Raw genomic sequence first — 57,186 nt, forward strand, 5'->3', positions numbered from 1 at the left:
AAGCCGAGGCGCAGCAGGAAGCCGGCGGTGGGGCGCGGCAGGGCGCCGACATCGAGGCCGGCGGCGAGGCTCACCGCCATGCGCAGCGACGCAGGCGGCGGGACGCGGGGCGCGGGCGAGCGAGGTGGTGAGCGCGGCGGTGGGCCGTCGCGGGCCTCGCGGAGCACGGGCACGGCGAGCGGGATGTCGCCGGGGTCGCGCGAGGTGGGCTCGGCGGCGAGGACCGGCCCGGCGAGGAGGTCGGGGTCGATGGCGACGGCGATCATCAGCGCGGCGGCGTCGACCAGCAGCTCACACGAATCGGCGACGACGCTGCGTGTGACGGCGGGGGCGTCCTGCGGCTCGATCGTCAGCGCGAGCTCCCACCGGCGATCGCGGCGGCGTCGCGCGGTGGCGCGGGCGGTCACGGCCTCGGCGTCGGCGGGGGTGAGCGAGCGGCCGAGATCGGCGGCGACGGCCCCGGCGAGCGCGTCGCGCGAGGGGCACGCGGCCGGTGCGTCCCACCGCAGCAGGCCGTCGGTCGCCGCGGGTGGCGCGAGCGAGAGCGTCAGGGCGGCGAGGATCTCCGGCAGATCCACGCCGCGAGTCTATCGCAGTTCTATTAAAAGGGCGGCGACGGCGAATCATATGTACTTCAGGACATGACCGCCGGGCCAGTGTCGATCCGAGCCGGGCGATGTACCTTCGACGAGGCGCAGGGCGAAGGTGTCGCGCGCGTTCGCTCGTCGCGCGGGAGTGGTGGCGCGAATTCGCGTGTAAGGAGCGTCTGGACGGCCGATCGCGGGCTTGCGAGGATCGTCGCCCGCATGCAGCCCGGCCGCGTTCGCCTGCTCGTCTCCTGCGTCGTCGTGTCGTTCGCCGCTGCGTCGAGCGGCTGCATCCCCGGGACGGGTGAGCAAGCGATCGAGGCCGCGCCGCCGAGCACGGTGCGGCCTCGGGACGAACCGCGGAGTGAGCCGGCGAGCGCTCCCGCCACGGGCTCACGGCTCGCGGCGCCGCTGCTGGCGACCCTCGCGGTGCGGCCGCGCGACGCCCGGAAGGGCTACGCGCGCGAGCAGTTCGGGCACGCGTGGGCCGACGTCGACAAGAACGGCTGCGACACGCGCGACGACATCCTGCGCCGCGACCTGCGCGACGTGCGGCTCGAGCCGGGCAAGCGCCCGTGCGTGGTCACGGCCGGGCGCCTCGCCGATCCGTACACCGACAAGGACATCGAGTTCGAGCGCGGCGGCGGGGCCCAGGTCGACATCGATCATGTGGTCTCGCTTGGCGACGCCTGGGCCACCGGCGCGGCGGCGTGGCAGCCGTCGCGTCGGATCGCGCTGGCCAACGATCCGCTCAATCTGCTCGCGGTCGCGGCCTCGGCCAATCGCGCCAAGGGCGGCAGCAACGCGGCGCTGTGGTTGCCGCCCAATCCGGCCTACCGCTGCGCGTACGTGGCCCGGCAGATCGCGGTGAAGGCGAAGTACGGGCTGTGGATCACCGAGGACGAGCACGCGACGATGACGGAGGTGCTGCGAGATTGCCCGGACGAGGTGGCGCCCGAGGGCACGGCGCCGATCGACGCGCCGATCGAGGCCACGACCCGCGCGAAGCCCCACGCCCGGGCGGAGCCGGCCGACGCGCCGCCGGAGCCGGCCGCCGAGCGGCCGCGCGGCGCCGATCCGGACTACGGCACTTGCAAGCAGGCCAAGGCCCACGGGGCCGGGCCGTACCGCCGGGGTGTCGATCCCGAGTACGCGTACTACCGCGACGCCGACGGGGACGGGGTCGTCTGCGAGTGAGCGCGGGCTGTCCTGTCGGGCAGGTCCATGAGGACATGCTCGATGAAGCAGCTCGTGATCAATACCAGTCGCGGCGTCGGACCTCGACGCCGCTGCCGGCCAGGGCGCCGTCGAGCTCGTCGAGGTTCGAATCGCGGTAGTGATAGGGGTAGAGGACCTTCGGCTTGAACGCGGCCACGCACTCGGCGGCCTCGGCCGGGGTCATCGTATACGGCAGGTTCATGCACACGAACGCGACGTCGATGTCGCGCAGGGCCTTCATCTCCGGCGTGCACTCGGTGTCGCCGGAGAGGTAGATCCGGCGGTCGCCGATCGTGAGCACGTAGCCGTTGCCGCGGCCCTTGTCGTGGAACAGCTTGCCCTCCTCGGGGCCGCGCTTCAGGTTGTACATCGGGATCGCCTCGACGCGGACGAACCCGAGGTCGCGCGATTCGCCGTTGGCGAGGGCGACGGCGCCGGCGACCTTCTCGGCGACGACCGGCGGGGCGACCACGAGCGCGTCGTCCTTGCGCACCGCGGCCAGGCCGGCCTCGTCGTAATGATCGGGGTGAATGTCCGTGATCAGCACGAGGTCGGCCTTGGGCCCCGAGAGGTCGGCCTTCGACCACGGGTCGACCCACACGACCTTGTCGCCGACGGTGAAGCGGACCGTGCCGTGCTGCACCGGATGGATCTCCACGCGGCCGGCGCTGGTCTCGAGCGCGTCGGCGCCGGCGGCCGGCGGGGCCGCGGGGGGCGTCGGTTGCCGGGTCGCGCCGCCCGGCGCGGGTGAGGGGCCGCAGGCGGCGAGCGTGAGGACGAGGACGTGGGCACGCATGGCCGCGAGGGTACGAGGGGGGCGCGCGCATTCGCAACCGGTGCCCCGGGGACATCGCTCGCGGCGGCGGCGGGGAGCGACACGCTCGAGCGGTCGCGGCGGGGTCGTCGACCGCGTGCGGTCGCGTGAGACCGGTGCCGATAAATTTCAGGGCATGTCGTCGCGCCGTGAGTGAACGCTCTGTCGAGGGCGTCGCCCCAGGCGACGCGGACGCGATCGTCTCGGGGTCGGCGACCGCCGCGATCTCGGAGGTACCACGACGATGTTGCGCCGCGCGCTCGAGCTCTGCGACCGCCACGCCGGCCTGCGCACGATCCTCGCGGCGCCGGTCATCTCCGCCACCGGGGCGCTGGTGCTGCTGGTATGTACATTGATGCGGCGGCGCGCGGCGTCGTAGGTCACATGTCTCGGAGGACAGGAGCGTCTCGGGGGGATCGCTCGCGCGCCGGGAGTGCGCGGGCAATCGGTGGCTGCGCGACGGCTCGCTTCGGGCGCACGCTGGTGGTCGTGGGGCCTCATCGCGGGGCGCGCGAGCCTCGAGGCGGCGACAATGACGTGAGCTCGCCCGGGTGTCGGTCCCGAATCGCCGCGATTCGTGGCATCTGTCGGCGGGCCGACGATGAATCCGCGATCGTCGACGGTGGCGGAGGCGCGATGCCCGGGGCACCATCGCCGTCATGTCGACGCCGCACGCAATTGCCCTCCGCCTCGTCTCTTGCTCTCAGGGCGAATTCACCGAGGTGAGCGAGATCGCGAGCGAGCCGGCGCGGGACAGCTGCGGACGACCTGCCCGGTCGTTCACGGTCGGCGCCAATTTGCTGTCCTGCGATACGGCGCCGATCCGCATCGAGGCGGTGCTGCGCCGCAGCGGCGCCGAGTCGGCCGGCTTCAGCCGCGAGTGCGAATCGGTGGGCGGCCACAAGTCGACCGGCGAGTGGCACGATCTCCGAGGGCGACGGGTGGGCGGTCGCCGCCCAAGAGATCGACGACCCACAATTCGTCGGCAGGTGGGGCTACAATTTCGTGTTCGACTCCGACTCGACGCAGCCCAGCCGGTGCAGCATCCGCTCGGTGACCGTCACGAAGATCTGAGCGGCAAAGGCGCGAGCTGACGCGGCGTGAACCTGGATGAACTCCGGCTGTCCGTCGGAGATGGTGTCTGCGCAGTACGGGCACGCCGGGGTGTGCGGGCGCGAGCCATGACCTCAGGGCGCACGTGAGGGCGCGATGAAGGCCGCGGGGGTACAATGTGGACAGTCGCTGAAATCGACGTTTCTCGCTGCTCCCGGCTTGACCGGAGCGGTGGCTTGTGCACAATGGAGAGCCAGCTCGCTCGGGTGGCCGTGGCATTCGTGCGGCGGTTGTTGGCACGCGCAGGAGGTCGGCGACTGTCGCGGTACCGAGAAGGCTGGAGTGAAGCGAATCCGTGGTGCATGGCGATACGCGAGCGTTCACTCACGGACGGGTGGGATCTCGCCGGACAAACGAACCTCGACGTATGGTCTTTACAGACAACCTGACCGGCGTCGATTTCCTGCCTGGGAGGATCAGATGAAGCATCGAGTCATGTCGGTTCTGGGAGTGTCGATGGTCATTGCGACGGCGTGCGACGCCGACGCGGTGAAGGAGGCGCCGAGCGTGCGATCCGGCGAAGTGGACGTGGATCCCGAGACGCTGGACAGTGCGCTCACCGGCTCGTCGCGGGGGCAGCTGATCCAGCAGGTCCGCGCGCTGATCGCGGAGAACGGCATCGAGCCGCTCGAGCTGCCGCCCCCGGTGTCGGACGAGCTGTTCGAGCTCGGCGAGGCGCTGTTCTACGACAAGATCCTGAGCGGCAACATGGACGTCTCGTGCTCGACGTGCCACCATCCGCGACTCGCCACGACCGACCACCTGACGATGAATCGTGGCATCCGCGGGGTCGGGATCGGGCCCTCCCGCGTCGGCGCGGTGGTCGGCGGGCGCACGACGCAGCCGCTGTGGAACCTGCACAAGCTGCAGACCGGCCTGACGGTCGACCACAAGGTGCCGCTGAACCCCGACGGCTACGTGATCCCCCTCGGCGGGCCGTTCATCCCGTTCGACTGGCAGGACGACGCGTTCGACCCCGACATGCTGGTGGCGGCCGGGCAGGCGATGATGCCCGAGGTGACCGACCAGGAGATGCTCGGCTTCCCCAACGAGAACGACTTCACGACCGCGTGCGCGCTCGACAACCCGCCGTTCAACTTCGTCGTCTGCGCGTGGGGCATGATGATGGATCGGCTCGGTGCGATCCCCGAGTACGTCGACATGTTCGAGGCGGCCTATCCGGGCGTCGATTTCGCGGACATGCACTTCGGCTACGCCGGTAACGCGATCGCGGCCTACGAGTTCCGCGCGTTCTTCTCCAACGACACGCCGTGGGACCGCTTCGTCGGTCGCTACGACCCCGACACGGGCTGCCTGATCCCGCCCGACAACAACGCGCTCACCAACTCGCAGCTGACCGGCGCGCGCCACTTCCTCGACGAGGACCGCGGCAACTGCACGGCCTGCCACGCCGGGAACGCGTTCACGGACGAGGACTTCCACAAGACGCTGGCGCCGCAGTTCGGCCCCGGCGGCACGGTCCCCGGCGGCGACGGCCCGGGCGGGCTCGACGACTTCGGCCGCATGCGGATCTCCGGCGACCCCGACGACAAGTACGCCTGGCGCACCCCGCCGCTGCGCAACGTGATGTACACCGGGCCCTGGGGCCGGCAGAGCCACTACAACGACATCAAGGACTTCATCCGCCACTACTCCGATCCGGAGGACGCGCTGCTCGACTACGACATCACCGACAGCGTCGACGAGGTGGCGATGCACTCGCAATTCCTCGAGAACCGCGCGGCGATCATCGCCGAGGGCGTCGACCCGATCCTGGCCGACGTCGACGTGAGCGGCTGGTGGACGGTCGACTACCTGGTGGCGTTCCTCGGATCGCTCAGCGACGACGCAGGGCCGGACTTCTCGCACCTGATCCCGCTCACGGTGCCGAGCGGGTTGCCGGTCGACCCGTGAGCGCGGCGGCGTGAGGCCGGGCCCCACGGGCCCGGCTATCCGGCGGAGTGATGTGAGTCGACGTGCAGGCGGACGAGCACGAGCGCCGCCTCGCCGGAGAGGGCGATTGGTGGTATGTCCTCGGAGACAGGTTCGAGGACGGCGCATTCGCCGGCCTCGGCGCGGACCTCGGCGAGGGTGACGGCGCCACGCTCGACGTACACGACCCAGCCGAGGCCGGGAGCGCGCTCGAGGGTCGTCGGCGCCTGGGCAATGAACAGCGAGTGGCGCACGCGGCCGCGCCGGGTCATGACGTTGAAGTCGCGGGTGGGGCCGCCGACGAGCGTGCAACTCGTGGTGCGGTCGCCCGAGAAGGCGTGCGCGGGGCCGCCGAGGCGCAGCGGCGCGGGCGGCTCGCCGTCGACGTGCAGGTCGAAGCCGGGGCCGGAGAGCACGAGGACGCTGCGGTCGATGCCGGGGAAGTTCGAGAAGGTGCAATCGGCGTCGACCTCGGCGATGCTGACCCGCCAGTCGAACTCGCTCGCGCCGTCGGGGCGCACGGCCAGCTCGGTGGTCCAGCCGAGGTCGTTCTTCCAGCGCACACGGCGTTGCGCGGCGCGAGGGACGAGGACGACGGCGGGCTGCGGGTCCGGCGAGTTCACGCGGGCGAGGGTATCACGCGTGCGCGCGTGGACGCGGAGCATCGGCGTCGTGGGCCGCGGGGATGAACGCTCCGGGAATTGACCGAGCTCTTACAATCGCGGCTCCGGCGCCTTCTATGCTGAAGCGCATGACTCGCCTGCTCTCGCTCGCCCTCGTCGTCCTCGCCGCTTGCCACGCCGAACCATGCCCTCGCGAATTGCCCGTGCCGGTCGCCTGCACGCCCGCCGGGCCGGCCCAGGCGCCGCTGCCGGGGCGCACGATCACGGTGTCGGGGGCGGCGGAGATCCTCACGGCGCCCGACACCTTCGAGCTGACGATCGGCTTCGACGTCCAGGCGCCCGACCTCGAGCACGCGCGCGACGACAGCCGCAAGCGCGCGGCGGCGCTGCTCGCCGTGGTGGCGCGCCACCAGATCCCCGACAGCGACGTGCAGACGCAGGAGCTGTCGCTGCAGCCGCGCTACGACAACTACGAGCACCGCAAGATCGTCGGCTACCAGGCGACGCGGGCGCTGACGCTGACCGTCCGCGACGTCGACGCGGTCGAGGCTGTCCTTTACGACATGCTGGCCGCGGGCGCCAACCGCGTCGACCGGGTGCAGTTCCACAGCAGCGCGGCGCGGGAGAAGCGAGCCGAGGCGCGCGTGCTGGCGATCGAGGCGGCGCGCGACAAGGCGAAGGCGATGGCGGCGGCGCTCGGCCTGACGCTCGGGACGCCGCTCCGCGTGGAGGAGGTGGCGAGCGATCCGTGGCGGCCGCCGACGATGAACAACTTCTCGCTCACCAACGACTCGACGCCGCAGGTCAGCGAGACGGTGGCGAGCGGGCGGATCAAGATCGCGGCGAACGTGGCGGTGACGTTTCAGCTGGCGGAGGGGTGAACGTCGTCCGACGCGGCGGGGCAGGGAGCCGGAGTGACGCCGGCGGAGGGGGCGCGGGCCCGGTCGACGCGGCGGGGGCTTTTCAGTAGGCTGCCTGCGAGCCGCCATGCCCCAGCCTCTGCACGCCAGTTGTTTCCGCCCCGATGTCCTCGCCGGAAGGGTCGCCCTCGTCACCGGCGGCGGCTCGGGGATCGGGGCCGCGATCGCGGCCCGCCTGGCCGAACACGGGGCTCGTGTGGCCATCTGCGGGCGCACGCAGGCGAAGCTCGACGCGATGGTCGGCGAGATCGAGGCGGCCGGCGGAGAGGCGCTGGGCCACGTGGCCGACGTGCGCCGGTTCGAGCAGGTCGAGCAGGTGATGCAGGCGCTCGAGGCCCGCTGGGGCCGCCTCGACATCCTGGTGAACAACGCGGCCGGCAACTTCCTGTGCCCGGCGGTGGGCCTGAGCCCGAACGGCTTCGGGACGGTGATCGACATCGACCTCAAGGGGACGTTCAACGCGTCGAAGGCGGCGTTCCCCCTGCTGTCGCGCGCGGGCGGGGTGATCATCAACATCTCGGCGACGCTGCACTACGCGGGCACGCCGTTGCAGACGCACGCGGCCAGCGCGAAGGCGGGGATCGACGCGCTGACGCGGTCGCTGGCGATGGAATGGGGGCCGGCCGGGATTCGCATCAATGGCATCGCGCCGGGGCCGATCGACGGGACGGAGGGGATCACGCGCCTGCTGGCGCCGGAGCTGCGCGAGCGCGCGGAGCGGCTCATCCCGCTGCGACGATTCGGCAGCACGGCCGAGGTGGCCGACGCGGCGCTGTTCCTGGCGTCGCCGGCGAGCGCGTACGTGACGGGGGCGGTGCTGGTGGTCGACGGGGGGCAGTGGCTCGCAGGGTCGATGGCGCTGGCGCAGTGACGACATTGGCGGCAGGGGCGGTGTTCGCTCGCGGCCAGGGGCTGTCTCGACGGGGACTGCGGTATAGTCGGCCGCGGAGAGAGGGACCGGCATGCGTTTCACGTGGGCACAGAGGTTGACGATCGCCGCCGCCATCGCAGTGGCGCCGATGAGCGCGGCGCACGCCTGGAACGAGAGCGGGCACCGGATCGTGGCGCGGATCGCCTGGGACGAGCTCACGCGCCCGCAGCAGGTGTTCGCCTCGGAGCTGCTGGTCCGCCACCCGCGCTTCGCCGAGGACTTCGCCGCCCGCATGCCGCCCGACATCGCGGCGCGCGCGGCCGACGATCCCGAGCGCCAGCGGTGGGTGTTCATGCACGCGGCGATCTGGCCCGATCTGCTCAAGGCCGAGGGCAAGCGGCTGAGCGAGCGGATCGCGGCGCTGCCGGCCGGGGCGGAGAAGACCGAGCTCGAGCGCCGGCTCGCCGACGTCAAGCGCTACGACAACGCGACCTGGCACTACGACAACAAGCCGATCCTCATCGACCCGTACGCGTTGCCGCCGGCGGCGCCGCCCGGCGCGAAGCCGATCGGGGTCCAGCAGGCCCTGCCGAACGCCCTGCGCGAGCTCGACGACCGCAACCTGCCGGCGGAGCGACGCGCCGTCGCGCTGGCGTGGGTGCTCCACCTGCTCGGCGATTCGCACCAGCCGCTGCACGCGGTGTCGCTGTTCTCGGCCAGGCATCTGCCGCAGGGCGACCTCGGCGGCAACGTCTTCTTCGTCGTCAAGCCCAGGCCGGCCGATCCCACGCCGGTCCGCCTGCACGCGGTGTGGGACGACATGCTCGGCACCGATCCGAAGCTCGAGGCGGCGACCAAGCGGCAGATCGTCGCCGCTTTCCCGCGCAGCCGACTGAAGCAGGAGCTGGCCGAGCCGGCCGACCCGCCGGCGGTCGAGGCGATGGTCAACCTCTGGCTCGACGAGAGCTACCGCGCCGCCGACACGAGCGTGTACGACGCCAACCTGCGCGCCGCGCTGCTCGCCCCGTTGCCGGCCGGCGCGACCTCGGCGCTGCCGGTCGCGCTCGATCGCCGCTATCTCCCGGCCGCGTTGCCCGTGGCCCGGCGACGCGCCGCGCTCGCCGGCTACCGCCTCGCCGACTGCATCCGCCGGGCCGAGAGCCGCAGCCGGCCGTGAGGGGCGCGCGAGGGCGGGGCGTCAATTGTCCTTCGGGACATGTTCGAAGGTGCAGCGGCGTGAGATGCCGTCCGCGGCGTCAGGCCTGCGGCTCGACCGTCAGCTCGGTCTGCAAGTCGATGTCGGCGAAGCTGCGGACGGTGATCACGCGGCAGGCGCGGACGATGCCGCGCACGCTCTTGACCCGCTCGGCGAGCCCGGAGACGGCGTCGCTGAGGGCGACGGGCGTGTCCGGCGACTTGCTGCCGTGCGTGTCGAGCACGCGATCGGACAGGTAGACGATGCCGGTGTCGAGGTCGGTGATGACGGGCTCGTGCGGCCGGGGCTTGCGATTGGCGCCGCCGAAGAACCCGGCGTCGACGATGTCGTACCAGGTGAGCTCGACGCGGTGACCGACGGGGACCGGCGCCTGGAAGATGACGACGAACTTCTGCATGCCGGGCATGCTAACCCGGCGCGGCTGCCCCCGCTGCAGGCCGCGGGCGGGCCCGAGCGGGACCTTGGATCGGCGCGACCTCCTTCGCGCTCGGATCCGTCCGACGCGCTACAGGCCGAACGTGCACTGCAGCCCGGTGCCGATGGCACAGACCGCGAAGTCCCCGCAGGTGTCGGCCCCGCACGCGTGGAGGTCGTTGACGGTGTCGGCCTGCTCGTCCGCGCGGCAGCGGTTGATCCGGTTCTGGCACCGCTGCTCGCACGACTCGGGGCGGATCGCCTTGTTGCACTCGCTCGCCTTGGCACAGTAGGACTTGCAGCCGGCGTTGATCTCCGTGACCGTCGCGCCGGGCTTGTATTCGTCCTTGTCGCTGCACGCGCCGGCGAGGAACACGCCGAGCACCACGAATCGCAAGTAGTCGCGCATCATCGCTCTCACTCCTGCGCTCTACGTGGCCGACATCGGCCGCGGCGCAAGCGAGCGGGCCGGCCGCCCGGCGTGCGTGCTCATGCATGGCATGCAGGAGCACGCTGGTAGCCGGACGCCGGCATGATCCGCCGCGCGGCGACTACTCACATTCGCACGTGCCGATGTCGATGTGCAGCCCGTCCGGTTCGCAGGACCAGCCGGCGGCGACGCAGGCGTAATAGCCGGTGCAGTCGACGCAGAGATCGGCGAGGAAGGTCGGGCATTGGGCCGCGAGCGGGTCAGGCAGGAGCCCGCAGGCTTCGCGCACCGCGTTGATCTGCTCCGCCGCCGCCGAGCAGGCCGTCATGTTGTCGGGCGGGCTGTCGCACGCGTCGCCGAAGCCGGCGTGGATGTCCAGCGCCGAGGTGCCGCGCGCCAGGTAGGTGCTGCCGTTGTCGGTCTGCTCCTCGTCGAGGTGGCGCCGGACGTAGATCGACGCGAACCCGTCGACGGGCACCTTGGCCAGCACCGCCGCCGGGATCGTGAACGACCCGTCGTCGGTCATGCGGCAGCGGATCTCGGTCCACTGCCGCGACCCCTGGGGACTGACGCTGATCACCAGCTTGAGATCGAGCGGCACGTCCCCGGTCCCGGTCCATTGCAGGGGGAGGTCGCTGCGGCCGATCGGCGCGCCGAAGTCCGGGGCGGTGAAGCTCAGCTCCGGCGGCACCACGGGGCCCGGGAGGTCGGCGTCGCCGACCAGGCCGCCGCGGACCTCGAAGGCGAAGCGCGTGCCGGGCGCGGGGTCGTCCTGCGGATCGAACCCGAGCCAGTGGTAGAACGGATCGCTGCCGTGCTCCATCGTGAGCATGGCGCCGGCGACCTCGACGCGGACCTCGTCGGCGCCGAGGAACGTGACGTCGTCGCTGGTGCCCACCCCGTCGGTGTCGAACACGAATACGCCGCAGTCCTCGACCCCTTCGAATGGGTCGAGCACGTCTCCGGTCATGAAGCCTTGCGCTCCCGCCGCGTGGAAGAACTGGGCCAAAGCGCCCGCGCCCGCGTCGATCATCGTGCTGCCGGCGAAGCTGCGCAGCTCCTCGACGATCAGGAAGCCGTCGATGCCCGGCTGATAGGGCCCCGGGTCGGTCGGAATCTCCCCTTCCGTGGTCCCGGGCGCGGGTTCTTCACTCGTGGTCGACCCGGCCGAGGTGTCCTGCCCGTGGCTCGTGGAACTGGTCTGACCGGGCTCGGTCGGGCCCTCCGTCGGTACCGTCGCACCACTGCCGGTGCTCCCCGATTCGCTGCTGCTGCCAGGGTCCTCGCCGCCCGTCGTGTCCTCGCCACCCGGCGTCTTGGGACCGCAACCGAGCGCGGTCCCGACGATCCACGCGCTGCACACTCGCATCCAATTCGAATTCAAGCTCATGGCGAGCAGTCTACTCCACCTCGCGGTGTCAGCCAACCGCGGCCGCGCGCCCGGGGCAAGCAGGCACCGCACGGAGCCCGCGGTGCGCGTGCCTCGGCGAATCTCGCGGCCCGCGGGCGCCCGCTCCGGCTACTGCGCCTGCACGTAGAGCGAGAACGGGAAGTTGCCCTGCGCGTCGACGAAGGTCGCGTCGGGGACGTCGATCACGAATTCGTGCATCCCGCCGCTCTGGGCGCCCCAGGGGATGATCCGGGTGTCGATCACGTCGCCGGGGCACCAGTTGCTGAACGACTGCCACTCCGCGTCCGACCGCGGGTACGGGCCGTAGATGCCGTTGGCCTGGGTGTTGAAGTCGCGGAACGGCTCGCACGAGGTGCGCCCGGGCTTGTACTGCAGGACCATCTCGCCGTCGACGTACACGTAGTGCTCGCGGCGGACGTACTCCTCGCCGCCCGCGTTGGCGCCGTGATTGGAGGTGATGAGCACGAGCTGGGCGTTCGTGGTGTCGGCCGGCAGCTCGAATTGGACGGTCTTGCGGGTGGTGCCGAGCTCGTCGCTGGCGCCCTCGGCGTAATTGTTGAAGTCCTCGCTGATCGCCAGCGGCACCAAAACGCCGAACTCCGGGGCGGGCTTCTTGCTGTCGGTTTGGATCAGCAGCGTGCCGAGCTGGGTGTCGTTGCGACCGGCGCAGCCGGCGACCTCCTCGTTGGCGGCGTAGGGCACGCCGAAGATGCTCAGCTCGAACCAGAAGTCGTACTCGGCCAGGAGGTCGGGGTCCTTGAGGATCGGCACCAGGTTGCTGGCCTCCCACTGGTAGGGGACCGTCATCGGGTGCTTGTTCATGTCCATGAACGGAGTGATGAATCGTGCCACCTCGATGCGCTCGACCTCGGCGGGGACGTAGGTCTGGGCGCCCTTGGGCACCAGCGCCAGGTTGACCCCGCCGAGGCGGTCGTAATTGTCGCACAGCGCGCCCACGATGACGCCGAGCTTCAGGCTGGTCTGGACCTTGGCGAGCATCTCGTCGCTGAACCGGGTCGCCACCAGCGCGTTGTTGTGACGAATCACGCCGTCCGGGATCGGTTCGTCGACGGTGGCGGCGTAGCCGTCGTAGAACACGATGTCCTCGAGCACCGGGATCACCTCGGGCGCCGGGGGCGGGCCGTCGCCGGTGCTGTCGGTGCCGTCGGTGCCGTCGGTGAGCGCGTCTGTGGCGGTCGAAGTGGTGGTGGGCTCGGTTCCCTCGCCGGTCCCGGTGGTCTCGCCGGTCTCGCCGGTGGTCTCGGTCGCGGTGGCTTCGCCGGTGCTCTCACCCGTGGGCGGCGGGTTGTTGCAGGCGGCAAGCAGGACCAATAGACACGGGCTCACACGACGCAGCTTCATGCGTCGAGCCTATCAGATCGCCAGGACCTCGCCGCGTGAGTCGCCGCCCATGACCCGCGACCACGGTGCGACAGCGAGGGAGGTCGGGAGAGCCGCACGCCGCTGCGTGACCTCCATCTCGGGATCGAACCGCGAGGCGCTGCGGTTCACGGCGGGTCGGGCAGGCCGGTCTCGAGCTGCGCGCGCAGGCCGTCGGCGTCGAAGGCGGTGCTCCAGACCTCGTTGACGACGCTCGCCAGCACCTGGGCGCTCGGCTGGAGCTGGTTCGTCTCGACGACGAGCGTCTGGAGCCGCGGATCGGCGAGCTCGCGCAGGCGCGGGAGGATCCACCCGACGTCGTTGCCTGCTTTCTGCTCGGCGAGGACGCGCTGGAGGTGGAGCGCCAGCGAGGGTCCGCTCGTCAGTGAATACACATTGTCGGCCTCGGGCGGGGCGAGCGAGACGGCCAGGGCGGCGTATGTGTAGATGAACACGCTCGGGAGCAGGCCCTCGCCGGCGAAGGGGCCGTGGGTCATCGTCGCCGTCTCGAGGTCGAGCGGCGTGGCGCGCGGCCAGTAGAGCGGCTCGACGTCGGCGCACGCGGCCGCGAGGCCCAGGGTCTGCGTGACCGGAATGATGGCATCCCACGCGTCGTGCGGCAGGACGAGCCGGCCCGGCAGGCCCGGACACAGGCCGGCGTGGGTGTACGGCCCGGCGCCCGCGCCGGGCGGTGTTCCGAGCGTCGGCCTGGCGCGCCGCCAGTACGGCGAATAGAAGCCCGTCACCATGGCGGGATTCATCGACTGTTCCGGGAACGTGCCGGTCGACCAGGCCCACAGCTCGACGAAGTCCGAGGGCGCCGAGATCGGCACGACGATCCGCGGGGCGGCGTCCTGCGGGGCCTGGCTCGCGCCGAACAGCGCCATCATTCCGCCCCAGCTCGAGCCGAATGCGCCGATCCGGGCGAGGTCGATCTCGTCGGGCCGCGTGCGCGCGAACGCGTAGGGGGCGACGGCGTCGAGGACGTCGTCCGCGAGCGCGCCGCCGGCGTAGAAGCGGCCGTACGCGTGGATCGCCGCGAATCCGTTGAACGCCCACACGTTGTTCGAGCCGACCGCCTCGGCCGGATCTTGCAACGTGTAGGCGACCATGTCCTTGTCGTTGTAATCCGGAGCGTCGACGTCCGGATGGCCGCCGTTTCCCATCTGCGCCCAGCGCTCGTCGACCTCCTCGCCCGTCCAGTCGATCCCCGCGTACGGCTGGTTCTGGATGACGAGCGGCGCCCCGGCGGCGGGGGCGTGCTGGTAGAGCAGGTAGGAGCGCCCGCCGTCCGGACGCTCGGCGCGGATGAACTCGACCGCGACCTCGCCGCCGTTGAGCATGAAGGTCTGCTCGGCGAGCGTGACGAATTGCCACTCGGCGGTCGGACCGGTGTCCGTGGGGGCGGAGTCGGTGCTGGTGGCGTCGCCGTCCGTGCCGCTCGTATTCGTGGGAGTCGTGCTCGTGACGTCGCCGCTCGTCGGGGCCGTGCTCGCGGCGCCGCTCGTCGACGCCGTCGTGTCCGAGTCGCCATCGCTGGCGGATGGGATCGGGTCGTTGCCGCAGGCGGCGAGGCCGAGGCCGAGGATGAGGCGGTGACCGGCGCGACGAGGGCGCTCCGCGACGAGGGCATTCCGGCCGGGATGCTGCATGACGCCGACTGTACCCGCTTCGCCGGGCGTTGCCGCCGGCGATCGGGAGGCCGCCGCGGCTCGTGTCGCGGCTTTCGCCTCATGGCGGGCCTCGGCGCTCGGCGCTCGGCGCAGTGTTGCGTTCCTCACCAGCGTTTCACCGAGCGGGCACGACCGGGCGAGCGCCTGCAGACGCTGAACTCGCGGCTGGGGCCTCCCCGATCTTGCTGTGCCGCTCAGGCGCGACGGATGACGCGGATCTTGGGGTCCAGCGCGTGCAGCACGGAGGTGCCGTCGGGCTTGATGGCGACGACGACGAAGTCCAGCTCGGTCGAGAGATCGACGGCGGGCACCGCGAACGAGGTGCTGCTGATCGAGCCGCTCTTGGGCCACGGGTTCACGCCGGCCCCGACCGAGTAGGCAAATACCGCGTAGGTGACCCCGGCCACCGTGAAGTCGGAGATGGAGACCTGCACGGTGCCGGCCTGGTAGAACGTGTCCACGATCAGGGTGAACGTCTGGGATTGATAGGTGACCTGCAGCGCGTTGCTGACGAGGGTCGCGGTGAGGTTGATGGTCGTGGCTTCGGTGACGGAGATGGTGGGCATCGTCGTGTTCCAGGGCTGGGCTGTGTGATCGAGGTCGGTCGTCTCGGGGGCATCATCGCGGGCCGCCGGCCAGCAGCGGCCAGCGCTCGAGCTCGGCGCGACGGAGGTCGCCGCGGGAGCCGAGCGCGGTGAACGTGGCGTGCGCCTCACGACCCAGCGCGGCCGCCTCGGCGACGGCGTCGAGCGCGGCGAGGGCCCGCGCCAGCGCCCAGGTCGTCTCGGCCCGCTCGAGCGGATCGGCGGGGCCGCGGCTGCGGATGTGCAGCGCGCGACGCAGCGGCGGGACGGCCTCCTCGGCGCGGCCGAGCGCCAGCAGGGCCGCGCCCTCGCCGTGCAGCGGATAGGCGAGGAGCTCGTGATCGTCCGGGTGGATGTCGGCGAGCCCGGCCCGGCTGGCCGAGAAGCGGGCCAGCGCGGCGTCGGCCTGCCCGAGCGCCAACAGGGCCTCGCCCTCGTCGCTCGCGCACATGGCCGCGCCCTCGGCGTCGGCGGAGCGCTGCCACAGCGCGCAGGCCCGCTGGTAGTCGGTCAGCGCCTCGCCGGCGCGTCCGAGGCGGAACAACAGCGTCCCGCGGGTCGCCAGCGCCGTGGCGTATTCGCGGTGCCCGGGCACCAGCGCCGCCAACACCGTCACCGCGGCGTCGGCGGCCGCGAGCGCCTCGGCGAACGCGCCCTGCTGCTCGCGCAGCGCCGCGGTCGCCAGATCGATCTGCGCCGCCCGCTGGCTGCGTTCGCCGTGGGCCTCGAGGTCGATGCTGCGGACCTGCGCGAGCACCTCCTCGGCCCGCGCGAGCGCGCCGAGATCGATGGCCACCAGCGCGAGGTCGAACAGTGACACCGCCACTTCCGGGTGGCGCGGCCCGAGGTGCTCGGTCTGCAGCGCCGCGGCCCGCTCGTACAGCTCGAGCGCCGCCGGCTTGTCGCCCTGGGCGTCGAGGGTGTTGGCGAGGTGGATGAAGGTCCTGGCGAGCTTGAGGTGGCGCGGCCCGAGCACGCGCTCGCGCAGCGCCAGGACCTCGCGCTGGACCGCGAGCGCCGCCTCGAATCGACTCTCGGCGAACAGCGCCAGACCCTCGCCTTCGAGCGCCTCGGCCCGCAGCGCGCCGCGGTCTCCGCTGCGCTCGGCGGCGGCGCGGGCGAGGCGGTACCAGCCGTGGGCGCGCGCCGGATCGTCGTTGGCGAGCGCGGTGACGCGGATCAGCAGCGCCCACGCCTGGGCCTTGAGGGCGTCGTGGCCGGCCGCCTCCGCGGCCTCCGCGGCCTCCTCGAGCGTCGCGGCGGCCGCGGGCCCGTCGTCGAGCGCGGCCTCGCTGCGGCCGCGCTGATACAGCGCCTCGGCGACGACCGGCGGGTACGCGAGCGCGCGCGCGGCGGTCACGGCGGCGGCGGCGGCGGCCCGTGCGGCGCGATAGTCGCCGGCGACCTCGAGCGCGTGCGCTGCGAGCAGCTGCTCGCGCAGGCGGGCGACGCTCGCGGCCAGCGGCGGCGGCGGCGGCTCGAAGCCGCGGCGCAGCGCCTCGACGTCCTCGCACAGCGCGAGCGGCTGCAGCTCCGCCACCGCCGTGGTGGCGCGCTGGACCTGCGACGCCGGCGCGACCGGCTCGCGCGCCCACAATCGTAGGAGTGCGGCGAGCTCGGCCCGCCGGCGATCGAGGCAGGCCATTCGCAGGTTCATCGTCGCGGGTGACTGCGCGTGGGTCAGCATCGTCTCCTCGCAGGCCGCCCGCCGCATGTCGCGCCATTGTCGCGTGTAATCATCGGTGCTGCGGCGCACCGCGAGCCAGGCGTCGTCGGCGTAGCCGGTTCCGCTGGCGCGGAACGCCGCGGCGATCCGCTGCTGCTGCGCCGGGCCCCACACGTCGACGAACGCGTCGCCGGATTCGTCGCAGGCGCCGACGGCGGGCGAGCGCCACAGCGCCACCACGACCACCGCCGCCAGGGCGAGGAGGCCCGCCCGGATCCACTGCCACGGCCGTCGCTCGAGCTGGGCGAGCAGAGCGTCCATCGACGGCCAGCGCGCCTCCGGGGCCGGCGACAGGCCGCGCAGCAGCACCCGCCGCAACCATCGCGGCACGCGTCGGCCTCGCGGCGCTTCGTCGACCGCGCCGGCGCACACGGCCTCTTGCAGCCCTTTCATGTCGCCGGTGGCGAACGGGCGCACGCCGTAGAGGCCCTCGTAGAGGCTGGCGCAGAAGCCGAACTGATCGCTGCGCGCGTCGGCGGGCAGGCCGCGGAATTGTTCCGCGGCCATGTAGCCCGGCGTGCCGACGCAGCGCCGCGTGGTCGTGGTGAGCGAGTCGTCGCCCTGAGCCGCGGCGGGCGCTTCCAGGGTGGCGTCGGGCAGGGTGGCCTCGCCGGCGTGGACGAGGCCGAAGTCGAGGACGCGGACGCGGCCGTCGCTGCCGACCAGCACGTTCGCGGGCTTGAAGTCGCGGTGCACGAGTCCGGCCGCGTGCGCCGCCGCGAGGCCGCGTCCGGCCTGGACGAAGATGTCGCGGACCTCTCGCCACCCGCGCGGCCGTTGCGTCAGCCAGTCGGCGAGGGTCGGCCCGTCGACGAACTCCATGGCGATGAACACGCGGTCGTCGAAGGTGCCGACCTCGTGGACGGCGACGACGTTGGGGTGCGACAGGCGAGCGAGCGCCCGGGCCTCGCGGAGCAGGCGCTCCTGGGCGGACGCGTGCGCGTGATCGGAGCGCAGCAGCTTGATGGCGATCTTGCGGTCGAGGCGCTCGTCGTAGGCGGCGTAGACCACTCCGGTGGCGCCGGTGCCTTGCAGGCGTAGGACTACGAACCGGTCGATCCGGACCGGCTGGGCGTCGTCGGCGAACAGCTTCGAACGGATCAGCGCCTTGACGACGCGACCCTCGACCCCCGCCAGCATCCGGGGCGGGGCCCCGAGCGGGTGGTTGGCTGGATCATCGCTGTCGACGGGTGACATCGCTCGAGTCTGCTGTCCGGCCGGAGCCGCTCGAGATTGCGGCGGTGACGAATTTTTTCGCTGCGCCCTCAGGTCGGGCGACCGATGAGGCCGCCGATCCCCCGGGCCCAGGTCTGGAGGTCGCTCAGGGTGCTGCGGATGATGGCCGCGGAGCTGCCGAGCGCGGCGATGTGCTCGCGCAGCAACAGGCGACCCCGGCGAATGCGCGTCTTCGCGGTGCCGAGCGGGATCCCGACGATCTCGGCCGCCTCCTCGGCGCTCAGCGACTCCCAGTAATGCAGCTCGAGCAGCACCTGCAGCTCGAGCGGCAGCTGGCGCAGCGCGGTCAGCAGGACCCGTTGCTCGTCGCGCGCTGCCAGCAGCCCGGACGGGGTCGGGCTGAAGTCCGCCACCGCCATCACGGCCGGCGCGATCGGCTGGCCCTCGCGCCGGCGCTGGTCGTAATACTTGCACAGCACCTTGTAGGCGATGGCGAACAGGTAGCTGCGGAAGCCGCATTCGCCGCGGAAGCGCTCGCGACCCTCGACGCAGGCCAGGAAGGTGCGCTGGATCAGGTCGGGGCCCTCGTCCCCGACCTTGTTGAAGAAGAAGCGGGCGACCGACTCGTAGTGGCGCTCGAACAGCTCCTCGCCGGCCACGCGCGCGCCCGCGCGCCACGCTGCGAACAGCGCATCGTCGCTCTCCATGGCGCGCACGTTAGCGGACTCGAACTCGCGCCGAAATGGTTTTTTTCGCTCACCGCAATCTCTCGGCGGCCCTGCCGGACTGCCATGTCGAGGCGGGACCGACCCCGGCAATCGGCGCTGCGGGGCGAAGCCCCCACGCATCTCCCGGGCGCGTGGCGGTGATTGAACCGCTCGCGCGCCGACGCGCCGCCTCGTCGCGAGGACCGCCGACCGGCGCGCCGCGACGGCCCTGCCGACAATGGCGATACCCGCGAATTCGGGCTCCTCCGGGCCTTCCAGGGCCCGGCGCGGCGGAACGAGCGCCGAATCCACAGTCCTGAATAACACCGTCCGCCCGCGGCGGACCCATGAATTCCACGCAGCATTTCCGACCCAACCAATTACCGAAAAAAGAGAGCACGACATGGCCAACTCCGGTTCACCCACGAACTTCGTCGATCTGCAGGCAGCCTTCTACAACGCCTTCTCGCAGGCCCTGGGCTTCTCGCCCGGCGACCCGTTTCAGGTCGTCCAGCCCTCGCCGCCGCTGGTCGGCGGCGCGCAGGCCGACCAGCTGCTGTGGAACTACTTCAACGCCATCCCGCCGTACTCGCTGACGCAGAACACCATCCTCTCCGGCGGCAATCAGTTCCTGGCCGACTACCAGGGGGTGATGTCCGCGCTGCAGGGTGCGCCGAACAACTTCCAGTCGACCATCGGCCCGAGCTGCTACAAGGCGTACAGCGCCGCGATCAAGGCGGGCCAGGTCAAGGCGGGGGATCCGCTGGCGTTCCGCAACTGGGCGCTCGTCAACTCGCAGTGCTCGGGCGTCGCGGTGTCCGGCGCGTCGGCGCTCGCCGCGGCGATGCTCGACCCGATCTTCGCCGCGCAGATGCACGCGATGGCCTACAAGCCGGCGGGGAGCCAGAACGTCGACTTCGTGCCCGGCTACGCGACGATGATGCGGCTGCTGGCGGCCGCGCCGAGCCGCTCGATCCCGCAGATCGGCACGAGCCAGTGGAACTGGGACGTCACGAGCTCGTGGACGTCCGGCAGCGACGACGGCTTCTTCGGGCTGTGGGGCGGCAGCAGCTCGAGCTCCTCGACCAGCCAGAAGTTCGCGTCGAGCGGCGTGACCCTCAGCGCCAGCTTCGGCAACGTGCTGCAGTTCAGCGCCACCCCGGGCGATTGGTACAGCTCGGCGGCGCTGGGCCTGGCGTACAATAACCAGTCGGGCCCGCCGTGGGTGCCGGACAGCCCGATCAACTGGCAGAACACGTTCGGCAGCAACGGCAACATGCAGCGCTTCCTGTCGACGCTCGTCATCGTCCAGGACATGAACGTGACGGTGACCTCGCTGGCCACCTACTCCGAGAGCGAGCAGCAGACGATCCGCAGCCAGTCGAGCGCCGGGCTGTGGCCGTTCTACACCCAGAGCAGCAGCAGCGGCTCCAACACCGACGTCGGCTTCAACAGCCAGGGCAACATGACGGTCACGATCACGAGCCAGCCGGGCGTGGCCGTGGTCGTCGGCTGCATCGTCCTGCCCGCGGCCCAGTACCTCGGCCACGAGTCCGAGCGGTCGCGGCTCCTGTCGGCCGCCCGGGCCAGGCGGTAGCCCCATTCGCCGGGCGCGCGGGGCCGGTCGTCGGCCTCGCGCGCCCGTCGCTCACCACGCAAAGGCCAGCCATCATGCACGCCGATTCCGCCGCGGGCTCGCCCGCCATGACGGTCCTTCAAAACAAGTTTTACAACGGCCTCACGGCCGCGCTCGCGGCCAGCCCGACGAGCTTTCAGCTCAGCGTGCCCGCCGCGCCGCTGCCGGCCAGCGACGCCGGGCTGTGGGCCTGTCTGGACGTGCTGCCGCCGAAGTCGCTCACTTTCAATCGCGCGCAGCCGGCGAGTCCGTACTTCGCCGCGTACGCGGCGGTGGTGGAGCAGCTGGAGTACGCGCCGTCGCTCGTGTCGGTGATCGGGTCCGCGGCCGACACCGCGTGGCAGGCGTATCTCGCCGGCCTCGACCCGCCGCCGAGCGTTTGCCAGCAGGGCCCGATCTTCCGCACGTGGGCCGAGAAGAACGGCTACTCCGGCGTGGCCGTGGCCGGCGCGTCGAACCTCGCCGGTACCTGCCTGTTCGAGGGTCAGCAACAGGCGGTCGCCCGCTACCAGGGTCCGAACGGCCTGGCCATCGACTTCGTCGGCGGCTACGCCGACCTGCAGGCGACGCTCGCGGCGGCCGGTCCGGCGCAGCTGGCCTTCGACAGTCTCAGGACCAGCAGCGACGTCTCCCGCACCTGGGCCGGCGGCCAGCAGCTCGGGCTGCAAGGGCTGTGGACCGGGCTCGGCCCGCTCGATGCCCTGAGCGCCCGCTTCGCCGCCGGGCGCGTGCAGGTGACGGCCACGCTCACGCACTACGCCGCGTGGCTGGCCACGCCCGGCGGCTGGTACAGCTCGAGCCTGCTCAACGCCGCGTACTCGAGCCAGTCGACCCCGCCCTGGCCGGTGGGCGCCGATCCGGACTGGACCGACGCGTTCGGCCCGACGGGGAACTTAGTGTGGTTCCTCGGCTCGCTCGCGGTCGGCGACGGCCTCCACGCGGTGGTGACGTCGACGACGAGCTTCACCCGAACGGAGCAGGCGACCATCCGCGCGCACGCGGCGCAGGGGATGTGGCCGTTCTACGCGCCCTCGAGCGCCGTCGTGACCAATGCGGTCAGCTTCGACGCGGTCGGCCACCTGACGATCACCACGACCAGCGCCGCGGGCAACCCGTTCGTGCTGGGCGGGGTGGTGCTGGGGATCGCCCAGTACCTCGGCCAGGCCCCGGGTTGATCGGCGATCGCGGGCCCCGGACGATCCATCCTCCGCACCGCCGGCGGTGTCGTCATTGTCGTCGAGCGCGTCGTCGAGCGCGTCGTCGAGCGGCGACGACGTGTGCCCGATCGCCCGCGTTCGCAATTCATGCGACCGTGACGAGGCGTCATTCTCCCGGGGCGCCTCGTCACGGCGCCCCGCTCGCCGCTTTATCCTGCCGCGTGCGATGATGACAGGCGCGCCTTCGAATTCGGGCTCGCCCGCCGCCGGGGCGACGACGCCACCGCGCTCCCCCCGGCGTCGTGCGCTCGCGTGCTCCAGGATTCACGATTTGCGACGCGGAACACTTGTGTCCACGACAGGAGACGGCGCGCATAGTACGGTGGTCCGGCTCGCCCGAGCCGACACGCATGGCAGGAACCACGCTCTTCACCCTCCTCGACGACCTGGCCACGCTCCTCGACGACGTCGCCGTACTGACGAAGGTCGCGACCAAGAAGACCGCCGGGGTGCTCGGCGACGATCTGGCCCTCAACGCCGAGCAGGTGGCCGGCGTCATCCCCGAACGAGAATTGCCGGTCGTGTGGGCGGTGGCGAAGGGCTCCACCGTCAACAAGGCGATCCTCGTGCCGCTCGCCCTGGTGATCAGCGCCGTGGCGAGCTGGGCCATCACGCCGCTGCTGATGATGGGCGGCGCCTTCCTGTGCTACGAGGGCTGCGAGAAGCTGGCCCACCGCTACCTCGCGCCGGCCGAGGACGCGCGACGCGAGGCTGCGCTGGTGCGGGCGATCGCCGACCCCGCCGTCGACGTGGTCGCGTTCGAGCGGGCCAAGATCCGCGGGGCCGTGCGCACCGACTTCATCCTGTCGGCCGAGGTCATCGTGATCTCGCTCGGCGCGGTCGCCTCGGCGGCGTTCGCCACACGCGTGCTGGCGCTCGTGGCGGTCGCCGTGCTCATGACCGTCGGCGTCTACGGCCTGGTCGCGGGCATCGTCAAGCTGGACGACCTCGGCCTCCATCTCAGCAAGCGGACCGGTGTGGCGCGCCGCTTCGGCGAGCTGATCCTGCGCGGCGCGCCCTACCTGATGAAGGGCCTGTCGATCGCGGGCACCGTGGCCATGTTCCTGGTCGGCGGCGGCATCCTCGTGCACGGGATCCCCGGCGCCGAGGCGCTCGGCGAGCGGATCGCCGCCGCCGCTCCGGGCGCGAGCCTCGTCATTCCCAGCCTGTGGAGCGGCCTCGTCGGCCTGCTCGCCGGCGCGCTCCTGCTCGCCGTCGTCACCGGGGCCCAGCGGCTCGTCCGCGGCTCGCCCGGGGCCGCCGGCGGACCGCCGCCCGCGTGAGCCGCGAGCTCCGCCGGGCTCGATCGAAGACCTGTCCTCCAGGACATGCAGTGAGCCCGGGTCCTCCTCGACCTGGAGGGCGCGCGCTGCCGATGACGAGTGATATGTCCTTTCGGACATGCCGCGTCAGCCGGCGGCGAGGACCGCCAGCGCGTCCGACGACTCGTAGTAGACGGCGTCGAGCCCACGCAGCAGCGCTGCCCGCTGCTCGCGCGAGAACACGGGCTCGAGCGACTTGAGGACCCGGGGGTCGTAGAAGCGGAAGAACACGCGGTCCGGCTCGCCCTCGACCTCGACCATCAAGAATTGTCGCAGGTGACGCCTCACCGCCTCGAGCGGCTTCTGGCTGACGAGGAAGACGCCCCACGAGTCGCCCCAGCCCTCGTGGACGAGGCGCTCGAGCAGCAGGGAGTCGGCCCGCAGGTGGATTACGTACGGCGCCACGTCGTCGAAGGCGCGGCCCCGCTCGCCGTCGAAGAGCGAGGCGTAGGGGTCGACGCTCTCCTCGATGAGCTGGAGCGCCCGCTCGGAGCGCGCGGCGTCGACGACCGCGTAGAGGGTGCCCGCGTCGCAGGGGACACGGAGCGTGGCGAGGGCGGCCAGCCCCGCCTCGCTCGGCGTGACCGGCCCGGGCGGCGGCGTGTAATCCTCGACGAGGAAGCGGAAGCTCGTGCGGCCGGCCGTCATCCACCCGCGGTTGGCCAGCTCGCCGACGAAGCACGGCTCGCCGTCGACGGTGATCCGGTGCGGGTCGAGGGCCTGCACGTGGGCGCACACGCCGTCCCACACGGTCTGAAACTGCGGCGAGCCGCCGGCATCGGCGTAGACCACGAAGTCGGACCGCGCGGTGCCCACAGTGCGCGGCACGCCCGGCTCGAGGATCAGCTTGTGGAAGCTCTCGCGGCCGGACCACACCTGCAAGATCCCGCGACGCGTCGCCGCGGGCCCGGGCGGGAGCAGGTGATAGCGAGCGAACGTGTAGTCGAGCTCGCCGAGCGCGTCGGCGTATTCGGGGTCGAGCTCGCCGAATTCGCGGAGGCCGAGCGGACCGAGGTTGGTGCGCGCGCGATCCTCGGGGTGCGGGATGCGGCCGCGGGCGGTGGTCCGGGCCATGAATTCGAGCTGGGCGGCGATCGATTGCAGCGCGGGCCAGCGCGAGGGGTCGAGCGCGCGGGTGTGGGCGCGGGCCTCGGCGAGCACCTCGGCGAAGGCGTCGCGGGACGTGATTCGCATCAGTTCGGACACGCGTCAGGCCCCCGTCGGCGGGTGAAAGCGCTTGGGGATCATGACCTGCGTGGCGCCGCCCTTGCAGTACACGGGATCCGCGAGCGACCAATCGTCGACGATGCCGGCGGCGGTGCTCTGGAGGCCGAGGGCGGGCTCGTCGAACGTGACCTCGCGCGGCTCGCGGACGACGGGCGGCGGGCTCGGCTTGCCGTCGACGAGCGCATAGGCGACCGACGAGCAGCCGACCTCCTCCGGGGTGATCGACGGGTCGAGCGTGAAGTACTGGCCGGTGCCGGCGCCCGGGATGCTGCGTTGAAACAGGGTCTGCTTGCTGAACGAGCGCACCGTGACGGGCCGGCTCAGATCGATGCCCTTGATGTGCGAGAGGATCTGGCTCGGCTTGATCTTGCTGCGCCCGTTCGCGGCGTAGAACTGGTAGGCGACGGCGTAGCGGGCCTGCACGCGCAGCTCCGCGAGGCCGTCGTCCTCGTCCTCCTGGCCGGCGAGCTCGTGCTTGGAGACGTCGAGGTCGGCGAAGGCGTCGCGGCCGCTGCGGGCGCCGGGCGGCGGCTCGTCGTCGTCGAGGGTCGCGCTGCCCGGATCGGACGCGACCGGCTCGGCCGAGTCGTCGAAGAAGTCGACCGCGACGCGTTGCCGCTCGCACTCCTCGCAGAAGGGCGTCCCGCGGCGGGCGGCGACGCGGAGCGCGAAGCTCTGCGGGGTGTCGCCGATGATCACGGTCGGGCAGCCGGCCGTGATCAAATCGCCGGAGGCGTGCACCGCGGGATCGGTGCGGCGCGCGGCCTGGCGGTGATTGATCAGCACGGTCGCCGAGCCCTGCTTGATCTTGTCGCTCGGACCGACCGGGAAGCACACCACGCGATCGTCCTTCCGCGCCGCCGGGAGGAAGCCGACGATCACGTCGGCGCTGCCGGAATAGATCGGCCCGCCGACGTGCGGGACGGGCCCGTCTTTCGGGCAGCTGTGATAGTCGCTGATCCGGGCGGCTTCGGGCATGGCAACTGCTTCTGCGGGTTCGTGGCAGACTAACAGAAGACGCGGAGGGCGATACACGAACGGCGATGTGGACATGGGGCGCATCGTGCGTTCCGCGGTCTGCGGATGCGCGAGCGACGAGAGCGCGCGCGCGCTTTCGCCGGCACAATGGACAGACGCGGGTCATCACGGCATGATGGGCGGACGCCGTGTCCGGTTCGTTCTCTCCGCGCGTCGGTGACCGCGTCCGCGAACGCTTCGAGCTGATGGCGCCGCTTCGCGAGGGCGGATCGACGCAGGTGTTCCTCGCCGTCGATCACCGGGTCGGCCGCGAGGTGGAGCTCCTGCTGTTCGACCCGGCCAGCGTCCGGGCGGAGACGTGGAGCGCGTTCGCTCGAGCGATCCGCGCGGCGGCCGCGGCCAAGATCCCGGGCCTGGTGTTGCCCCGAGGCTTGACTGAGGCCGCCCCCGCCCCGCCGTGTTGCGCGACGGACGTGCAAGGCGCGTCCAGCCTGGCGCTGCTGGTCGAGCGCGGCCCCACGCCCTGGGAGCGCGCGCTGACCCTGTGCGAGCGGGTCGCGGCGATCGTCGAGCGCGCGCACGCGGCGACGGGATTGGCCCACCGCGCGCTGACGCCGTCGCGCTGCGTCGTGACCGGGCGCGACGAGGTGCGGGTGCTCGACTACGGGGTCGTCGAGGTGACGGGCGTCGAGGACTCGCCGTACCGCGCACCGGAGCAGCAGCACGGCGGCGGCGATCTGCGGAGCGATGTCCGTGCGATCGGGGTGATGCTGTGTGAGCTGATCACGGGCCAGCGCGCCGGCGATGAGCCGCCGCGCGTGGAGGCGATCGCGGACCTGAGCCAGGGCGTCCGGGAGCTCGTCCACAAGGCTCTGGCCGCCGATCCCGGGCAGCGGTACGCCGATCTGGCTGCGCTGCGGGGGGCGATGTGTGGGCTGCTCGGGACCGAGTTCGTCGCGGTCGAGCCCGCGGCGCCGCCGGCCTCGCGCGAGCCGACACCGGCGGCGCGCGCCGATCCGTCGCCCGCCGGCGCGGAGCCCCCGTTGCACGGCAGCGCGACCGAGTCGGCGCAGGGCGACGTGCGGCGCGACCCGGCGCCTCCGCAGGCGCGCCGCACGGCGCCGCAGTCCGTCGTCCCCTCGGCGCCCCCGCCTCGCTCGGCGCTGCTTTCGTCGGCAGCGCCGCCCCCGTTGCCTCCGCCGGCCGATCGGACCGTGGTGCTCGCGCTCGACTCGCTCGCGCAGGCACCGGCTGCGCGCACGCACAGGACGGGGGCGCAGGTCGCCGTCCCGGCGAGCGACGGGACGCAGGTGCTCGCGCTCGACTCGATCGCGCAGGCACCGGCGCGCACGCACAGGACGGGGGCGCAGGTCGCCGTCCCGGCGAGCGACGGGACGCAAGTGCTCGCGCTCGACTCGGTCGCGCAGGCACCAGCGCGCACGCACAGGACGGGCGCGCACACCCCCGTTCCTTCGAGCGGCGGGACCGTCGTGGTCGCGCTCGATTCGATCGCGCGGGCACCGGCCGCGCGCACGCACAGGACGGGCGCGCACCCCCCCGTTCCTTCGAGCGGCGGGACCGTCGTGGTCGCGCTCGATTCGATCGCGCGGGCACCGACCACGCGCCCGCACAGGACGGGCGCGCAGGCCGCCGTTCCGCCGGCGAGCGAGAGGACGGGGGTGACTCCGCGGCGCGCCGTGAACGGCTCCCGCGCGGCATCCGTCGGCGCCCGCGCCAGCACCGGGTCACAGCGGGCTATCGTGCGCCAGGAACCGTCGCTCGAGGACACGCCGCCGGTCGACTCGACGGTCGTCGCGCGCTCACCCCTGACTTCGTCGAGCCCGCGGCTCCCGGCGCCGGCGTCGAATGGCGTCACCCGACAGGCCGCGAATCGCCCCAGTCAGCCGCCCGCGATGTCGACATTCGTCGGGGCGCGGCCCGTCGCCGACTCGACGATGATCCTGCCGGCGCCCGAGCCCCTCGTACGACCGAGCGAGCCGGATCGCACGGTGATCTGGCGGCGGCCGGACGAGCCTGAAGACGCCGAGGAGCCGCCGCACGCGGCCCCGGAGGTCGAGCCGGAGCTGCCGGCGCACGAGCAGACCATGATCCTCGCGGGGCCGGTCCCGGCGAACGCACCGCGGCTCGCAGCGGCCGCAGGGTGGTCGCTGCAGACGAAGCTGCTGGTCGTCAACGTCGCGCTCGCCGTGGTCATCCTGGTCGGCGTGATCGTCGCGACCTGAGGAGGTCACCCGCGCGTGACTCGCACCGCGCTCGGCGTCGGCGAGTGGCTTCGCGCGCCGCCGCGTGGACCTCCGCGCATGCTCGCTAGCGCTCGGCGACGCCGGCGATGTGACGGCCCTGCAAGGACGAATGCCCAGTGCATCGTCGCGCGAGCCTCCGGGCGGACCGGGCGTCCGGCGTCGGTAATCGTATGAGTCCTCGAATCGCGCGCAGGCGAGCGCCCCACGGGCGATCCGAGGGGTTTCACGCGGCACCCCGCATGCGCACGGCAGTTCGCGCGGGCTCGTCGCGCGCCTCCTTGCCGGAGGCAACCGTGTTACAGTGCGCCGCGATGTACTCGGTGATGTCTCCGCTCGCGCGCAGCCACCGAGGCGAGGGACCACCTTGAGCACCCCAAAGGTCATCGGGTTGAACATCCGCAAGGAGGCGTCGGGCCGGAGCGCCAAGCTCGGCCTGCTGCCCCGCGGCGCACGGATCGAGCTCGGCGAGCGCTCGCAGGACGGCAAGTGGGCGCGGATCGGGAAGGTGGTGTCCGGCCAGATCGCCCCGGTGCAGCAGAACGGCGCCGTCGATCCCGCGGCCGCCACCGGCTGGGTGTTCATCGGCGAGCTCGATCAGGGCGCCGCCCAGCCCGAGGCGTTCGACGAGGTCGTCGCCCCGTCCAAGCCGGTCGCGATCTCGGCCGGCGAGTTCATCGGATACATCGGCGAATATCAACAGCACGTCGACGCGCTGCAGGCCCCGGTCCGTGGCCGTCGTCCGCTGCTCCACCTCGAGGTCTTCACCGGCGACGACGTCCCGGCCTTCATCGAGAAGTGCCGGCAATACGCCAAGACGCTGCCGGCCGGCAGCGGGACCCTGTTCGTCGTCGAGAAGGGCGCGAAGCTGGTCCAGCCCGCGCAGCCGACCGGCGAGATCGGGGCCGACGACCCGGTGGTGCCCGTCGAGAGCAAGGCCACCGGCGCGTGGGCGCAGGTCAAGCGCGCGACGCTGCAGGTGATGGAGCGCAAGGCGCTCGGCGACTACAACAGCGCGAGCAAGACCTACGCCGGCGGGGCGGTCTTCACCGGCTGGTTCGTGGGCGCGCAGGACGGCCAGCGGACGCAGGACGAGGCCGCCTCGAAGCGCCTCGGCTACCCGCGACGCGAGGTGATGGTGCCGTCGGGCCAGCCGCTGTGGGTCGAGCGCGCCGCGCTCGACGCCCGGGCGAACGCCTGCGTGCCGCTGAAGACGTGGAGCGAGTATCCGCTGCGGGTGGCCAACGCCGCCGATCCGCCGGTCACCCTCACCCGCGTGATGTCGAAGACGGAGCTCGAGCGCACGCCGGCGAGCGGGCGCGCCACCGATCCCGACGGCAACCGCTGGTGGCGCGTCTCGGCGCGGCGCGACCCCGACGTGAACGGTAACACCGCGGTCGTCGGCTGGGCCTGCGAGAAGGGCCACGACAAGGTGTCGTGGCAATCGCCGTGGGCCTGGCCGGGCTTCGAATACGTCGAGGAGGGGGAGATCGAGCCGGTCGATCAGTGGTCGACGATGCTCTACCGCATGGGCATGGCCAACGACGAGGAGCTGACCGACTTCAAGATGCGCGCCGACAAGGTCGACAAGAGCGCGCTGCTGCAGAAGCTCTACGAGCTGATCGACACCAACAAGAACTGGATCTTCGAGCCCCACGAGCTGCGCGCGGCGATGCGGCAGCCGCTGCTCGCGCAGGCGTTGAGCCGGATCATCAGCCGCTACGAGAGCGAGTGGGGCGGCGAGGACGCCAAGTGGGACGCCCTGGATCCGCTGGTCCTCGACGGCAAGCCGGAGTGGCAGGCCGAGAAGCTGCGGATCAAGGGGCTGCGGTGGTGGCCGCAGGTGGCCGCCAAGGTGCAGGGGTTCCCGAGCAGCCCGCTGGCCTTCCACATCCATCCGATCGGCCTCATCGAGAACTTCTACTCCCAGCCCAGCGGCGAGACCGCCAGCGCCGACACCGGCGGAGCGCGGGAGAAGAGCGGCGTGCAGTGGGTCAGCCGCTTCATGCCCAGCAAGTCGCTCTCCGACCTCAAGGATCCGTTCCGCACGAACGTCACGAAGTTCTTCGACGCCCTGGCCGCGGCGGGCGTGGCACGGAACATCAACACGACGCTGCGCCCGCCGCAGCGCTCCTATTTGATGTACTACGCCCGCGAGATCACGGCGGGGCGGCTCGCGCCCGACAAGGTGCCCGCATTCGTCCCCCAGGACGGCGACGCGCCGGTCAACATCGACTGGGCGCACCTCGACAGCGCGGGCAAGCCGAACCTCACGGCCGCCAGGCAGGCGGCGCGCGAGATGGACGCGAAGTACGGGGCCGCCGGCGCGATCGGCATGGCCTACCGGTCGAATCACAACAAGGGCCAGGCGATCGACGTCAGCTTCACGCCGGGGTGGGGCATCGGCAAGAGCGTCGTCGACGCCAACGGCAAGACCGTGGCGATCGGCTCGAAGCGCGACCTGCTCGAGGTCGGCGCGTCCTACGGCGTCTACCACTGGACCTACCACGGCGCGAAGTCCAAGTCCGACGAGCCGCACTGGTCGCTGACAGGAAACTGACCCCAAGGACATGCATCGAAGGCCATGCCGCGCTCGGCTCGAGCCCCTGTCACGGGTCGCTGAGCGGGCGCTGACGCGGCGCCGCGCTCACGAGGAGAACATGTAGAGCCGGCGCGCGATCGCCCGCGGGCAGCGGCCGATCGGGTCGCCGACCTTCGCTCGATTGCTGAACTCCTCGTCGGCCGCGGGGGCAGGCTTCGTCTGCGCCGCGGACGTTTCGCCGTCCCCGGCGTCCTGCGCCGCCGCCTCCTCGCACAGGCGATCCATCACCTCGGTGGCCGTCTTGGGGTTCGCCTTGGCCAGGAGCTCGGCGGCCCACGTGAGCTTCGGGTCGACGTCGAACTGCTCGCCGAGCACGGCGGCCAGCTCGAGGAAGCGGCTGACGTCTTTCTCGGAGGTGATGTGATGCGCGGCCGCCCGCTCGATGCCCGCCTTGATCTTGCCGAGGAGCTCCGCGCCGTTCATCCCGGCGACGGACGGGAGCTGCTCGCTCAGGCGCCGCACCATCTGCGCCTCGAAGTCACGAGCGCCTGCCTCCGCGAGCTGGGTCATCTGTTGCTTGACGAACTTGAGCATGGCCGCCCCGGACGACAGCCTCCATTTCTATCACTTCCGCTGCGCTCGCGCGACCGACGGCGCAGGCCGGACGCACGAGAGTTCGCGCCGCGAATCACGGGTCGATGGGCCTGCCTGGCTCGCTCGCGGGCGCGCGACGCGTCGCCGGCGCAGCCCGCGAGGCGCTCTGCGGGACCGGCCCATGCGTCGGTGCGTGGTGCCCTCGATATCGATTCGTGCAGGAGTCGAGGTCATCGTTGTGGGAGGTCGTGAGCGCGCGCGAGCGCCGGGCGTCTGTCCGCCCGGGTCGAGCGAGGCCCGCGCTGACGGAGCGGCCGCCTTGCGCCGCCCTGCGCGCGTCGATATCCTCGCTCACCAGATCGCGCGTCCGAGCCGGCGCGATCGATCGGCGGCGGGTGGCGGGATGGCGACCAGAGAATTCCCTGATTATTGCGAGTTGACATTCCGGACCGAGGGCGGGCCCACGGCGGCCGTACTCAAGGCGCACTGGCCGGGGGGCGTGTCGGGCGTGACCATCGGCCCGGGATACGACATGGGCCACCGGAGCGCCGCGTCGATCCGGGCGGACCTCGTCGCCGCGGGCGTCCCGCAGACCAGCATCGACAAGCTCGTGGGGGGCGCCGGCCTGACCGGCACATCCGCCCGCGACTGGGTGAACGCGCACGCCAGCGAGGTCCCCCTCCTGACCCGCGAGCAGTCGATGTCACTCTTCACCCACGTGTACCCGGTGTACGTCGGGTACACGAAGGACATCATCAAGTCGTGGGGGGGCAACTGGGACGCCTACCCGCAGAAGATGAAAGAGGTGCTGGTCGACCTGCGGTTCCGCGGCGACCTCTCCAACCGGCACAAGCCCCGCCTGTTGCCGTCGATCACCGCCGCCGACTACCCCGCCTTCCGCGCGGTCATCCAGGACCTCAAGTACTGGGTGGACAACACCAACCTCAAGAACGCGAAGGACGGCAGCATCAACCAGCGGATCACCGCGCGCAGCGACTGGCTGAACGGCGAAGCGGAGGCCCCGGCCGCGGCCTGGGTGTTCCCGTTCCCCGACAACGCGGGCAAGGAGGTCCAGGACGGCGGCTATTACATCGGCTCGCCGTCGCTGAGCGCGGCGGCCCTGCCGAAGGTGGACGACGGCTATTATCCGATCGGCGCGAGCGGCATCTGGCACGGCGGGATCCACTTCGACGCCGGGACCGGGACCCAGCTCAAGCAGGTCGACGGCGTCCGCTGCATCAAGGACGGCGAGGTCGTCGCATACCTCGTCAACCAGAAATACAAGGAGATCGCGTTCCCGGCCGAGGACAAGAAGGCGCTGTATTCGTCCGGATTCACGCTGGTCCGGCACAAGCTCGAATGTCCGGGGGCGCCGCCGGCCCAGTCGACCGCGCCTGCCACGACCCCCCCCGCCCAGGGCCCACCGCCTGCACAAAACACGGCGCCCGGGAAGCCGCCTCCGCCTGCACAGAACACGGCGCCCGGGAAGCCGCCTCCGCCCGCCCAAAACACGGCGCCCGGCAAACCGCCGCCGCCTGCACAGAACACGACGCCCGCCAAGCCGACCCTGACTTTCTACAGCCTCTACATGCATCAACTCGACTACGAGGGGTATCAGAGCGACGCCCAGCGCAAGCGCCCCAAGTACTGGGGGCCCGCGAAGGAATATGTGGTCGGGGAGAAGGCCAAGGATCAGCAGGAGGACGGGCCGGAGCCGGCCGAGCCGGAGTTGCTCGGGGAGTGCGACGAAATGGCCTGCTGGTCGGAGGCGGACTGACCCCATGCTCGGCGCCCCGCACGGGGCGCTGGTCCGTCGCCCGGCCCCGTCGGCGCTTCAGCCTGCGGCGCGCAGCGAGGCGACGGCGTCGCGCGTGGCTCGCTCGCGGGTCGCCTCGACGTACCAGCCGAACTCCTCGACGAGCCGGGCCGAGGCGCCCTCGTGGACGAACGCGACGCGGCCGTCCGGGGCGACGAACAGTGTCAGCGGGATGGAGCGCCAGCCGCTGTCGAGGTAGTAGCGCGCGCCGAGCAGCACCTCGAGCCGGAGCTGTCGTTCGGCGAGCCACTCGGTGAGCTCGGCGGTGTCGTCGTCGGTGTGGACGGTGGTGAACACGACGTCGGGCGAACCGGCGACGGCGTCGGCGAACTGCTGCAGCGCCGGCATCTCCATCACGCACGCCCCGCAGCTCCGGCCCCAGAAATGGATGACGGCCAGCTTGCCGCGCAGCGAGTCGCTGGCGCGCTCGCCCCCGCCGAGCTTCGGCAGCGCGAACGGGCGCAGCGCCTCCGGCTCGACGGTCGACTTGGCCAGCAGCGCGGTGCGTCGCCGCTCGTGGTGCTCGGCCTCGAGCCGCTCGCGGTGGGCCGCGTAGCCGCGCTCGTTGCCGTGCCGCCGGCGGTACAGCTGGCGCAGCGCGTCGTCGCAGGTCGCGTCGCCGCCCCAGCGCGGCAGGCCCTCGACCAGCAGCTGCTCGGCCTCGTCGAGGCGCCCGTCGGCCTCGGCCAGCGCCGCCAGCTGCACGAGGTACTTCGCCGCCCGGCTCTCGAGCGGCCGCCCGCGCTCGAGCACCTCGCGGGCCTCGGCGTCGCGGCCCTGGGCCTGCAGCGTGGCCGCCAGCGCGCCGTAGAGCGGCGTCAGCAAGAAGCCCGGGTCGCGGGTGGCCGCTGCCGGGTCGGTCCGCCGCGCCTCGGCCAGGCGGGCCTCGCCGCGCTCGAGGGCCAGCCGCGCGATGGCCTCGGCCTCGGCGTCGTACGCGGTGCGCTCGCTGAGCTCGACGGCGACGACGGCCAGCGCCTGGAAGTTGTTCCGGTCGTGCTGCGCCCACGCCTGCAGGGCGTCACGCAGGGCCTCGGGCGCGACGCCCTCGATGTCGCGCAGCAGCCAGTAGCGCATGCGCGTCACGTCGCCCAGGAGCCGCGTGACGACCGGCCGGGCGAGGAAGGCGTCGAGCAGGCGCAGCTCCTCGGCGTCGGCCGCGGGATCGGCCGGCCCCTTCCGCCCGTCACGCGCCATGTCGAGCGCGAGGAGCTGCCCGTAGCGGGCCCAGTCGGCCTCGGCGCTGTCCGGGAAGCGCGTCAGCACCTCGGCGGTGAGCTCTTGATATGTCTCTTGAGACATGTCCTGATAGACATGCGCTGCGGCCTGCAGCGCGGCCGGGGAGTCGCCGCGGTGCTGCAGCAAGAGCGCGACGTCGGCGTCGATCGCCGCCCGCCGATCGGCGGCCTCGCGCGTCGGCGACACGTCGATCGCCTGCCACAGCCTGGCGTGCAGCGGCGGCGCGTGGGGCGACAGCGCGAGGGCGCGGCGCAGCGAGGCCTCGGCCTCGCCCGGGCGGCGGTGCAGCAATTGCCAGGTCGCCGTCATGAACTCGGCGTCGACGTTGTCCGGGTCGAGCGCGCGGACCCGGTCGGCCAGCTCGGCAATTCGCGACTCGGTGGTCTCGAACTGCTGGGCGACGAACGCCAGCTCGAGCGCGACGAGGTCGGCCGGGGCCGGCTGCGGCTGGGCGGCGAAGAACGCCTCCGCCTCCTCGCGCGGCGCGTGGACCACGAGCGCCCGGGCGAGCAGCCACACCGCGTCGGGATGATCGGGCATGGCTGCGAGCGCGGCCCGAGCCGCGGGGATGCCCTCCTCGGCGCCGCGGCGCGGATGATCGACGAGGGCGCCGGCGCGGGCGAACAGGGCCCACGGCTCGCCGGGCCGCTCGCGCAGCATCGCCTCGGCCAGCGGCACGGCGTCGGCCTTCGCACGCGCGACGCACAAGATCGTCCACGACTGCAGCGGCGCGCTGTCCGGGTGCACGAGGCGGAGCGCGGCGCCGTCGCGGGCGCAGGCCCAGAAGTCGCGGCCGAGGTACGCGCGACGGACCTGCGCGACCGCGCCGTCGGCCGCGGTGACCGTGGTGGTTCGCGGCTCGCTCGCGGGCCGCGAGTCGCAGGCCGCCGACGCGACGAGGAGCAGCGCCCCGATCAGCGCGCACAGGGACGCGAGGGCGCGGCGGCGGAGCGGATACCGGTCATACATGGGTGCGCCACAACTCTGATGCAGAGGCACTTATTTCGCCATGACGCGCCAGCCGATTCGCCGGCCTGCGCTTTGCCAACATGCGCGCACAGGCGAGGCGTGACCGACAATTTGGCGAGACCCTCGCGCCGCTGTCGCGAGCGCGGCGTCAGCGATGCGCTCGGGTCTTACTTCGAGCCGCGCTCGGACGGCGTCGCGGCGATCGGCGCGGCGTCGTTGGCGTCGTTGGCGGTCTGCGGCGCGGCGTCCTGCCCGCGCAGCGGCGAGCCGGAGCTATTGATGTAGACCATGTTGCCCTTGATGTAGATCCCCCCGGAATTGATGGTGATGAAGCCGCCCGGGCCCTGGATCGTCAGGCCGCTGCCGGCGTCGAGCACGATCTTGCTCGACCGCAGGTGGATCTCGTCGGCGGCCTCGATCGCGAGGCGCCCGCCGATCGTGGTCTGCTCGTTTGCGCCGACGATCCGCGACACCGAGCCGTCGACCTTCTCGAGCGTGCTCTTGCGGACGTGCTCGTGGCGGTCGCCGTCGATGAGCTCGAGCTTGTCGTCGAGGATGTGCATGTCGACGCGGCCGGGGCCGTCGATGCCGCCGATGAGCAGCTGGACGTCGCTGCCGAGGTGGGCCGCGGTGTTGCGGTGGATCTTCAGGTGATGGTCGTGGAACAGCTGGACGAAGCTGTCGCCGGCCTTGCCGCCCTCGTCGTGGCCGACGGTCACGTGCGAGTTGTTCCACACGGTCGAGAAGGCGTCGTTGTTGACGCGGACGTCGATGTTGCGCTCGGCGTGGAGGAAGATCTGCTCCTCCTTCTTCTTGTCCTCGAAGCGGAGCTCGTTGTAGCCGCCGCCGCCGAGCGAGCTGTCGGACTTGATCGTGCTCTTGGTCTTCTGCTCCGGCAGCGGGTAGGGGACCTCGTTCTGGCCGTGGTAGATGCGCCCGGTGATGATCGGTCGGTCGGGGTCGCCCTCGAGGAAGTCGACCAGCACCTCGTGGCCGATCCGCGGGATGAACATCGCGCCCCAGCCGTTGCCGGCCCACAGCTGGCTGACGCGGACCCAGCAGGTGCTCGTCTCGTCGAACTGGCCCTCGCGGTCCCAGTGGAACTGGATCCGCACGCGCCCCCACTTGTCGACGTGCACCTCCTCGCCCTCGGGCCCGACGACGACCGCCGACTGCAGGCCGCGCATCACCGGCCGCGGGGTCACGCGCGCCGGGCGGAACGGGACCTTGAGCTCGGTGACGGTGAAGCGGTTCTCGTAGGAGCTGGCCTTCTGGCCGTCGTGGTCGAGCACCTGCGGCTGCTCGCCGTGGTGCCGCACCTCGGTGACGCGGTATTGCGTGTTGAGCTCCTGCTGCGTGTGACCGGTGAGGGTCATCGTGTGGCCCGGCGTCAGGCGCGGGCAATCGCTGTCACCGACGCCCTGCCGGCGGCTGGCCTGCAGCTCCTCGAGGCGGATCTTCGCCAGCACCTGGCCCTCGTGCGGGCCGGCGCGCCCGGGGTCCTGATATTCGCCGGGGAAGTCGTAGGCCTCGAGCTCGGGCTTGGCCTTGCCCGTCTCCTTGACCTCCATCGCCTGGTCGGGCTTGTGCAGGTTCTTGTCGCGGAGCGAGACGGTGCCGGTGCGGATCCTGCCGCCGAAGCGGAAGCCCTTGACGTGCTCGCGGTCCTGCACGGCGCCGTCGGGCGGGTTGAACCACACCGTCGAGTCGCCGGCGATCGCGGGGTGAGCCTGGCTGCTGTCGGCCATCACCCACACGTGCTTGCCCTCGTCGTGCTCGAACCAATAGCAGATCCCGTCCTCCTCGAGCAGGCGGCTGACGAACGCGAGGTCGGTCTCCCGGTATTGCACACAGTAGTTGCGCGGCTGGTACGTGGCCGACAGCGCGAAGCGGAAGCGATCCTTGGCCACGCCGGCGCGCGTGAGCACCTCGGAGACGATCTGCTCGGTGGTCTTGTCCTGGAAGATCCGGCAGTCGCTGCGGTGCAGCAGCAGGTGGGCCGAGGGCCCGATCACCAGCTCGTAGAGGTCGAAGTCGCGGGTGTGGCCGATGTACTCGGCCTCGTACACGATCCCGTGGACGTGGCGCGGCACGTCGGCGCCCTCGATCGTCAGCGACGCGGACTGGCCCAGCACGCCCTCGGTGTCGAGGTCGAGGCCCGCGACCTCGACCCGGAACTCGAACGGGCTCGACACCGCCTCGCGGCCGGTGAAGCGGACCACCCGGAGCGACGCGCCCCCGACGTCGAGCGTGAAGATGGGGTCGTTCGTCTGGAGCACCGAAGCAACAGGATTGATATCGTCGACAGCCATCGGTACGCTCGAGCCCTCGATTCGCAAGATAGGTGCAGCGGCGAGGAGGCGTCAACACGGGGGACGCCGGGGCGACATCGTCCGCAGCGGACATGTGTTGCCGGACCAGGCGGATCCCCGCGCACGGATCCGCGCGCGCGCGAGCGATGCCGACCGGCGCAGGCTGCTTCGCGCGTGGCCGCGCGCGTTCACGCTCGACGCTGCGAGGTGCACATTCGCGGGCGCCAGCCGCCCTGATGGCAGTGAAAGCATTCTCCCGCAGCGCGCGGTCGGTGCGCGAGGTGACGCCGCGGTCACGATGCGGTGTCCGTCACGATCGCCGCTCGCGTCCCGACGGGGCGCGCTCGCTCACGGCGATCCGATCTCGAGCCGTCGCCGCCGGCGCGAATGCATGCATGACCCGAGGGACATGTCGATGACGAGCCGGCCGGATCGCCCTGGAACGGCTCCGGCGCATCATCGGATGTCTCTCGAGACATCTGGCATGCAGGGCCCGCGGCGCGCGGGCTACTTCAGCATGCACATCCCCATGTTCCACACCGGGTAGTTGCAGGTGAACGAGACGTCGTCGCCGAAGAACCCGTACTCGTTGACGTAGTGCTGGACGTCGTTGGGCACGTTCTCCTGGGCCTGGCCGAAGCCCCAGTCGCTGGCGGTCACGTCGACGGTCACCGGCGACTGGAGGAACATGCCGCCGCCCTCGTCGGCGGTGTTCAGCTTGACGGTGCCGCCGGCGATCACGACGGGGCAGTAGCTGAAGTAGAGCCCGCCGCCCTGGTTGCCGGCGGTGTTCTCGACGATCGTGGTGTCGGTCATGGTCGTCGGCGCGTACGAGAAGATGCCGCCGCCGTTGACGTCGGCGTTGTTGCCGGTGATCGTCACGCTGTCGAGCTCGAGCGTCGCGTTGTCGTCGTTGGCGCTGCCGTCGTAGCAGATCGCGCCGCCGTACTGCCCGTGGTTGTCGGTGAAGGTGCAGTCCTTGATCGCCACGGTCATCGACGCGGCCGAGCGTGAGACCGCCAGGCCGCCGCCGCACAGCGAGTTGCCCAGCGGGTTGTGCTCGGCCTCGCCGTGCTGGAAGGTGAAGCCCTCGATCGTCACGCTCACGCGGTCGATGAAGATCGGCGTCGAGGCGCCGCCGCCGTCGAGGAACGTCTTGTCCTGGCCGGCGCCGATCAGCGTCATCGGGCGGTCGATCACCACCCCCTCCTGGTAGGTCCCGGCGCACACGGTGATCGTCGCGTTCGGCGGGGCAGCGGCCACCGCGGCGGTCAGGGTCGAGTACTTGCCCTGCCCGTTGACCGTGATCGGCTCGCCGCCGGCGCAATCCCACGGGTCGTCGCCGCCGGTCGTCGTGTCGTCCTCGGTCGTCGAGACGGCGTCGGTGGTGTCACCGGTGGTGGTGGTGGTGTCGCCGCCGGTGGTGGTGGTGTCGTCACCGGTGGTGGTGGTGTCGTCGTCACCGGTGGTGGTCGTGGTGGTGTCGCCGGTGGTGGTGGTGTCGGGGCCCGTGGTCGGGAGGTTCTCCGTGGTCGGATCGCCGGCCGTCACCGTGACCTCGTCGTCGGTGGTGCTCACCGTTGTCTCGCCGTTCGTGCTGCTGTCGGTCACCGTCGCCGCCGACGCGGCGGGCTCGGTGGCCGCGGTCGCGTCGGAGTCGCTGCCCTCGGTGACGGTCGCGGTCGCGGAGTCGGCGGGCGCTGGGTCGCCGCAGGCGATCACGCTGGCACAGCAGACACACGACACGACGCGGGCGAGACGGCTGGAATTGCGAGACATCGGCGGTATATGCCCCGGCCGGCCGCCGACGGTCAAGCGGGGGCGCGAGCGCCCGCGGAAGCCGCGACGCGCCCGCGCGCGGAGGCTCGACGGGCGCATGCGTACATGTCTCTCGGGTCATGTTCTTCTAGGCATGTCATCGCGGCGCGAGCCCTCGGCGCGACGTCCCGGTGGATGTCACCCGGGCCGGGTTTCGACTGGCCGCCGCGCCGCCTGCTCGACACGCGTCCTCACCCCGTGACCGGTGGATCACGAATTCGAGGCCGTGAGGGCCGTGAGGCGCCCGGGGCGGGTGCCTGGCACATGGAGCCGCGGCTCTGATACGCTCCTCGCATGACTTGGCTTGATGCTCCTGACCTCATGCATGGCCCGCGCGCGGCAGCCCGACGGGCGCTCGCTCTCGGGATGTTCGTCGCCGCGGCTTGCAGGCCCGCGCCTTCGGTCCCGCCGACCCCGGCGAGCGCCGCCTCCGAAGCGCCATCGCCGGCGGCGGAGCCGGCGATGCTGGTGCGCCACGACGCAGCTCCGGTGTTCACCGATCCCCGGCGACGCGAGCGGCTCGCGGCCGCCTTCCCCGAGCTGCGGCGCCGCGTCGAGGCGTTCGCGGCCGACGAGGAGCTGCCCGGACTGGCCGCCGGCGTCGTCATCGACGGCGAGCTCGCGCTGTTCGTCGGTGCGGGCGTCGCCGACGTCGACAGCGGCGCTCCGGTCGACGAGCACACCGTGTTCCGCGTCGCCTCGATCACCAAGGTGGTCACGGCGACGGCGATCCTCGCGCTCCGCGATCAGGGCCAGCTGTCCCTCGACGATCCGGCGAGCCGCCACGTCCCCGAGATCGAGCGCCTGGTCTATCCCACCGCCGACGCGCGGCGGCTCACGATCCGCGACCTGCTGCTCCACATCTCCGGCCTGCCGCGCCTCGGCGAATTCGATTACACCGATCCGCACGATCCGCCGGACCGCGCCGAGATCGTCGATTCGCTGGCACAATTCGGCCTGCGCAGCGATCCCGCCGCGGTCCACTCGTATTCGAACCTCGGGTTCGCGCTGCTCGGACTGGTGATCCAGAGCGTGGCCGGCGAGGAGTACACGCGGGTGATCGACAGGACGCTGCTGCAGCCGCTGGGGATCGAGCACGCGGCGTGGTCGCCCGCAGGGGCGGGGCCGCGGCTGGCCACCGGTTACGTGCGCAAGGCGGATGGCTTCGTCCGCCAGGAGTTTTGGAACCACGGCGCCGCCGCCGGGGCCGGCGGGCTCTACCTCGACATCGCCGACCTGGCGCGCTTCGCCGCGTTCCACCTCGACGCCTGGCCCCCACGCGACGCGCTCGAAACCGGTCCGGTGCGCCGCTCGAGCCTGCGCGAGATGGGCCGGGCGAGCCACGTGATGGGGTTCCAGGTGCACACGCCGACGCCGGAGCCGCGCGTCGAGCTGGTGGCCCAGGGGCTGGGCTGGAGCGTGACGCAGGACTGTCGGTTCGAGCACGTGATCGCGCACTCGGGTGGCACCGACGGCTATCGATCGACGATCCGCCTGCTGCCGCAGCGCGGCGTCGGCGTGGTCCTGCTCGCCAACAAGAACGGCGCGCCGCTCGAGCGGCTGGCGACCGATCTGCTGGTGGCGCTCGACGACACCGGCGCGCTGGCGCGACGCGAGCCGGTGCCGATGCCGGCGCTCGCCGCCGCGGTCGAGCGGGTCACGGGGCTGTTGGCGCAGTGGGATGCCGAGCGCGCGCGGCCGCTGGCGTCGCTGTGGTTCGACCGGGCCGGCGGACTCAAGCAGCTGGAGAAGGATCTGGCGTGGGCGCGAGGCGCCCTCGGCAGCTGCGGCGCGTGGTCCCGCACGCGCACGGGGACGCCCGATTACGCGGTCCATACGGCGACCTGCGAGCGCGGCGAGCTCGTGTTCGAGGCGAGGGTGACGACGGCGCGCGGGGCCGGGCTCGCCGGCGTCGACGTGGCGGCCCGGGGCGTACCGGCCGATCCGCGGCTCGTCGCGGCCGCGCAGCAGAGCGTCGCGCTGCTGACGAATTGGGACCCGGAGCGGTTCGCCGCGCTGTTCTCGCGGCAGTACGCCCGCGAGGGTTTTCGTCAGTTCCTCGCGCGCTCGAACCCGGAGCGCGCGGCCTGCTCGCTCGGCGAGGTCGAGGTGGTGCGCCCGGCGAGCGCCACCTTCAAGCTCCGCTGCGGGACCCACGACCTGCGGCTCGTCGCCGGCAAGCTCGACGCCGAGGGACGGCTCAATCAGTTCAGCATCTCGCCGGCGCCGCGCGACCGCTGCAACCGCCCGCGCGAGCAGGCCGACGAGGAGTGACGGGGCAGTCGTCGTCCGCGAATGTGCGGTGTCATGATCGGTAGCGAAGGTCGCGGCCGCGAGGCCGCGAGCCACCATTCACGGCGGGACCAGGGGATCGGTGCAAGTCTGCCTCTTGACGACCTTGCGCGGGCGCTGCACGTCGATCTCGACGGCCCGCGGATCGATCGCGCCGAGCGAGCGGATCGACGCCGGCTCCGGCGGCTGCTCATGGCCGCAGCCCTCGACGCAGGTCCCGCGCTTGACCACGCGCCGGATCTCGACCTCGGGCACGACGACGACGATCGCCCAGCCGTCGCCGCGGCGCCGGTAGCGGTGCTCGGCGGCCACCAGGCAGCCGCACGGCTCGTGGTAGGCGCAGGGGTGCTCGAGGAAGCCGAGCTCGTCGCTGCCCTCGCGCACGACGAGCCGCGGGTCGACCTCCGAGGGGCGCCAGCGCGGCGGCCCCGGCTCCGTGTCGGGCAGCCAGTGCCGATCGACGATCGGCGGGGCCTCGCCCGCCTGGGCGGTCGCGTCGGCGCCGGAGCCGGAGCGCGCGTGGGTGCACGCATTCGCCAGCACCAGCGCGGCGATCAAGATGCGGTCGGCGCGGGGCATGCCGCCACTGTAGAAGATCGCGCGGCCGCTGGCGAGCTGTCCGCGCGAGCGGTTGCGCGTGGGTGAGCATGTCTTTAAGGGCATGTGTTAAAAGGCATGTCACGGGTGGACGGGCAGCTTCCCGCGCCGGTGGGCGCTCGAGAGCACGCGGCCGCGGGCCGGCACGGAGCCCGCGAGCGGGCGAGCTCCGCGTTTTCAATCGCGCGCCGCCTCACGTATCCTGCTGCGACCGCATGAGCCGGGCATCGCTCTCACGCCGCGCGGGGCATGTCGACCCTCACTCGCCCGGTCACCGCCGCGCTCGTCGGTTCCACTTCGCCTCGCGCTTCGCCGTGTTCGCCGTCGGCATGGGCGTCGCGCGCGTCGCCGCGGCCGCGTCGCCGCCGACGATCGCGTGGGACGCCCCGCCGGGCTGCCCGGACACGGGGGCGCTCACGGCCGAGATCGCGCGCCACCTCGACACGGCGGCCGACACGGACCTGCCGGTGGACATCCGTGTGCAGGCGCGGCCGGCGGACGGGCGGTGGAGCGTGGTCGTCGTCATCGCGGCGGACGGGCGCACGCAGGAGCGCACGCTCGCGGTCGAGAGCTGCGAGGCGGCCGTGCGCGCGGCGGCGTTCGTGATCGCCATCGCCGTCGATCCGGCGGGCCGTGAGCCGCCGCCCGACGTCGTGCCCGCGCCGCCGGCCCCGGCGCCACCGCCGGCCGCGAAGGCGATCGACCCGGTCGAGCCCGCGCCCGCTCCCGTGCTGCCCGCGGTCGCCGGCGAGGAATTCGACCCGCTCGCCGCCGGGGCAGCGCCGCGCCCGCGTCGACCTCGGCGGGTCCGCGGGCTGTTGCAGGTCGGGCCGGCGGTGCAGGTCGGGATGCTGCCGGTCGACCCCGGCATCGCGGCGGCGGGAGGGCTGCTGTGGCCGCGCGCGCGCCTGACTCTCGGGTACACGCGATGGTTCGCCGCCGAGGTGCGGCACGACGGAGCGCGACCCTACGGCGCCGATCTGGCGGTGCACGCGGCCCAGCTGCGCGGGGGCCCGGTGCTGCGCGCGGGGCCGCTGGAGCTGCCGCTGCAGGTCGGGCTCGAGCTGGGCGCGCTGCAGGCCGCGGGCGTCGGCGGCGACTCCAACTACGGGGCCACCACGCTGTGGGGCGCGGCGAGCCTCGGAGCCGGGCTGGCGTGGGCGCCGCGCGCGTTGCAGGGGTTCGCGGCGCTGGTGGTGCTGGCCGAGGCTGCTGTGGCGCTGCGCCGCCCGCGGTTCGTGTTCACCGGCGACCTCGAGGTGCATCAGGTCGGTCCGGCCGCGTTCCGCGGGTTTCTCCTGGTCGAGGCGCGGTTCCCGTGAGCGATCGTGCCCGGCGAAAAATCGTGCGACCGGGTTAATGAGTTCGGGCGTCGGCGGAAAAGATGGGGGCGGTGAGCAAGACGCTCGACACGTCCCTCTCGTCCGCCGGGTTCGCGGTCGAGAGGGACGTGGGGTGCGGGGCGCCGAGCCTGCGCGAGGTGTTCGCCGACCACGTCGGGTACGTGTGGCGGATCGCCCGCGCGTTCGGGGTGCCGGCCGACGACGCCGACGACGTCGCGCAGGAGGTGTTCCTGGTCGTGCACCGGCGGCTGCACACGTTCCAGCCGAGCCGCTCGCTGCCGGCCTGGCTGTTCGGCATCACCCGCAACGTCGTGCTCGCGCACCAGCGCGCGCACACGCGGCGCGAGCGGCGGTTGTCCGCGGTCGAACCACCCGCGCCGCCGCGCGAGCCGGAGGCGTCGCTCGAGCTGCGACAGGCGGCGGCGTTCATGCAGGAGTTCCTCGACGGGCTCGACGTCGACAAGCGCATGGTGTTCCTGCTCGCCGACATCGAGGGGCTCACCGCCGCCGAGATCGCCGACGCGCTCGAGATCCCGCTGGGCACCGTGTTCTCGCGGCTGCGGGCCGCGCGGCTCAAGCTCGAGCAATTCAGCCAGCGCCTGCGCGCTGGCCCAGTCCGGAGGGCGCATGACCGATGAGCCGACGTCGACCCGCGCGCTGATCGCCGCCTACAAGGCGTGCGCCCGCCCGTCCGCCGCCGGCGAGGCGCAGCTGTGGGCCACGCTCGCCGCGGCCGAGCGCGCCGCGTCGGCCCGGGCGCGCCGGCCGGCGTGGAGCAGCGCGCCGTGGCTGGCGCTCGCGGCCGGGCTGCTGCTCCTTGCCGCCTGGCAGCTCGACCTGGCCCGGATCTTCGCTTCGGGGCATGTCCTGAAGGACATGCGCGATCAGGCCGCCTACGCCGCGCCGGAGACGAGCCCGCAGGTGGCGAGGAGCCGCGACGAGGCGATCGGCGCGACGGCCGAGCCGCCGCGGCTCGAGGTCGTCGTCACGCCGCCGCGCGAGCGGCCGCGCGGCGAGGGCCGCGGCGCCGTGCGCGAGCAACAGGGGCGCGCGGGCGCGGCGGACGGGGCGGGGGCCGGCGACGCCTCGGTGCTCGCCGAGATGGCGCTGCTGCAGGAGGCTCGAGCGGCGCTGCGCGGCGGCCGGCCGGACGCCGCGCTCGAGCTGCTGGGGCGCCACGCCGAGAGCTTCGCGCGCGGCAGCATGGCGGAGGAGCGCGCGGCGCTGCGGGTGCTGGCGCTGTGCGCCGCCGGCGAGCTCGTCGACGGGACCGCCGAGGCGGCGGCGTTCCTGCGCGCTCACCCGCGCTCGGCCTACGCGCCGCGGGTGGCAGCAGCATGTGCGAAAGAGCAGGACCTCGAGGACACATCGAAGATGGATTAATGCGATGAGCCGGCGGCGGACAATCTCCCGGCGAGGACCATGATCATGCGATTCGATCGATCTCAATTCATCACGCGCGCGGCCGGTCTCCTGCTCGGCGGGCTCGCGCTCGCCGCCTGCGACCCGAAGATCTTGCTCGGCGAGTTCGGCGACAGCTCGGGCGAGCAGAGCGGCGGCGGCGACGAGGGCGGGCCGCAGGACGGCACCGAGGGCCAGAGCTCGGGCGCCAGCGGGCAAGACCAGAGCTCGGGCGGGAGCAGCGAGGGCGGCGGCTCGAGCGAGTCGGCGACCGGAGGCGGCGAGACCGGCAGCGAGACCGGCACCACCGGCGGCGAGACGACCGGCGGGGACGAGTGCGACCCGTGGCTGCAAGACTGTCCGACGGGCCAGAAGTGCGCGCCGTGGTTCGATGGGAACGACGGCCCGACGTGGGACGCGTGGCGTTGCGTCGACCTCGACCCGACGCCCGAGTCGGTCGGCTCGAGCTGCCACGTCACCGGCGAGTACAACAGCGGCGAGGACGACTGCGAGCTCGGCGCGGTGTGCTGGGACGCCGACCCGGTCACCTTCGAGGGCACCTGCGTCGCGCTGTGCGAGGGCTCGCCGCAGTCGCCGACGTGCGCCTCGGGGACGACTTGCACCGTGTTCAACGACGGCAAGCTCAACGTCTGTTTGCCCGACTGCGACCCGCTGGTGCAGAACTGCGGGAGCGGACAGACCTGCGTCGGGCTGGGGCCCGGCATCGACCAGTTCCTCTGCGTCCTGGACGCGGGCGGCGCCGAGGGCCAGGCGTTCGACCCCTGCGAGTTCCTCAACGCCTGCGACCCCGGGCTCCTCTGTGTGAAACCGGAGGCGGCCAGCGAGTGCTCGCCGACGGCTCCCGGCTGCTGCATGCCGTTCTGCGACACGACCCAGCCCAACAGCTGCCCCGGCGTCGACCAGGAGTGCCTGCCGTGGTTCGAGCCGATGCAGGCCCCGCCGGGCAAGGACAACGTCGGCATCTGCGGCCTCGAGCCGTGACGCGCGCTTGAGCCCGGCGGTCGCGCGCGGGTATCGTCGCGCGACCGCGATGTACACGCTCCACTACTCGCCCGGCTCGGCCAGCATGCTGGTCCACCTGCTCCTGCTCGAGATCGGCGCGCCGCACGAGCTGCGCCGCGTCGACCTCGACGCCGGGGCGCAGCGCGACCCCGCGTACCTGCGGCTCAACCCGGGCGGCGTGGTGCCGACATTGATCGTCGACGGGGCGCCGTGCTGGGAGACCGCGGCCCTGGCGTTGCTGCTGGCCGAGCGCCACCCCGAGGCCGGGCTGGCCCCGCCGCCGAGCTCGCCCGCGCGGGCGCACTACCTGCAATGGATGTTGTACCTCGCCAATTCGTTGCAGCCCGCGTTTCGCTGGTGGTTCTATCCCGAGGCCGAGGGCGCCGAGGCCGAGGCCGTGCTGGCCGCGGCGCGGCGGCGGATCGAGGCCGCGTGGGACCGCCTCGACGCCCAGCTCGCGGCCGGCGGTCCGCACGTGCTCGGCGAGCGCTGCAGCGTCGTCGATCTGTACGCCACCATGCTGATGCGCTGGTCGCGGAAGATGCCGCGCCCGGCCACCGAATGGCCGCAGCTGGCCGCGCTCGCCGGACGCGTGAAGGCGCGGCCGAGCTGGCAGCGCCTGTACGCGATCGAGGGCCTGACGGAGTGGGCGTGAATCGTCGCGCTCGCGCGTCGGCGCCGTGACGGGCCGTCGTGCGGCGAGCGTGGACGCGCTCGCACGCGCTTCCGGATGGCGGGTGAGGCGCACCCGGCGATCGCGTGATGCGAGGATGTTCACGTGCCGCGATGTCCTGGCCAGCAGAGGTCGCGCGCGCCCGGCCGTCGCCCGCGGACACACGGACGCCGACGCGGCCGCGGGCGGGTGTCGTGGGTCCACGGGGGCGAGGGAGGGCGATCGCGCGCCGGCGCGGGTCGGCTTCCCTGGCGAGGCGATGCCGGCGAAGCTCGGCGGGCCCGAAGGACGGCCGCCAGCGCGAGGTGAAGCGCGCCCGGATTTCGGAGTCTGAGGACGAACATGCCTGCGACATCCAGGGTCACCTTCGCCACGCTCTTCGTGTTCCTCTGCAGCTGCGTGATCGTCCGCGTGCCGTACTCGAACTCGCAGCCGAGGCCGGCGGCGCAGCGGCCCAAGCCCGCGAAGTCGAAGCCGAAGCCGAAGCCGGCGCCGGCCAAGAAGCCGACCCCGAAGCCGGCGAAGCCGAAGCCGCCGGGCGCGGGCAAGCCCGCCAAGCCGAAGCCGAAGCCGCGGCCGGTGCCGGCGCCGCGACCCGCGCCCGAGCCCGATGAGCCGCCGAAGGTGCCGAACGGCACGCAGATGGTCGTGCCGTTCCGCGTCGGGTTCGCCGAGGCGATGCAGCGGGTGGACAGCCAGATCCAGAAGACGATCACCAAGGACTGGCACGTGGTCAGCGACCCGAAGTCGGCGACCAAGATCGAGGCGCGGTACACCGTCTGGCGCGACCCGATCAAGGCCAAGTTCGACGACGGCACCCTGGATGTGACGGTGAACGTGCGCTACGCGGCCGACGTGCGCGCGTCGACCAAGATCGCCGGGCGGGTCATCTGGATCACCAAGGGCGAGACGTGGGGCACCAAGGCCGAGCCGCAGAAGATCGCCGCCAAGTTCCACGCCAAGTTCAAGATCCAGGACGACTTCCGCGTGACCGCCGAGGCGAAGCTCGACGACATCGACTTCGGGCCGGCGCCGAGCGGGCAGGCGTGCGTCAAGGCGCTGGCCAAGGTGTGCGTCAGCAAGGAGACCATCGCGCCGATGGTCCGCAAGAACCTCCAGAAGGCGATCGTGCCGCAGATCGAGAAGGCGCTCGACCAGGCCGACTCGCAGATCGAGAAGCAGCTCGACCTGAAGAAGCAGGCGCAGTCGCTGTGGACCGCGCTGCAGCAGCCGCAGTCGCTGCAGAAGCTCGGCCAGGGCCGCTGCCCCACCGAAGCCGGGGCGATCTGCACGACGCCGGCGTGGCTGGTCGCCAAGCCGACGTCGGTCGGGGTGTCGCAGCCGCGCATGGACGGCAAGGACCTGCGCGTCGATCTCGGGCTCGCGGGCCAGCTCGTGGTCCAGCTGGGCGACAAGCCGGCCGTCAAGCCGACGCCGCTGCCGAAGCTCGAGCCCGTGACCGATCCGCCGGGCTTCGCCGTGCGCTCGCGCCTGCGCCTGCCGCTCGATCAGCTCAACGAGGAGCTCGGCCGGCGCCTGCGCGACCAGAAGCTCGACGGCCGCGGCACGCCCGACATCGTCGTCACGCACGTCAAGCTCGTCGACGAGTTCAACCCGCGCTTCCCCCACCGGATCCGCGTCAACGTCGGCGTCGGCGGGGCGCTCACCGGCGAGCTCACGCTGCAGGGCGACCTCGAGTGGAACGCCAAGAAGCGCGAGCTGGCGGTCGAGAACTTCGACTACACCGTCGACACCGACAACGAGGCGCTGAAGAAGCTGTCGGCGTCCCAGTACGTGGCGATGAAGAAGCTGGTCGAGGACAAGGCCCGCTGGAAGCTCGACGCCAAGGCGGCCGCCCTCAGCGAGGCGGTGACGAAGGCGCTCGGCGGGGCCCTGAAGGGGCGCCTGCAGGTCAGCGGCGAGCTGAGCAAGGTCCACCTCGAGGGCTTCGACGTGAAGGACGGCGTGCTCGACGCGGAGGTGGTCATCGCGGGCGAGCTCGACGTCGCCTTCACGCCGTGAGCAGGCGGCGCGGGAGCACCTGCGCCGCGCGTTCTCACTTCAGGACATGACCTGCAAGACATGCCCGCAAGGGCATGTCTTTTTGCGGCCGTATTCACCTGTCTCTCGGGTCATGTCACGCGCGCCGCAGCTCTCGCACCCCGCGGCCGGTGCGGCGGCGCAGCAGGGTGCGCAGGGTGGTCGCCTCGCGGTAGCCGACCTCGGCCGCGATCGCCTCGAGCGAGGCGTCGGTGGTCTGCAGGCGGTGGACGGCGTGGGCGACCCGCAGGTCCTGCACGAACGACAGCGGCGACTTGCCGAGCACGGCCTGCACGCGGCGCTCGAGCGTGCGCTCGGTCGCGCCGAGGGCCCGCGCCGCCGCGCCGATCGTGAAGCCGTCGAGGTGGCGCCGGGCCCAGTCCTCGAAGCGGGCGACCAGCGGGTCGGCGTGGGCGAGGTGGTCGGGCATCACGTAGGGCGCCTGCGACGGGCGCGCGTCGTAGAGCAGGTGGTTGGCCACGGTGCGGGCGAGGGCCGGGCTGCGGCGGCGGACCAGCCACAGCGCGAGGTCGAGGTGCGCCAGCGCCGAGCCGGCGGTGACGATGTTGTCGGACTCGACGACCATCTGCGCGTCGTCCAGCGCGACCGCGGGGAAGCGCGCGCGGAACAGCGGCGCGAGCCACCAGGTCGTGGTGGCGCGCCGGCCCGCGAGCAGGCCGGCGTCGCCGAGCACGAAGGTGGCGGTGCAGGCCGCCGTGACCTGCGCGCCCGCGGCCGCCGCGGCCTGCAGCTGCGCCGCCGCCTCGACCACGTCGCGCCGCGCCAGCGCCCGCTCGAGCGTGTCCGGGGTCTTGGCCCCGAGCGCCGGCACGATCACGACGTCGGGCCGCGCCCGCGGCCGCGCGACGATCGGCACCGCGAAGCCGAGGTGCGTCCGGACCCGCCGCCGCACCCCGAGCACCGCCACGCGAACGCGCTGCTCCGGCGCCGCGGCGAGCGCGTTCGCGGTGTCGAGCGTGTCGAGCACCAGGGCCAGACCGGCGTCGAACACCCCGTCGAGGACGAGCACGTGGACATGCATGGCGAAAACGATACCATCATTGTCGGTTCCGACAATAGCGCGTGACGGCCTCGAGCGCTACGTTGTCGACCGTCACCGGGCGTCACGCCCAGAGGAGAACACCATGGTGAAGGTCGGATTGTTGGCTCGTATCGTCGCGAAACCTGGCAAGGAGGAGGAGGTCGCCGCGTTCCTCGCCGGCGCGCTGCCGCTCGCGGAGCGCGAGGAGGCCACCACGGTGTGGTTCGCCATCCGCCTCGGCCAGCACGAGTTCGGGATCTTCGACGCGTTCCCCGACGCGGCCGGTCAGCGCGCGCACCTCGAGGGGCCGATCGCCGCGGCGCTCATGGCCCGCGCCGACGAGCTGCTCGCCGAGCCGCCCCGCATCGACAAGGTCGAGGTGCTCGCGGCCAAGCTGCGCGGCTGAGCCGCGCCGGAATCAGGGCGGCCACCTCGCGCTTCGCGTCAGGAAGAGCGGCAGGAAGCTGACGCTGCCAAACGCGAGCACGGCCGGCGCCGCGAATGCTGCCGCCATCGCGACGATCGGCTCGTGATTGCAGGCAGTCGCGTCTCCGGGATGCGAGGGCCGGGGCCGCGCGCGACGGCTGCCGCAGTGTTACGATGGACGCTGTCGTCGCGCGCCGGGCTCGGCAATGGTCGCAGTCCATCGATTGATGATCGATCGCCGACCGACCGCTGTCCTTTTGCCCAGACCTCGAGGACTCGAGAACGCGCCTGGTGCGAGCTCATCCGCGGAGGCTCGCAAGAGCCGTGAATCACGCGACGTGATCGGCGGAGTCGTCGTCACCGGCACGGCGCCGCGAGCGTCGCCGCGGCGGACGAGGGCGTCGCGATCTCGGCGGACGAGACCTCGCGCAGGACCGGCAGGGGGAGCCGGAGGCGAGCCGGCGCGGCGCGGCCGGCTCCGGCAGCAGCGGCTCGACGAGCGCGCCCGCGCTCGGGCATCGGCGCGACCTGGATCGTCGGCCGCCGGGGTGCCCGAAGGTACGTGTTCAACAGGACATATGATGATTCGGCACCGGGGTGCCCGAAGGTACGTGTTCCAGAGGACATATGATGATTCGGCGCCGCGGGCCCGAAGGCGCGTGCCCCGAGGACTGTGACGTCGGCCGCCCGCCATCTGCACGCGCTTGCCACGCCGAGGCGAGACGACGACGGGCTGCTACTACCATGGATGTGCCTGCTAGGAGCTGCCGCCCATGAGCTCGATGACGCCGTTGTTCGCCCCCACGTCCGACGCCCAGCCCGCCGGGCTCGATGACTGGTCCCCGACCTCCTGGCAGTCCCGGCCGGCGCTCCAGCAGCCCGAGTACCCCTCGGCCGCGGCGCTCGAGGCCGTGCTGCGCCAGCTCGGCCGCCTGCCGCCGCTCGTCACCTCCGGCGAGATCGAGGCGCTGCGCGGCCAACTGGCCGAGGCCGCCCGCGGTGACCGCTTCCTCCTCCAGGGTGGCGATTGCGCCGAGCAGTTCGCGGAGTGCGACGCCGTGGCCATCTCGGGCAAGCTCAAGATCCTCCTGCAGATGAGCCTCGTGCTGGTGCACGGGGCCAGGAAGCGGGTAACCCGCGTCGGGCGCTTCGCCGGACAGTACGCCAAGCCGCGCAGCGAGCAGGTGGAGGCGCGCGACGGCGTCGAGCTGCCGGTCTACCGCGGCGACCTCATCAACGGAGCCGCTTTCGAGCCTGCGGCGCGCACCCCCGACCCCGAGCGCCTGCTGCGGGGCTACGAGCGCGCCGCGCTCACGCTCAACTTCATCCGCGCGCTCATCGACGGCGGCTTCGCCGACCTCCACCATCCCGAGAAATGGGACCTCGAATGGGTGCAGCACTCGCCGCTCGCCGCCGAGTACCAGCGACTCGTGGAGTCGATCGGCGACTCGCTGCGCTTCATGGAGACGCTCTCCGGCGAGCCGGTCGGGCAGACGAGCCGCGTCGACTTCTTCACCTCCCACGAGGGGCTGCACCTGCTCTACGAGCAGGCGCAGACGCGGCAGGTGCCGCAGCGCGACGGCTGGTACAACCTCTCGACCCACCTGCCCTGGATCGGCCTGAGGACCTCGCGGATCGACGGCGCCCACGTCGAGTACTTCCGCGGCATCGCCAACCCGATCGCGGTGAAGGTCGGCCCGGGTACGACGCCCGAGGGGCTGCTCGAGCTGGCCGCCGTGCTCGACCCGGGCCACGAGCCCGGTCGCCTGACGCTGATTCACCGCTTCGGGGCGCGCGCCATCGCCGACGGGCTGCCGCCGCTCCTGCACGCGGTCGAGCGGGCGGGTCGCCGTGTGCTCTGGGTCTGCGATCCCATGCACGGCAACATCGAGCGCACCGCCGAGGGGTTTAAAACGCGCAAGTTCGAGCACATCCTCGGCGAGGTCGAGCAGGCCTTCGAGATCCACCAGCGCGCCGGGACCTACCTCGGCGGGGTCCACGTCGAGCTGACCGGCGAGAACGTCACCGAGTGCATGGGAGGCGCCCGCAACCTCTCCGAAGGCGACCTCGCGCGCGCCTATCGCTCCTGCGTCGACCCGCGGCTCAATTACGAGCAGGCGCTCGAGCTGGCGATGCTGATCGCTCGCCGCATGCGCCATTGAGACGCCGACAGCGCGACGCGACGGCGTCGTCGGTGCACTGTCAAACGCGGATCGCCGCGCGCTCGGCCGGCGAATGTGCGCCCGGAAGCGGCGCGCGAGCCGGGCTCGGCGGCGGCTTGGTCGGCGGAGATCCCGGAGCTGCTTCGGACGAAGCGAGCCGCTCGACGATCAGGTGCTTCGAGCGCCGGTCCACGAGCAGATGAACGGGTTCGGCCACGACGAGCTCGAGCCTCGCCCTGCGGACTCGAGCTCCTACCGGGCCTTCCCGCGGTCTCGAGCGGCACGACAGGCCGGTCGAGCGCTCGACGCCGCAGGAGAACCTCGAGCGGATCGCGCCGGAGAGGCTGGAGCGCATCCGCGGGCCTTGGTGGGTCCGCGAGCGCCGCGGCGATCGAGCTCGGCGAAGAATTCCGTGTCGACGCGAATGACGTGAATGTCGACATTCATTCGTCGACCGCGCTGTTCGAGGTGATGACAAAGGCGCCGCGCTCGTGGCGCTGATGGACGGCTTCGTGGGAGCCGATCGGTCCGTCGTGCTGCAACGGGCGCAGGTCGAGTCGTCGACGATCGGCAGGTCGAGCGCGGTGAAGCGGAGCAGGCGCAATCGTAGCTGTGACCGGGGCGGGCGCCCCACATTGGTCAATCTTGCGCGCGGGGACAAATGTCAATGCTGGCGCTGTCCTCAAATTCTACCGGCGCCGCGGGCCGCGGCCGGATGGACCGAACTCGGCGCCGCTGCATCGTGTGGATAGCATCACCCGCCGGGGCCTGCCGGCTGCCGCGCTGCCGGTCTCGGTTCATGCTATGCGTCGAGGACCAGCGCCCGGTTCTTCTCCGGACGGAGTTCTCGAGCGTCCCTCGAAAGGGCTTCGCACATGAGCACCATGCCTCAAATCGACGTTCGTAAGCTCAATCGTCAGATCGTCCAGCGGTACATGGAGACTCGCGGGCAGGCCCGCCTGAAGCGCCACGAGCTGTTCACCGCGGACGGCTGCGGCGGCCTGTGGACCACCGACACCGGCGAGCCGATCATGATTCGCGGCAGGGACCGCCTGGCTGCGCACGCCGTGTGGTCGCTGAGGTGCTTTCCGGATTGGCAGTGGTACAACGTCTCGATCTTCGACACGCAGGACCCGGACGTGTTCTGGGTCGAGTGCGACGGCAAGGGCGCCATCCGCTTCGAGGGCTACCCCGAAGGCTACTACGAGAACCACTTCATCCACTACTTTCAGTTCGAGGGCGGCAAGATCAAGCTCCAGCGCGAGTTCATGAACCCGGTCCAGCAGTTCAAGGCGCTGGGCCTCCCGGTCCCGAAGATCGTCCGCACGGGGATCCCGCTATGATGCACATCGCAATTCCTCGCATCGAGGACTACGAGCTGCATGCGCCCGAGCTCAGCGCGGCGAACATCGTCACGTGGGCGCAGGACGACCGCCGCAGCATCCTGCTCGTCCACGACATGCAAAAGTACTTCCTCGATCTGCTCCCGCCGTCGGTGCGCCGCAGCCTGGTCGAGGGCTGCAGGAGGCTCATCGCGCACGCGCGGGCGCACCACGTCCCGATCTTCTACACCGCGCAGCGCGGCGACATGTCGCCCAAGGAGCGCGGCCTGCTCTACGACATCTGGGGCAAGGGGATGAGCAGCGCGACCACGCACACCGCGATCCCCGAGGAAATCGCGCCTCTGCCTCAAGAAGCGGTGCTGGCCAAGTGGCGCTACAGCGCGTTCTTCGCCACTCCGCTCGACGAGGCGTTCCGCGAGCACGGGCGCGACCAGATCATCATCTGCGGCGTCTACGCCCACATCGGCGTCCTGGCCAGCGCCATCGACGCCTACTCGCGCGACATCCAGGTCTTCCTCGTGCAGGACGCCATCGCCGACTTCTCGAAGCAGAAGCACGCGCAGGCGTTGAGCTACGCGGCCGAGTGCTGCGCGAAGGTCCTGCCCGTGAGCGAGGTGTGCAAACAATGACGATCCTGCAAAGAGCTATCGACGGGCGGTTCGACGCTTACGCGCTGGTCTTCCGCCCCGACCGGTTCAAGGCCTCCACCCTCGAGGTGATGGCGGGAGCGGAGCGTGTCCTGGCCGAGCTCGCCGACCTGGACCGGCTCCACGCCGAACAGCGCGCGAAAGGTCGTTGGGGCACCCTCGTCGTCGCGCCTTACCGCCAGATCGCCGAGCGCGGCTTCACGGTGAAGGACGACCGGAAGCCGACTCTGGCGCTCTGCGTCGACGAGTATCAGGCCCTTCCGCTCGAGGCGGCACTGGCGGCGCTCCCCGACGCCCAGGTCAATCTTCGCAACTGCACGTTCACGCCGGACGACGCGGCTTACGCGGACATCGTCGATCGGGTCATCCGCCAGGAGATCGGCACCGGCGAAGGGTCGAACTTCGTCATCAAGCGTACGCTCACCGGCGGGCTCGACGCATACGACGACCGCGTCGGATTGATGATCTTCCGCAACCTCCTGCGTCAGGAGCGCGGCGCGTACTGGACCTTCTTCATCCGCATGCGCGGCATCACGTTCGTCGGCGCCTCGCCCGAGCTGCACATCAAGCTCGCGGCGAAGACCGTCACCATGACGCCGATCAGCGGCACCTACAGGTTCCCCCCGCTCGGTCCGACGCAGGAAGGCGTGCTCGAGTTCCTGCAGAACGGGAAGGAGGAGGACGAGCTGTCGATGGTCCTCGACGAAGAGCTCAAGATGATGACCGACATCTGCTGCTCGGACGTCCGCGCGCACGGGCCCTACCTGATCCAGATGTCGCGGCTGGCGCACGTCGGCTATCGCATCGAGGGCAGCACCGAGCTGTCCGTCGCCGAGATCCTGAAGCGCTCGATGTTCGCGCCGACGGTCGTCGGCAGCCCGCTGGAGAACGCGACGCGCGTCATCGCCCGCTACGAGACCTGCGGGCGCTCGTACTACAGCGGGGTCGCGGCGATCGTCGAGGACGACGAGCGCGGCCCGCTGCTCGACTCGGCGATCCTGATCCGCACGGCCGAGATCGACAACGACGGCGAGCTCGCCATCGGCGTCGGCGCGACCCTGGTCCGCGAGTCGGATCCCCAGTCCGAGACGAAGGAGACGGCGGCGAAGGCGGCCGCGCTCCAGAACGCCATCGGCGGCGGCTCGCTCGGAGACCTGTCGAAGAAGGACTCGGTCGCGGAGTCGCTCGGCAGGTGGAACGGGCGCCTGTCGAGCTTCTGGCTCGGCGAGCAAGCGCGCGTCGATCGGCCGCGCTCCCGTCGCGGCGAGGCGCCCGCGATCGTCATCCTCGACAACGAGGACTCGTTCACCTCGATGCTGCAGTACCTGCTGCGCGAGCTCGGCTTGACCGTGAGGGTCGAGTCGTACGCGACGATCGGCGAGGTCCGGGGCTCCGAGCTGCTCATCGTCGGGCCGGGCCCCGGAGACCCGTGCAAGCTGGCGGACCCGCGGGTAGCGACCAGCCGGCGCTTGATGTTGGCCGCGATGGAGGCGGCCCGGCCGTTCATCGCGATCTGCCTCGGGCACCAGATGCTGAGCTCGATCCTGGGGCTGCCCATCCAGCGGCTCCCCGCCCCGAACCAGGGCCTCCAGAAGCAGATCTCGATCTTCGGGAAGCTGGAGACGGCCGGCTTCTACAACACCTTCGCGGCCATCTGCGAGGCCGACCACGTCGACAGCCCGTGGGGCGCGGTGAGCGTCTATCGCGACCCCGCGTCGAATCAGGTCCACGGGCTGAGAGGGCCGAGCTTCTGCTCCATGCAGTTCCACCCCGAGTCGGTGCTGACGAAGGACGGGCCCCGGATCCTGCGCGACGCGGTGTTCTGGCTGGGGAGCGCGGCGTATGTGGATTGAATTGGCGTGGTGGGACCTCGGCGCCGGCGATCCCGACGCCGACGAATTGGCCGCGAGCCCGGCGATCCAGCAGGCGTTCGCCGAATGGGAGCGCGTCCCGAACCTGACGACGAAGCTGTGGCTCGCCTCCAGGGACGCGCGCCGCTGGGGGGCCTTGATGCTCTGGCACGGCGACAGGCCGGACCGGGCGAGCCTGCCGCGCAACGTCTCCGCCGAGCTCATCGGCAGGCCGCCCGACCATCGGATCGCATTCGAAGTGGTGGAGGGGACGATATGCACAGATACACCGTAGTCAACGCATTCGGCCAGGAGCGCTTCACCGGCAACCCCGTCGCCGTGTTCTTCGCCTGCGACGATCTCGACGACGGTGACATGCAGCGCCTCGCCGCCGAGCTCAATTTGTCGGAGACGACCTTCATCCGCGCTCCGCGGAGCGGCGGGACGGCCTGCGTCAGGATCTTCACGCCCGTCAACGAGTTGGGCTTCGCGGGTCATCCGCTGCTCGGCACCGCCGTGGCGCTGGCGGCGGAACGCGGCCTGGCGGCGATGAATTTCGAGACGCGAAAGGGCACGTTTCGCTTCGCCGTCGAGCGCGTCAAGGACCAGCCGTTCACCGCCTACGTGCAGATGGAGCAGCCGAGCCCCGTCGTCTCGCGGTATGAACGCGAGCACGAGCTCCTCGAGGCTCTGGGCCTGGACGGGAGCACGTCGCCGATCGAGATGTACGACGTGGGGCCGCGGCACGTGTTCGTGGGGGTGAGCGACGTCGCCGCGCTCGGAGCCGTACGGCCGGACCTCAAGCGGCTGGCGGACCACCCGGACATGGCGGCCCTGTGCTTTTGTCCGGACGGCGCCGGCGGCTGGCGCATGCGCATGTTCTCGCCCGCTTACGGCGTGAACGAGGACGCCGCCACGGGCTCGGCGGCGGGCCCGCTGGCGCTGCACCTGGTCCGGCACGGTCGCGCGGCGTTCGGCGACAAGATCAGGATCACGCAGGGCGTGGAGATGGGCCGGACGTCGCGCATGGATGCGACCGCCCGCATGGAGCCGGACGGCCCGCGCCTCGCGGCGGGAGGCCACGGCTATCGCATCGCCGTCGGCAGCTACTTCATCTGAGGAGATGACATGAGCAGCAAGCTCGAAAGCATGACGGGGACGGCGGACCTCGCCTTTCCCGAGTACGACGACCCACCGGACGACCCGATCGCGATCGGCCAGCGATGGCTGCGCGAGGCGATCGAGGAGAAGGTCTGCGAGCCGCGCGCCATGGTGCTCGTCACGGCGAACGGCTCGGGGCTGATGTCGTCGCGCGTCATGGCCATCCTGGAGTTCGCCGGCGTCGGCGTCGTCTTCGCGACGCATGCCACGAGCCGCAAGATCAAGGACTCCATGGAGGTCCCGTACGCGTGTGGCCACTTCTACTGGCGCGAGCTCAGCCGCCAGCTCTCGGTGAGCGGCACGATCGTGGCGCTGTCGCGGGACCGGGCGGTGGCGGAGTGGAACAGGCGGCCGGTCGCCTTGCACTCGATGTCGACGGCGTCGCACCAGAGCGAGCCCCTGGTCTCCTCCGAGGCGCTCCTCGCCGAGGCGCGGCGGCTCGCCGAAGCGGGCGCGCTGC

Annotated in this window: 47 protein-coding genes (2 of these 47 running past the window's edge); 28 read left to right on the top strand and 19 right to left on the bottom strand. The window is 71.8% G+C overall.

Going from position 1 to position 57,186, the window contains the following annotated elements; all coding sequences use genetic code 11:
* A protein-coding gene (locus tag K7C98_RS37185) for a hypothetical protein (RefSeq protein WP_224196636.1) crosses the window boundary here: on the bottom strand, positions 1–578 show its 5' portion. 424 nt of this gene lie to the left of the window's left edge; only the first 578 of its 1,002 coding nucleotides appear in the window; it begins with the start codon at positions 576–578; its stop codon lies off the left edge, out of view.
* A 228-nt stretch (positions 579–806) separates the two neighbouring features.
* Between K7C98_RS37185 and K7C98_RS37190 the strand changes: the two genes are divergently transcribed.
* Positions 807–1,784: a GmrSD restriction endonuclease domain-containing protein gene (locus tag K7C98_RS37190; RefSeq protein WP_224196637.1), complete on the top strand. Its 978-nt coding sequence runs from the start codon at positions 807–809 to the stop codon at positions 1,782–1,784.
* 58 nt (positions 1,785–1,842) lie between these two features.
* Here K7C98_RS37190 and K7C98_RS37195 read toward each other — a convergent pair whose 3' ends face one another.
* The gene (locus tag K7C98_RS37195) at positions 1,843–2,601 is read right to left on the bottom strand and encodes an MBL fold metallo-hydrolase (protein WP_224196638.1); all 759 of its coding nucleotides are present in this window, start codon (positions 2,599–2,601) and stop codon (positions 1,843–1,845) included.
* A gap of 262 nt (positions 2,602–2,863) precedes the next feature.
* Here K7C98_RS37195 and K7C98_RS44210 point away from each other — a divergent pair, with 262 nt between their 5' ends.
* The 3 genes from K7C98_RS44210 to K7C98_RS37205 all read left to right on the top strand — a co-directional run bounded on the left by K7C98_RS44210 (position 2,864) and on the right by K7C98_RS37205 (position 5,646).
* A complete protein-coding gene (locus K7C98_RS44210) occupies positions 2,864–2,998 on the top strand; it encodes a hypothetical protein (protein ID WP_263430176.1) in 135 nt (44 codons plus the stop codon).
* 280 nt (positions 2,999–3,278) lie between these two features.
* Positions 3,279–3,713 (top strand): hypothetical protein, encoded by a 435-nt coding sequence (locus tag K7C98_RS37200; protein WP_224196639.1) that lies wholly within the window; start codon positions 3,279–3,281, stop codon positions 3,711–3,713.
* A 454-nt stretch (positions 3,714–4,167) separates the two neighbouring features.
* A complete protein-coding gene (locus tag K7C98_RS37205) occupies positions 4,168–5,646 on the top strand; it encodes a cytochrome-c peroxidase (RefSeq protein ID WP_224196640.1) in 1,479 nt (492 codons plus the stop codon).
* Positions 5,647–5,681: 35 nt separating this feature from the next.
* On the opposite strand, the gene K7C98_RS37210 is transcribed toward K7C98_RS37205, so the two are convergent.
* On the bottom strand, positions 5,682–6,287 hold the full coding sequence (locus K7C98_RS37210) for a HutD/Ves family protein (protein ID WP_224196641.1): 606 nt from the start codon (positions 6,285–6,287) through the stop codon (positions 5,682–5,684).
* A 128-nt stretch (positions 6,288–6,415) separates the two neighbouring features.
* Between K7C98_RS37210 and K7C98_RS37215 the strand changes: the two genes are divergently transcribed.
* The 3 genes from K7C98_RS37215 (at position 6,416) to K7C98_RS37225 (ending at position 9,255) form a co-directional block, all read left to right on the top strand.
* The gene (locus K7C98_RS37215) at positions 6,416–7,168 is read left to right on the top strand and encodes an SIMPL domain-containing protein (protein ID WP_224196642.1); all 753 of its coding nucleotides are present in this window, start codon (positions 6,416–6,418) and stop codon (positions 7,166–7,168) included.
* A gap of 106 nt (positions 7,169–7,274) precedes the next feature.
* Positions 7,275–8,078, top strand: coding sequence for an SDR family oxidoreductase (locus tag K7C98_RS37220; RefSeq protein ID WP_224196643.1), 804 nt, complete (start codon positions 7,275–7,277; stop codon positions 8,076–8,078).
* A gap of 91 nt (positions 8,079–8,169) precedes the next feature.
* The gene (locus K7C98_RS37225; protein WP_224196644.1) at positions 8,170–9,255 is read left to right on the top strand and encodes a S1/P1 nuclease; all 1,086 of its coding nucleotides are present in this window, start codon (positions 8,170–8,172) and stop codon (positions 9,253–9,255) included.
* Positions 9,256–9,334: 79 nt separating this feature from the next.
* On the opposite strand, the gene K7C98_RS37230 is transcribed toward K7C98_RS37225, so the two are convergent.
* The 8 genes from K7C98_RS37230 to K7C98_RS37265 all read right to left on the bottom strand — a co-directional run bounded on the left by K7C98_RS37230 (position 9,335) and on the right by K7C98_RS37265 (position 18,795).
* On the bottom strand, positions 9,335–9,691 hold the full coding sequence (locus K7C98_RS37230) for a hypothetical protein (protein ID WP_224196645.1): 357 nt from the start codon (positions 9,689–9,691) through the stop codon (positions 9,335–9,337).
* Between the two features lie 108 nt (positions 9,692–9,799).
* Positions 9,800–10,120 carry a hypothetical protein gene (locus K7C98_RS37235; RefSeq protein WP_224196646.1) on the bottom strand — a complete coding sequence of 107 codons (321 nt, stop codon included), beginning with the start codon at positions 10,118–10,120 and terminating at the stop codon, positions 9,800–9,802.
* A 139-nt stretch (positions 10,121–10,259) separates the two neighbouring features.
* Positions 10,260–11,528: a hypothetical protein gene (locus tag K7C98_RS37240; protein WP_224196647.1), complete on the bottom strand. Its 1,269-nt coding sequence runs from the start codon at positions 11,526–11,528 to the stop codon at positions 10,260–10,262.
* Between the two features lie 129 nt (positions 11,529–11,657).
* The gene (locus K7C98_RS37245; RefSeq protein WP_224196648.1) at positions 11,658–12,911 is read right to left on the bottom strand and encodes a peptide-N-glycosidase F-related protein; all 1,254 of its coding nucleotides are present in this window, start codon (positions 12,909–12,911) and stop codon (positions 11,658–11,660) included.
* 146 nt (positions 12,912–13,057) lie between these two features.
* Positions 13,058–14,581 (bottom strand): alpha/beta hydrolase family protein, encoded by a 1,524-nt coding sequence (locus K7C98_RS37250; RefSeq protein WP_224196649.1) that lies wholly within the window; start codon positions 14,579–14,581, stop codon positions 13,058–13,060.
* A 215-nt stretch (positions 14,582–14,796) separates the two neighbouring features.
* Positions 14,797–15,168, bottom strand: coding sequence for a hypothetical protein (locus K7C98_RS37255; RefSeq protein ID WP_224196650.1), 372 nt, complete (start codon positions 15,166–15,168; stop codon positions 14,797–14,799).
* Between the two features lie 52 nt (positions 15,169–15,220).
* Positions 15,221–18,109 carry a serine/threonine-protein kinase gene (locus K7C98_RS37260; protein WP_224196651.1) on the bottom strand — a complete coding sequence of 963 codons (2,889 nt, stop codon included), beginning with the start codon at positions 18,107–18,109 and terminating at the stop codon, positions 15,221–15,223.
* Positions 18,110–18,177: 68 nt separating this feature from the next.
* Positions 18,178–18,795 (bottom strand): RNA polymerase sigma factor, encoded by a 618-nt coding sequence (locus K7C98_RS37265; protein ID WP_224196652.1) that lies wholly within the window; start codon positions 18,793–18,795, stop codon positions 18,178–18,180.
* Positions 18,796–19,198: 403 nt separating this feature from the next.
* On the opposite strand from K7C98_RS37265, the gene K7C98_RS37270 reads away from it, so the two are divergent.
* The 3 genes from K7C98_RS37270 (at position 19,199) to K7C98_RS37280 (ending at position 22,931) form a co-directional block, all read left to right on the top strand.
* A complete protein-coding gene (locus tag K7C98_RS37270) occupies positions 19,199–20,392 on the top strand; it encodes a hypothetical protein (RefSeq protein ID WP_224196653.1) in 1,194 nt (397 codons plus the stop codon).
* 107 nt (positions 20,393–20,499) lie between these two features.
* The gene (locus K7C98_RS37275) at positions 20,500–21,606 is read left to right on the top strand and encodes a hypothetical protein (RefSeq protein WP_224196654.1); all 1,107 of its coding nucleotides are present in this window, start codon (positions 20,500–20,502) and stop codon (positions 21,604–21,606) included.
* Positions 21,607–21,998: 392 nt separating this feature from the next.
* Entirely contained in the window at positions 21,999–22,931 is a 933-nt protein-coding gene (locus K7C98_RS37280; protein ID WP_224196655.1) for a DUF808 domain-containing protein, read from the top strand.
* A gap of 126 nt (positions 22,932–23,057) precedes the next feature.
* Here the strand turns inward: K7C98_RS37280 and K7C98_RS37285 are convergent, their stop codons facing one another.
* Together K7C98_RS37285 and K7C98_RS37290 are read right to left on the bottom strand one after the other, a co-directional pair.
* Positions 23,058–24,164 (bottom strand): DUF4123 domain-containing protein, encoded by a 1,107-nt coding sequence (locus tag K7C98_RS37285; RefSeq protein ID WP_224196656.1) that lies wholly within the window; start codon positions 24,162–24,164, stop codon positions 23,058–23,060.
* Positions 24,165–24,179: 15 nt separating this feature from the next.
* Positions 24,180–25,175 (bottom strand): PAAR domain-containing protein, encoded by a 996-nt coding sequence (locus tag K7C98_RS37290; protein ID WP_224196657.1) that lies wholly within the window; start codon positions 25,173–25,175, stop codon positions 24,180–24,182.
* A gap of 245 nt (positions 25,176–25,420) precedes the next feature.
* Here K7C98_RS37290 and K7C98_RS37295 point away from each other — a divergent pair, with 245 nt between their 5' ends.
* Complete coding sequence (locus K7C98_RS37295; RefSeq protein WP_224196658.1) at positions 25,421–27,418, top strand: hypothetical protein; 1,998 nt, start codon at positions 25,421–25,423, stop codon at positions 27,416–27,418.
* 385 nt (positions 27,419–27,803) lie between these two features.
* Positions 27,804–29,996, top strand: a complete 2,193-nt coding sequence (locus K7C98_RS37300) for a hypothetical protein (protein ID WP_224196659.1) — start codon at positions 27,804–27,806, stop codon at positions 29,994–29,996.
* A gap of 87 nt (positions 29,997–30,083) precedes the next feature.
* Here K7C98_RS37300 and K7C98_RS37305 read toward each other — a convergent pair whose 3' ends face one another.
* Positions 30,084–30,572: a hypothetical protein gene (locus tag K7C98_RS37305; protein ID WP_224196660.1), complete on the bottom strand. Its 489-nt coding sequence runs from the start codon at positions 30,570–30,572 to the stop codon at positions 30,084–30,086.
* 436 nt (positions 30,573–31,008) lie between these two features.
* Here K7C98_RS37305 and K7C98_RS37310 point away from each other — a divergent pair, with 436 nt between their 5' ends.
* Positions 31,009–32,349 carry a pesticin C-terminus-like muramidase gene (locus tag K7C98_RS37310; protein ID WP_224196661.1) on the top strand — a complete coding sequence of 447 codons (1,341 nt, stop codon included), beginning with the start codon at positions 31,009–31,011 and terminating at the stop codon, positions 32,347–32,349.
* A gap of 57 nt (positions 32,350–32,406) precedes the next feature.
* On the opposite strand, the gene K7C98_RS37315 is transcribed toward K7C98_RS37310, so the two are convergent.
* The 3 genes from K7C98_RS37315 to K7C98_RS37325 form a co-directional block, all read right to left on the bottom strand.
* On the bottom strand, positions 32,407–34,596 hold the full coding sequence (locus K7C98_RS37315; protein ID WP_224196662.1) for a redoxin domain-containing protein: 2,190 nt from the start codon (positions 34,594–34,596) through the stop codon (positions 32,407–32,409).
* 167 nt (positions 34,597–34,763) lie between these two features.
* A complete protein-coding gene (gene tssI, locus K7C98_RS37320; RefSeq protein WP_224196663.1) occupies positions 34,764–36,875 on the bottom strand; it encodes a type VI secretion system tip protein TssI/VgrG in 2,112 nt (703 codons plus the stop codon).
* A gap of 540 nt (positions 36,876–37,415) precedes the next feature.
* A complete protein-coding gene (locus K7C98_RS37325) occupies positions 37,416–38,687 on the bottom strand; it encodes a hypothetical protein (RefSeq protein WP_224196664.1) in 1,272 nt (423 codons plus the stop codon).
* 501 nt (positions 38,688–39,188) lie between these two features.
* Here K7C98_RS37325 and K7C98_RS37330 point away from each other — a divergent pair.
* Positions 39,189–41,000 carry a serine hydrolase domain-containing protein gene (locus K7C98_RS37330; RefSeq protein ID WP_224196665.1) on the top strand — a complete coding sequence of 604 codons (1,812 nt, stop codon included), beginning with the start codon at positions 39,189–39,191 and terminating at the stop codon, positions 40,998–41,000.
* Between the two features lie 78 nt (positions 41,001–41,078).
* Here K7C98_RS37330 and K7C98_RS37335 read toward each other — a convergent pair whose 3' ends face one another.
* Entirely contained in the window at positions 41,079–41,681 is a 603-nt protein-coding gene (locus K7C98_RS37335; RefSeq protein ID WP_224196666.1) for a hypothetical protein, read from the bottom strand.
* 149 nt (positions 41,682–41,830) lie between these two features.
* Between K7C98_RS37335 and K7C98_RS37340 the strand changes: the two genes are divergently transcribed.
* The 6 genes from K7C98_RS37340 (at position 41,831) to K7C98_RS37365 (ending at position 48,077) form a co-directional block, all read left to right on the top strand.
* Positions 41,831–42,937 carry a hypothetical protein gene (locus K7C98_RS37340; protein WP_224196667.1) on the top strand — a complete coding sequence of 369 codons (1,107 nt, stop codon included), beginning with the start codon at positions 41,831–41,833 and terminating at the stop codon, positions 42,935–42,937.
* Between the two features lie 71 nt (positions 42,938–43,008).
* Positions 43,009–43,596 carry an RNA polymerase sigma factor gene (locus K7C98_RS37345; RefSeq protein ID WP_224196668.1) on the top strand — a complete coding sequence of 196 codons (588 nt, stop codon included), beginning with the start codon at positions 43,009–43,011 and terminating at the stop codon, positions 43,594–43,596.
* Complete coding sequence (locus tag K7C98_RS37350) at positions 43,586–44,341, top strand: hypothetical protein (protein WP_224196669.1); 756 nt, start codon at positions 43,586–43,588, stop codon at positions 44,339–44,341. The genes K7C98_RS37345 and K7C98_RS37350 overlap by 11 nt, the downstream gene beginning before the upstream one ends.
* A 45-nt stretch (positions 44,342–44,386) precedes the next feature.
* Positions 44,387–45,361, top strand: a complete 975-nt coding sequence (locus tag K7C98_RS37355) for a hypothetical protein (protein WP_224196670.1) — start codon at positions 44,387–44,389, stop codon at positions 45,359–45,361.
* A 49-nt stretch (positions 45,362–45,410) separates the two neighbouring features.
* Positions 45,411–46,037, top strand: coding sequence for a glutathione S-transferase family protein (locus K7C98_RS37360; RefSeq protein WP_224196671.1), 627 nt, complete (start codon positions 45,411–45,413; stop codon positions 46,035–46,037).
* A gap of 360 nt (positions 46,038–46,397) precedes the next feature.
* Positions 46,398–48,077, top strand: a complete 1,680-nt coding sequence (locus tag K7C98_RS37365; RefSeq protein WP_224196672.1) for a DUF4403 family protein — start codon at positions 46,398–46,400, stop codon at positions 48,075–48,077.
* A gap of 115 nt (positions 48,078–48,192) precedes the next feature.
* Here the strand turns inward: K7C98_RS37365 and K7C98_RS37370 are convergent, their stop codons facing one another.
* Entirely contained in the window at positions 48,193–49,137 is a 945-nt protein-coding gene (locus K7C98_RS37370; RefSeq protein ID WP_224196673.1) for a GlxA family transcriptional regulator, read from the bottom strand.
* A gap of 103 nt (positions 49,138–49,240) precedes the next feature.
* Here K7C98_RS37370 and K7C98_RS37375 point away from each other — a divergent pair, with 103 nt between their 5' ends.
* From K7C98_RS37375 to K7C98_RS37410, 8 genes are all read left to right on the top strand, one after another.
* Positions 49,241–49,543, top strand: coding sequence for a putative quinol monooxygenase (locus tag K7C98_RS37375; protein WP_224196674.1), 303 nt, complete (start codon positions 49,241–49,243; stop codon positions 49,541–49,543).
* An 802-nt stretch (positions 49,544–50,345) separates the two neighbouring features.
* Entirely contained in the window at positions 50,346–51,725 is a 1,380-nt protein-coding gene (locus tag K7C98_RS37380) for a class II 3-deoxy-7-phosphoheptulonate synthase (RefSeq protein ID WP_346660332.1), read from the top strand.
* An 884-nt stretch (positions 51,726–52,609) separates the two neighbouring features.
* Positions 52,610–53,068, top strand: coding sequence for a phenazine biosynthesis protein (locus K7C98_RS37385; RefSeq protein ID WP_263430181.1), 459 nt, complete (start codon positions 52,610–52,612; stop codon positions 53,066–53,068).
* On the top strand, positions 53,068–53,697 hold the full coding sequence (locus K7C98_RS37390; RefSeq protein ID WP_224196677.1) for an isochorismatase family protein: 630 nt from the start codon (positions 53,068–53,070) through the stop codon (positions 53,695–53,697). Before K7C98_RS37385 ends, K7C98_RS37390 begins: the two co-directional genes overlap by 1 nt.
* Complete coding sequence (locus tag K7C98_RS37395) at positions 53,694–55,568, top strand: anthranilate synthase family protein (protein ID WP_224196678.1); 1,875 nt, start codon at positions 53,694–53,696, stop codon at positions 55,566–55,568. Before K7C98_RS37390 ends, K7C98_RS37395 begins: the two co-directional genes overlap by 4 nt.
* A 1-nt stretch (position 55,569) precedes the next feature.
* Positions 55,570–55,860: a hypothetical protein gene (locus K7C98_RS37400; protein WP_224196679.1), complete on the top strand. Its 291-nt coding sequence runs from the start codon at positions 55,570–55,572 to the stop codon at positions 55,858–55,860.
* Positions 55,842–56,684, top strand: coding sequence for a PhzF family phenazine biosynthesis protein (locus K7C98_RS37405; protein WP_224196680.1), 843 nt, complete (start codon positions 55,842–55,844; stop codon positions 56,682–56,684). The genes K7C98_RS37400 and K7C98_RS37405 overlap by 19 nt, the downstream gene beginning before the upstream one ends.
* Positions 56,685–56,693: 9 nt before the next feature.
* On the top strand, positions 56,694–57,186 hold the 5' portion of the coding sequence (locus tag K7C98_RS37410) for a pyridoxal 5'-phosphate synthase (protein WP_224196681.1). The gene runs 140 nt beyond the window's last position; 493 of the gene's 633 nt are visible here — the first part of the coding sequence; the start codon lies at positions 56,694–56,696; its stop codon lies off the right edge, out of view.

This window comes from Nannocystis pusilla, from assembly GCF_020073745.1.
Classification (GTDB): Bacteria; Myxococcota_A; Polyangia; order Nannocystales; family Nannocystaceae; genus Nannocystis; species Nannocystis radixulma.

Coding starts and splice junctions, on each gene's coding strand:
- K7C98_RS37405 (WP_224196680.1), top strand. CDS start 55,842: ATGCACAGATACACCGTAGTCAACGCATTCGGCCAGGAGCGCTTCACC.
- K7C98_RS37270 (WP_224196653.1), top strand. CDS start 19,199: ATGGCCAACTCCGGTTCACCCACGAACTTCGTCGATCTGCAGGCAGCC.
- K7C98_RS37225 (WP_224196644.1), top strand. CDS start 8,170: ATGCGTTTCACGTGGGCACAGAGGTTGACGATCGCCGCCGCCATCGCA.
- K7C98_RS37355 (WP_224196670.1), top strand. CDS start 44,387: ATGCGATTCGATCGATCTCAATTCATCACGCGCGCGGCCGGTCTCCTG.
- K7C98_RS37390 (WP_224196677.1), top strand. CDS start 53,068: ATGCACATCGCAATTCCTCGCATCGAGGACTACGAGCTGCATGCGCCC.
- K7C98_RS37265 (WP_224196652.1), bottom strand. CDS start 18,795: ATGGAGAGCGACGATGCGCTGTTCGCAGCGTGGCGCGCGGGCGCGCGC.
- K7C98_RS37335 (WP_224196666.1), bottom strand. CDS start 41,681: ATGCCCTTAAAGACATGCTCACCCACGCGCAACCGCTCGCGCGGACAG.
- K7C98_RS37380 (WP_346660332.1), top strand. CDS start 50,346: ATGACGCCGTTGTTCGCCCCCACGTCCGACGCCCAGCCCGCCGGGCTC.
- K7C98_RS37280 (WP_224196655.1), top strand. CDS start 21,999: ATGGCAGGAACCACGCTCTTCACCCTCCTCGACGACCTGGCCACGCTC.
- K7C98_RS37375 (WP_224196674.1), top strand. CDS start 49,241: ATGGTGAAGGTCGGATTGTTGGCTCGTATCGTCGCGAAACCTGGCAAG.
- K7C98_RS44210 (WP_263430176.1), top strand. CDS start 2,864: ATGTTGCGCCGCGCGCTCGAGCTCTGCGACCGCCACGCCGGCCTGCGC.
- K7C98_RS37240 (WP_224196647.1), bottom strand. CDS start 11,528: ATGAGCTTGAATTCGAATTGGATGCGAGTGTGCAGCGCGTGGATCGTC.
- K7C98_RS37290 (WP_224196657.1), bottom strand. CDS start 25,175: ATGCCCGAAGCCGCCCGGATCAGCGACTATCACAGCTGCCCGAAAGAC.
- K7C98_RS37295 (WP_224196658.1), top strand. CDS start 25,421: ATGGCGCCGCTTCGCGAGGGCGGATCGACGCAGGTGTTCCTCGCCGTC.
- K7C98_RS37250 (WP_224196649.1), bottom strand. CDS start 14,581: ATGCAGCATCCCGGCCGGAATGCCCTCGTCGCGGAGCGCCCTCGTCGC.
- K7C98_RS37365 (WP_224196672.1), top strand. CDS start 46,398: ATGCCTGCGACATCCAGGGTCACCTTCGCCACGCTCTTCGTGTTCCTC.
- K7C98_RS37325 (WP_224196664.1), bottom strand. CDS start 38,687: ATGTCTCGCAATTCCAGCCGTCTCGCCCGCGTCGTGTCGTGTGTCTGC.
- K7C98_RS37285 (WP_224196656.1), bottom strand. CDS start 24,164: ATGCGAATCACGTCCCGCGACGCCTTCGCCGAGGTGCTCGCCGAGGCC.
- K7C98_RS37350 (WP_224196669.1), top strand. CDS start 43,586: ATGACCGATGAGCCGACGTCGACCCGCGCGCTGATCGCCGCCTACAAG.
- K7C98_RS37315 (WP_224196662.1), bottom strand. CDS start 34,596: ATGTATGACCGGTATCCGCTCCGCCGCCGCGCCCTCGCGTCCCTGTGC.
- K7C98_RS37395 (WP_224196678.1), top strand. CDS start 53,694: ATGACGATCCTGCAAAGAGCTATCGACGGGCGGTTCGACGCTTACGCG.
- K7C98_RS37215 (WP_224196642.1), top strand. CDS start 6,416: ATGACTCGCCTGCTCTCGCTCGCCCTCGTCGTCCTCGCCGCTTGCCAC.
- K7C98_RS37235 (WP_224196646.1), bottom strand. CDS start 10,120: ATGATGCGCGACTACTTGCGATTCGTGGTGCTCGGCGTGTTCCTCGCC.
- K7C98_RS37255 (WP_224196650.1), bottom strand. CDS start 15,168: ATGCCCACCATCTCCGTCACCGAAGCCACGACCATCAACCTCACCGCG.
- K7C98_RS37245 (WP_224196648.1), bottom strand. CDS start 12,911: ATGAAGCTGCGTCGTGTGAGCCCGTGTCTATTGGTCCTGCTTGCCGCC.
- K7C98_RS37330 (WP_224196665.1), top strand. CDS start 39,189: ATGCTGGTGCGCCACGACGCAGCTCCGGTGTTCACCGATCCCCGGCGA.
- K7C98_RS37275 (WP_224196654.1), top strand. CDS start 20,500: ATGACGGTCCTTCAAAACAAGTTTTACAACGGCCTCACGGCCGCGCTC.
- K7C98_RS37190 (WP_224196637.1), top strand. CDS start 807: ATGCAGCCCGGCCGCGTTCGCCTGCTCGTCTCCTGCGTCGTCGTGTCG.
- K7C98_RS37305 (WP_224196660.1), bottom strand. CDS start 30,572: ATGCTCAAGTTCGTCAAGCAACAGATGACCCAGCTCGCGGAGGCAGGC.
- K7C98_RS37340 (WP_224196667.1), top strand. CDS start 41,831: ATGAGCCGGGCATCGCTCTCACGCCGCGCGGGGCATGTCGACCCTCAC.
- K7C98_RS37260 (WP_224196651.1), bottom strand. CDS start 18,109: ATGTCACCCGTCGACAGCGATGATCCAGCCAACCACCCGCTCGGGGCC.
- K7C98_RS37195 (WP_224196638.1), bottom strand. CDS start 2,601: ATGCGTGCCCACGTCCTCGTCCTCACGCTCGCCGCCTGCGGCCCCTCA.
- K7C98_RS37370 (WP_224196673.1), bottom strand. CDS start 49,137: ATGCATGTCCACGTGCTCGTCCTCGACGGGGTGTTCGACGCCGGTCTG.
- K7C98_RS37205 (WP_224196640.1), top strand. CDS start 4,168: ATGTCGGTTCTGGGAGTGTCGATGGTCATTGCGACGGCGTGCGACGCC.
- K7C98_RS37220 (WP_224196643.1), top strand. CDS start 7,275: ATGCCCCAGCCTCTGCACGCCAGTTGTTTCCGCCCCGATGTCCTCGCC.
- K7C98_RS37360 (WP_224196671.1), top strand. CDS start 45,411: ATGTACACGCTCCACTACTCGCCCGGCTCGGCCAGCATGCTGGTCCAC.
- K7C98_RS37230 (WP_224196645.1), bottom strand. CDS start 9,691: ATGCAGAAGTTCGTCGTCATCTTCCAGGCGCCGGTCCCCGTCGGTCAC.
- K7C98_RS37385 (WP_263430181.1), top strand. CDS start 52,610: ATGCCTCAAATCGACGTTCGTAAGCTCAATCGTCAGATCGTCCAGCGG.
- K7C98_RS37200 (WP_224196639.1), top strand. CDS start 3,279: ATGTCGACGCCGCACGCAATTGCCCTCCGCCTCGTCTCTTGCTCTCAG.